Origin of the sequence: Bradyrhizobium sp. WSM1743 (assembly GCF_000473065.1) — a bacterium.
Lineage (GTDB): Bacteria > Pseudomonadota > Alphaproteobacteria > Rhizobiales > Xanthobacteraceae > Bradyrhizobium.
The window spans coordinates 112,257-155,965 of sequence record NZ_AXAZ01000014.1 but is presented as its reverse complement, the minus strand read 5'-3'; the positions used below and the strand labels follow the sequence as shown (position 1 = coordinate 155,965).

Sequence of the window (43,709 nt, the reverse complement as noted above, 5' to 3'; positions counted from 1 at the left end):
CAAGGTCTTTTGCTCCAGGTCGAAGTAGCCCAGATCGTAGTGCATGAAGCTGACGAGCCAAATGCCGTCGTCGACCTCCTTGATGCCGAGCTTTTGGCCGGCCAGCACGACGGAGATATTGATTTTCTTGCGGTGCAGGCAAAGGCGCCCACAGGATGTGATGACGACGTCTCGATCGTGGAAGGGATAGGTCAGTTCGGGCAGGCCATCGTAGCGGCGTGCTGAAGCTGTGTAGAGGTCTGCGGGACGCTTCATATCGAGAGCTTCGTGAGGGCGTTCCTCATTGAACTCGTGCCGGAAGCTATCAAAGCGATCCTGCTGCTGGAGGCTGTTGAACCCCGGCGGTCTGGTGGCTTCCCTTTTGAGCGTGAGATGCATGCGCTCATGACGGCCGTTCTGCTGCGGATGGCCTGGCTTAATGCGCTCGATCGCAATGCCGAGCCGGAGCCACCACACTGACAGCTTCGAGAGATTGAACAAAGCATTGGGACTGGCAAAGGGGACGCCATTGTCGGAGCGGATGGCAAACGGCAGGCCGCGCTCGCGGAACAGCTGCTCAAAGGCTGTGAGGGCAGCGTCTTCGCGCGTTGAGTCCAGCGCTTCGCAGAGCAGCAGAAAGCGCGAGGCATGGTCGGTAACGGTCAGTGGATAGCAGTATCGGCCATTGCCGAGCTTGAACTCGCCCTTGAAGTCGGCGCACCACAGATCATTGGGGAGCGTGCCCTGCGACAGCGGCGTGCCCTGCGCATGGTGGCGCGGCCCGCCGCTGCGCTTGACCAGACCGTGGCGGTCGAGCACCGCATGAATGGTGCTTTTGGCGGGAACCCTGATGTCGCCATCGAGCCGGCGTACCAGCAGTTCGCGGATCTTGCGGGCGCCCCAGTGCGGCTTCTCGGCCTTGAGCTGGACAATCAGGGTCTCGACCTGTTGCGGGAGCTGATTGGCATAGCGTATGGGCCGCCTGGAGCGGTCGCTCAACGCCCCAAGCCCTTGCTCCTTGTAGCGGTCGAAAATCTTATAGCCGGTCTTGCGGGAGATGCCGAACTCGCGGCAGACCTCGGTCATGGCTTCCCCATCCAGAAGCCGGGCGACAAAGCGCAGGCGCTCTTCCATTACCGAACTCACTTTCCACGGCATCCACACCTCCCGCAGAACAAAAGCGGAAAGTGTAACCCATGTGTCCGGTACGTTCTGTCACCTATGTCTCGGGCCGCTCAGGCCCGCCGGCGATCTCGGCTTCTGCGCCTGCTGCGGTGATCGTTTCCGCTGCAGCCACGACCGCCTCAGCGCCGGTCACGACGACCAAGTCTCCCACTAGGACCACGGCAAGCGCAGACAAGCCTAAGCACGCGCGCAGCCGGACTGAGCGCCGCATCGTCGGCGAGCTGCATCGCCACGGCATCTATTGGTAAGGGAGCTGCATACTCCGCTCTCGCCGTCATGCCCGGGCTTGTCCCGGGCATCCACGTTTGTTGACGAGTGCCCAAGAACGTGGATGGCCGGGACGAGCCCGGCCATGACGCAAGTTGAAGCTATCTGTGTGGATGATCGCGCCTACTGCGAGACCGTCTGCACCACACTCGAGATCGGGCGAGCGTTCGTGCCTGCGGTCGGCACCTTCAGCTCCTTCAGCAGCGCCTCGTCATATTCCGGCAGCGTCTGGAAGGTCGTCTTCGCCTTCATCTGCACGACCTTGTAACCACCGGCCTTGAGCCGCGCCAGCAGCGCCGGCATGGCTTCGCCGGTGTGCTTCTGGAAGTCGTGCATCAGGATGATGCCCTTGCCGAGCTTGTCGAGCCTGGTCATCACGGTCTCGACGATCTTCTCGGGCGTGGCGCCCTTCCTGAAGTCGAAGGAGTCGATGTCGGTCGAGAACATCGCGACGTTGCGGGTGCCGAAATAGGTCACCATCGCCGGATTGTGCTGGAGCTGCGGGAAGCGGAAGAACGGCGCCGGGTTGGTGCCGAGCGCGAACCGCACCGCGCTAAAGCCCTTCTCGACCTCGTCCTTGACCTGCTGCTCGGTCATCTTCTTGCTGTTGAGGTTGACATGCGACCAGGTGTGCGTGCCGACGGTGTGGCCCTGGGCCAGCACCTGGCGCAGGATCTCCGGATGGTAGGTCGCGTGCTTGCCGACCGAGAAGAACAGGCCCTTGGTGCATTCATCCGCGAGCGCCTTCAGCACGGCGGGCGTATTGACCGGCCAAGGACCGTCGTCGAAGGTCAGCACGACCTCCTTCTCGGTCAGGAAGTCGAACTGCTTGAAATGCTCGAAGCCGAAGCCCGGGCCGCCGGTCGTGTCGATCTCGACGACGCGGGACACACCCAACGCGTTGGGATTGGCGCAGGCCTGTTTCGGCTGCATCGGCATGACAGGAGCTGGCGCAGGTGCCGGAGCCGCTGCGGCCGGCTTGGCCGCGATCGCCGCGGTGGTCTCGACGTCGTCTTTGGCGGCAAGCTTCGCCTGTGCCGGCAATGGGTCGGCAGCACGGGCGGCAACTGTCTTGGGAGCGCCCTGATCGGCGCGCGCGGAATAATAAAACCAACCGCCGGCGGCGATCACGACCGCGGCAACTACACTGGCCAGCATCAGGCCCAACGCATTACGCATCGCTACTCTTTCCAATTACGCAACCAAACCGGCGGAATTTCCCGCGCGACGAGCCATTAATGCGAAGTAAGAGTTAACGTGACACCAACACGACAGCGGATGCGGAGGAATTTCAGCGGGGTGCGCCAAAGTGACCGGGATCACAGAGGATTGGCCTCCGTGAGCGTCATCACAGTGGAAACGGATTTGCTGGAGCATCGTAGTTCCCATCAACAACGGGCGCCGTTGCGACGGCGCCAATGGGAGCTTCAAATGGCCAAGTCGTTTACTGCCAAGTCCTTGAGTAGCAAGATCCGCGACACCAGCCTGGCGCTGGGCTTTGCCGCCATCGTCTCGATCGCTTCGACGAGCGCGAGCTTCGCCTTCTCGGCCGAGGCGCAGCAGATGTGCACGGGCGATGCCTTCCGCCTCTGCTCGGCGGAGATCCCCAATATCCCGAAGATCACGGCGTGCATGATCAAGCATCGCTCTGACTTGAGCGCCGGCTGCCGCGCGGTGATGGACAAGGATCTCGCCAAGGGCGCCTCACGCAAGGTCGCGGACGCCCAGGATAACCAGTAAGAGACAAGCAGTAAGCAACGCGCAACCGAGATCGTTGCGTCAGTCAGCTCCCCTTGCGATGTGCTCCCGACGTCAAGCCGGGGCCCCGCGACATTCGTCCTGTTCGGCAACAAAGCCGTTGCAGCCTCCGGACCGTCGCACTAGCCTCGCCCGCACATTCTTTTGCGCTACGAGGCATTACGCGATGGCCAGATTTCTTTTCTTGATTCCTTTGCTCCTGTGCGCATCGGGCGCGTCAGCGCAGCAGCAGCCCGGCCACGACGCCTGCGCGCGCGACGTCTCGCGGTTTTGCCGTGCCGTGATGAGCAATGGCGATAGCGCCGTGCTCGCTTGCCTGAAGCAGAATCGCACCCGGCTGAGCAAAGGCTGTGACAAGGTGCTGACGGATCACGGGCAGTAGTGGTTTGCGTAGCCCGGATGGAACGAAGCGTAGTCCGGGATTCTGTTTCCAGGGTGAGACTGCCCCGGATTGCGCTGCGCTCCATCCGGGCTACGAAGAAAACCTACGTGCTGCTCCCCGCCGCGGTCGCGACCACCGGCAACACCTCTGCGCTTGCGCGGTCCGGCGTGTCGTCTTTCCAGCGCACCGAGCCGAACGGGCGCTCCAGCATGCGGCGGATCCGCACCGGCTCGGGGCCGATGTGGAAGTCGATCGCCTGCTGATGCAGCGCGCGTTCTGACTGGGTCGAGCGGTTGCGCTGACGTAAGTAGTCAAACCAGGTCGGGCAGTGATAGCGCTCGGTCCACAATTCAGGGTCGGCGATGTCACGCGCGATCGACCAGCCATAGGCGCCGTTGCGCTGGCGGGAGAGCTGCACGTCCTGCATCACGTTGTGGAAGGCGCGTGCGTTCTCTTGCGCGACCCGGTATTCGATCTCGACCACCAGGGGCCCGCTACGCCCCGTCAGTGACAGCTTCACCTCGGGATCGGCCAACACGTCCGCATCCTCGTTACGGGCGCCGACGCGCGGCATCGCAAGCCAGATGCCGAGCAGCGGCGAGATCAGCATCAGGCCTGAGGCCGTCAGCAGCGCGACCTCGACGCCGGCATAGTCGGTGAGATGGCCCCAGCCCCAGGCGCCGATCGCGATCCCGCCGGAAATCGAGGCCTGGAACGCCGCCAGCGAGCGGCCCGCCACCCAGCGCGGTGCCGAGAGCTGCACGCCGATGTTGAACAGCGCGATCGCAGCCATCCAGACCGCGCCGGCCAAGACCAGCGCGGTTGCCGTCAGCACCGGCTCCGTGCTCAGGGCAAGCGCAGCCATCGCGAACGCCATCGAGATGGTGCAGGCGCGGATCGCAGCCTCGCCGCTCATGCGCTTGCGCAGTTCGTGGATGTTGAGCGCGCCGATCACCGCGCCCATGCCGAAGGCGCCCAGCATGATGCCGTAGGTCTGCGCGCCGCCACGCAGCAGGTCACGCGCGACCAGCGGCATCAGCGCCATGATGGCACCGCCGATCAGGCCCATCACCAGCGTGCGCAGCAGCACGATCTTGATCGGCGGTGAATTGGTGATGTAACGCACGCCCGAGACCATGGCGCGGTTGAGCTTTTCCCGCGGCAGGCGCGAGGGCTCGGTGCTGCGGCGCCAGAGCAGCAGCACCACCAGCAGCGGCAGATAGAGGATCGCATTGCAGGCAAACGCGGCCACTGCACCGAGCGCAGCGACGATGACGCCGCCGACCGCGGGGCCGAAGCTGCGCGCGATGTTGTAGCTGATGCCGTTCAGCGCCACCGCGGACGCCAATGCCTCGGGCGGCACCTGCTCGCTGACCGAAGATTGCCAGGCCGGGCCGAACAGCGCATTGCCGCTCCCGACCACGAAGCAGAAGGCGAGCAGCAATTCGGGGGTGATCAGGTTGAATCCGGCCAATACGGTGAGCGCGGTTGCGCCGATCAGCGCGATCGACAGCGAAACCACGCTGACGATGCGGCGGTCATACATGTCGGCGATGGCACCGGCGGGCATCGAGATCAGCATGATCGGCAGCATAAGCGCGGTCTGCACCAGCGCCACCTTGTCTGCCGAGGCCGCCATCTGCGTCATCGCCCAGGCGGCGCCCACGCCCTGGATCAGGAGGCCGAGATTGGAGAGCAGGCTGGCGAGCCAGATCCGCCGGAACACGGTGTACCGCAGCGGCGCAGTGATGCCGTCGGCGGTCATGTTTTGGCGGTTCGGCTGCTCGGTCATACCCCCTTCCATATCGGATGGCAGAAGCGGTCGTGGTGATTCCGGCAGATTCAGTGATGCCCGCGAAAGTCCTTCGCTGTCCAGTGGTTAGGCCGCTATAAGCGGTGCAAAGAGGCGGTTTGCCGGGGAGGAACAGATGAAGCTGTCACGACGGACGGTTTTGCAGGGCGTTGGCAGCTTGCCTTTCGCAATTGCGAGCTTGCGGACGGGTGCGATCGCGCAGACCGCACCAGCGGCCACACCGAGCACGGAGGTGCCGCCGATCCTCTTCGTCCACGGCAATGGCGATTACGATGCGCTCTGGATGACTACCTTGTGGCGGATGGAGTCCAACGGCATCGCGCGCGAGCGCATGATGGCGATCAATTTCACCGATCCCTTGGCGCGCAGCGACGACAAGGTCGAGCAGGCGGGCCGCTCCTCGACCGAGGACCAGCGCCGCGAGCTCACCGCCGCCATCGCCGAGCTGAAGCGCCGCACCGGCGCGCCTCGCGTGGCGCTGGTCGGCAGCTCGCGCGGCGGCTACGCCATTCGCAATGTCATCAAGAATGGCGGCGTCGGCGATGTCAGCCACGCCGTGCTGTGCGGCACGCCCAATCACGGCGTGTTCGCGACCGACGACCAGCCCAACAACGAGTTCAACGGCCGCGGCGCGTTCCTGCGCGGCCTGAACGAAGGCGAGAGCGAGGTGACGCCGGGCATCGCCTTCCTCACGCTGCGCAGCGACGGCCTGGACAAATATGCCCAACCCGACGGCCGCTTCATCGGCAAGCCTGACACGCCGACCAATGTCACTGCCGAGGGGCCGGAGCTGAAGGGTGCCACCAATCTCGTGCTCGGCGCGCTCGACCATCGCGAGGTGGCATTTCACCCGCGTGCCTTCCGCGAGATCTACAAATTCATCGCCGGACGCGAGCCCACGCGCATTGCCATCGTGCCGGAGCAGAGTGTCCGGCTGAGCGGCCTGGTCACCGGCACGCCCGGCGGTGTGTCGACCAACCGCCCGGTCGCAGGTGCAACCGTCGAGATATTTCGCGTCGATCCTGATACCGGTGAGCGCAAGGCTGGTGCGCTGCACAGCTCAAAGACCGGCTCGGACGGCCGCTGGGGGCCGGCGCAGGTCGAACCGTCCTGGTCGCTCGAATTCGTGCTGGCGGCGCCGGATGCGCCGACCACGCACATCTATCGTTCGCCCTTCCCGCGCTCGTCCGAAGTCGTGCACCTCCGGCCCGCGCGCCCGCTCGGGCCGGCGGACAAGGACGCCGGCGCCGTCGTGATCATGTCGCGGCCGCGCGGCTATTTCGGACTGCCGCGGGACGTGGTGCTGTTCGACGGCAAGGAGCCGGCCGACGTCAAGCCGGGCGTGCCCACGGATGCGACAGCAACACTGCGGCTTCCGGCCAGCGAGGTCGGGCGTAACATCGTGGCCCAATTCGGCGAAGAACGGATCGTGGCACGCGTCTGGCCTGCTTCCGAGAAGCGGATTGCGATTGCCGAGCTGACTTACTAGCTATTTGCCTGCGTCACATCTTGCGGGAGGGAGCCATGAATATCGCCAGCGTGCGTCGGCCCATCATCCCTCCGGCTCCCCCGCGTGCGCCTGACGACATGTCATTCTTCGCCCGGCTCGCGGTGATCCGGCAGAACATGATCGCGACCTGGGGACAGCGCGCCTATGAGGAAGACGTCATCCCGGGCCGCTTCTTTTTCCGCAACAGTTTTATCCTGAACCAGCCAGATGCGATCCGGCACGTTCTGCTCAACAATTACGAGAACTACACGCGCACGCCGGCCGGCATCCGCATGCTGCGCCCCGTGCTCGGCGAAGGGCTTCTAATCGCGGAAGGTCATTCCTGGACTTTTCAGCGCCGCACGCTCGCGCCGGCCTTCACGCCGCGGGCCACCGCAAATCTCGTTCCGCACATGACCGCGGTGCTCGACGAGACCATCGCAAAGCTCGACGCGCGCGCGGGTGAAGACGTCGACCTGCGCGAGGTCATGCAGCGCATGACGCTCGAGATTGCCGGGCGCACGATGTTCTCGTTCGGCATGGACCGGCACGGCGCGACATTGCGCAACTTCATCATGGAATATGCCGCGCGGTTGGGGCGGCCCTATTTCCTCGACATGGTGCTGCCGGTGTCCTGGCCAAGCCCGATGGATCTTGCCCGCGCCCGTTTCCGCAAGCGCTGGACCGAGTTCGTTGCCATGCTGATCGCCGAACGGCGTTCGGCCGGCAAGAAGGACGGCGCGCCGCCGCGCGACCTGTTCGATCTCATGGACGAGGCACGCGACCCCGAAACGGGCAAGGGTTTCTCGGACGAGCAGCTCATCGACGAGGTCGCGACCATGATCCTGGCGGGTCATGAGACCACGGCGACTGCGCTGTTCTGGGCGCTCTATCTGCTCGCGCTCGATCCCGACACGCAGGAGGAGGTGGCGTCCGAGACCCGCGGCGAGCATCTCGACAGCATCGCCGACATCGATCGCCAGAAATTCACCCGCGCCGTGATCGAGGAGACCATGCGGCTCTATCCGCCCGCGTTCCTGGTCGCGCGGGCCGCGCGCGACAAGGACAATGCGGCCGGCGTCGAGATCGGCAAGGGCAACATCATCATGATCGCGCCCTGGCTGCTGCACCGGCACGAGAAGCTGTGGGATCAGCCGAACGCGTTCATTCCAAAGCGCTTCCTGGCGAAAGAGCCGCCCGACCGCTTCGCCTATCTGCCGTTCGGCGCAGGTCCGCGCGTCTGCATCGGTGCGCCGTTTGCCCAAGCTGAATCCGTGCTGGCTCTGGCCCGGCTGATCGGTGCCTTCCGTGTCGCGCTTGCCGATCAGGCGGCTCCCGTGATCCCGCATGGCGTCGTCACCACCCAGCCGGACCATTCACCCATGTTCCGCATCACGCGTCGGTGACAGGCGCCCGTCTGGCCGATGGCGCGATCCACCCTAGATAGAGCCCCGCCATGAGTGACATCCAGGCCCAGTTCTCCGTTCTGAAGCAGACCGCCGACGCCAAGGTGGTCGATGCGATCGCGCAGCTGATCGCCCACGGCCAGGATCGCGACCTTAACCGCATCAATGTGCTGGATTTTGCCGATCGCACCGGGCTCGACCAGGAGAAGGTCATTTCCGGATTCCTGCATGCCTCGCGGCTCGGCCTGTTCGACATGAGCTGGAACGTGCTGTGTCCTGGCTGCGGAGGGGTCTTGGGCGCACACGCAACGCTGAAATCGTTGAAGCACGAAGACTACAACTGCGCGCTCTGTGCAGCCGGATACGAGGCGTCCGTCGATGAGATGGTCGAGGTGGCCTTCACCGTCAGTCCGCGGGTTCGCCGCATCGGTGCTCACGATCCCGAGACGCTGCCGATCTGGGAATATGTGCGGCAGATGTTCTGGAGTTCAGGCGTCGACATCAACGATGAAACCTTTTCGCGCCTGATCAACGAGGTGACGCTCGAGGCACTCGAATTGCCTGCCGGCGAGAAGGCAATCCTCTCGCTGAACTTGCCCAGCCAGTTCATTATCGTGTTCGAGCCGGTCACTCATTCTGCCCATTTCCTCGACGTCCAGGGTGAGGCGACGAGTGAACGCCAGCAGCTTTCGATCATGTTCAACAAGCTGGAGGCGCCTACGGGGACCACGGTGATGCGCCCCGGGCCGTTGCGGCTTACGCTCGAGAACCAATCGGGCGGTCGCGTGTTGCCCTCGGTCTGGATTGCTGCCGACGCGCTGCATGAGATGATCGGCAAACGCAAGCCAATCCTGACCGCCAAGCGGATGCTGTCCAATCAGACGTTCCGCGATGTCTTCAAGGCCGACAATCTCAATGTCGACCAGCGATTGAAGATCACGTCCCTGACCTTCCTGTTCACCGACCTGAAGGGATCGACGGCCCTGTACGAGCGCGTCGGCGATCTCACTGCGTTCGATCTTGTGCGCGCGCATTTTCGTGCGCTGTTGGAGATCATCGCTGCCGAGAAGGGTGCAGTCGTGAAGACGATCGGCGATGCCGTCATGGCGACTTTCGTCAGACCCGAGCACGCCATCACCGCGGGGCTGCGCATGCGTGCAGCCATGGACGAATTGAACAAGCAGCGCGGCGCCAACGATCTCATTCTCAAGATCGGCATCCATGAAGGTCCCTGCCTCGCGGTGATGCTCAACGAGCGGCAGGATTATTTCGGCCAGACGGTCAACATCGCCGCCCGCGTGCAGAGCCTGTCGACCGCGCGGGAGATTCACATCACCGGCCCGGTGGCGGATGCGCCGGCCGTCGCCGAAATCCTCCAGCAGCGCGAGATCAAGCCGATCCAGAAACAGGCCGCGCTGCGTGGCATCGCCGACAAGATGGTGGTGTACGAGATACCGTGAGGGACGGGCGCCACACTCTCCGTCATTGCGAGGAGCCCTTGCGACGAAGCAATCCAAAATCTCTGCGGAAAGATTCTGGATTGCTTCGCTGCGCTCGCAATGACGTTGTGGAGGGGGAGGAGGCAACCCAGATTGCCGAAACGTAATGCAACGCGCGGAACTGACGCACGTTGCGCCGCTTGAGTTTCCCGCTCATATAAGGCTGGTAACGGCCGCGCTCCTCGCGGCGTCATCGATCTCGGTAGGATCTCATGCTCGACGGCTTGCGCCAATTCATCGCCGACATTGTCGGTCCCCAAGCTCAGGACCGCGCATTCGGCGACAGCGATTATCGGCTGGCCGCGACCGCGCTGCTGGTTCATGTGGTCTCGCTCGACGGCCAGCCGAGCGCAGCCGAGAAGCGCAAGCTGCATAGCCTGATCGAAAGCCATTTCGGGCTCGACCGCGGTACCGCGGACCGCCTGATCGTCGATGCGACGGAGGTCGAGGGCGAGGCGGTGGACCTCTATCATTTCACCAGCGTCATCATGCGCTCGCTCGACGAAGAGGGCCGCAAGCGCATCGTGCAGATGATGTGGGAGCTGGTCTATGCCGACGGTCAGGTCAGCGAGTTCGAGGACAACGTCGTCTGGCGTGCTTCCGACCTGCTCGGGATATCCCAGCGCGACCGGATCGAGCTGAAGCACGCAGTTGCAGAGCGTGTCGGTGGCCAAGTCAAGGATAGCGCTGTCGGCGGCTGACGGCGCTGGACTCGGCGACACGCGGCGTGCGCGCGCATACATGACGAAACTTTAATTTATTCGCTACCTGCGCCGAATTCGCCTGTAAATCAACGGTCTTTCAGCACTGCCTGTCGTTCTGCTCAAGCGGCCATGCTGCCAGTGCCGCTTGCCTCCTGCGTTCGGCCTATGCTCTCGTTCCTCCGTTGCGGGGCCAAAATACTTGATTTCAAGAGACGTCGATCGTGGCTGAGCGGGTGACGCTGATTACTGGTGCCTCGGCGGGCATCGGGATGGAGCTGGCGCGTGTGTTTGCCGCCAATGGACATCGCCTCGCATTGACCGCGAGACGAGCGGATCGGCTCGAAGCGCTCGCCAATGAGCTCGCTGCCAAGGGCGGCAAGAAGCCGATCGTGATCGCCTGCGATCTCGAGGACGCGGATGCCGGCGCGACAATCGCGGCAGCGCTCGCGGCCGAAGGTGTCGAGCTCGACCATCTCGTCAACAATGCCGGCTTCGGTGTGTTCGGCGATGCGATCGAGCACGATCGCATCGAGCAGCTCGGCATCGTCGACGTCAACGTCCGCGCTCTGACGGATCTGTCGCTGCGCTTTGCCGATCAGCTCATCAGGAACAAGGGCGGTCTTCTCAATGTCGGCTCGGTCGCCGGCTTTCTGCCCGGACCCGGCATGGCCGTGTATTACGCATCCAAGGCCTATGTGATTTCCCTTACCGAGGCGTTGCGGGCGGAGCTTGCACCGCGCGGCGTCCGCGTCACCGTGCTCTGCCCGGGTCCGGTGCCCACGGAATTCCAGGCGCGCGCCGGCGTTGGATCGCAACATGATACGGCCGTTCTCAACGTCTCTGCCGCCGAAGTTGCACGAGAGGCGTATCGTGGCCTAAGGGCCAACAAACGGGCAGTGCTGCCTGGTCTCGGCATCAAATTTGTGCCGTTCGCGCTGCGTTTCTTCCCGCGCGGCTTCATCCTGGCAGCCACCAGCCGGTTTCAGAGGCAGAGGCGCTGAAGAACGCCCCGCGCGTCCGTAGTGGCCCGGAGCTTGCTTCAAGATCGGGGCGTGTGTGCGCAAACTCACGCGATGTTAACCATCGATTAGCTATGCTGGCGGTCTGAACCGATAGCACTCGCAGAGGCCATGTCGTTCCGGACGGACAGGTTTGGTGGCGCAGAGGTGGTGCCCTTCCCACGGAGGGCGCCGAGCGCCGCCGCCTCTGAGACCCGGCTGCCGGTTCTGATCGTCCTGCATCAGGAATGCTCGACACCGGGCCGCGTCGGCAATGCGCTGCGCGCGCTCGGCCATCGCCTCGACATCCGCCGTCCCCGCTTCGGCGATCCCCTGCCCAAGACGCTCGATCGGCATGCCGGCGCCGTGATCTTCGGCGGTCCGATGAGCGCCAATGATTCCGACGAGTACATCCGCCGCGAGATCGAGTGGATCGAAATTCCGCTCCGCGAGCAGCGGCCGTTCCTCGGCATCTGCTTAGGTGCGCAGATGCTGGCAATGCAGCTTGGGGCCCGCGTCGCGCCGCATCCGCAGGCGCTGACCCAGATCGGCTATTACCCGATCAGGCCGACCGCTGCGGGCCATGCGCTCTGCCCGCATTGGCCGGCGCAGGTCTATCACTGGCATCGCGAGGGATTTGAGCTGCCGGTAGGCACCGAGCTGCTGGCGGAAGGCGATGATTTTCCGGTGCAGGCGTTCCGTGCCGGCAATGCTTTCGGCGTACAGTTTCACCCCGATGTGACCTATGCGATGATGCATCGCTGGACCACGCGCGGCTATGACGGCTTCAGCGCGCCCGGTGCGCGGCAGCGGCACCATCACTTCGCGGATCGTGCCGTCTACGATGTCGCCGAGCGCGCCTGGCTCGATCATTTCATCGACGGATGGCTGGCGCGCCGGCCGGTGCTGGCGCAAGCGGCCGAGTGATCGCGCCTTCGCGCGAGGTCCTTGGCGCAGATCCTTGGCGCAAGTCCTTGCCTCTTCCCTGGATATGCTAGGCTCGCTGCCAACGAGCGCGCGCGAAATTGCGCCGGCAAACCAGGGAGAGCGTCATGGGCTACGAACACATTCTCTATGAGGTGAGCGACAAGATCGCGACCATCACGCTGAACCGCCCGGATCGCATGAATGCGTGGACGCCGATCATGGAGCGCGACGTGCGTCACGCGATGGAGGCGTCAAACGCCGATGACAATGTCCGCGTCATTGTCCTCACCGGCGCGGGCCGCGCCTTCTGTGCCGGCGCCGACATGGATGCACTGAAGGCCCTCGACCCCGATGACGTCAGGCGCGCATCGAACCTGCCGCCGTTCGACATGAATCGCCGGCCGGATTGGCAGACGCGCTACGGCTACTATCCCTCGATCAAGAAGCCGGTCATCGCCATGCTGAATGGCGCCACCGCTGGAATCGGACTCGTGCACGCGCTTTATTGCGACCTGCGCTTTGCCGCCGACAACACCGTGTTCACCACGGCCTTCGCGCGGCGCGGTCTGATCGCCGAGCATGGCATCAGCTGGATGCTGCCGCGCATCGTCGGCCACGCCAATGCGCTCGATCTGTTGCTCTCGGCGAGGCGCGTGTCGAGCGAGGAGGCGTTGCGGATCGGGCTGGTCAACCGGCTCTGTCCACCCGAGAAGCTGCGCGAAGAGACTTATGCTTATGCGCGCGACCTCGCCGATTTCGTCTCGCCGAGCGCGATGGCCGTGATCAAGCGCCAGCTCTACGAGGTGCCGTTCCAGACGCTGGCCGAGGCCACGATCGAGGCCAACAGGGAGATGATGGTGGCGCTGAACGGGAGTGATTTCCGGGAGGGTGTGGCGAGCTTCATGGAGAAGCGGCCGCCAAGGTTTACGGGGAGGTAGGGGGAGATCGGAGGGAGCCCGCCGTCGCCCTTCGGGCTATGGCGCGGCAGCCTTCGCTACGAAGCGGCTTGCCGAGCCGAAGCAGGCGCAGCCTGCGAAGGCTGGTGGAGCCAGGCGGGATCGAACCGCCGACCTCGTCATTGCGAACGACGCGCTCTCCCAGCTGAGCTATGGCCCCTTTGCTGGCCGCTCTGGTGAATGCGGCCGACAACCGGGCGCCATTTAAGTCCCCGCCAAGGTCAAGTCAAGGACGCGTGTAACCCGGTTTTAGCCATGGAGGCGCCGACTTCCCTTGTTTGGGCGGGGGGGAACCGATATCTAGCAACGGGCGTCAATCCGACCGTAGCCAGAATTTTCAAAAAGCCAAGAGGCCTCAAAAGCCATGCGTGCCGTTCTCGACATCGTCATCATTGTGCTCGACCTCTACGTCTGGCTGCTGATCGCCTCCGCGATCCTGTCCTGGCTGATCGCTTTCAACGTGGTGAACACCCGCAACCAGTTCGTATCGGCAGTGGCGGAGTTCCTGTACCGGATCACGGAGCCTCTGCTGGCGCCGATTCGCAATTTCCTGCCCAGTCTCGGCGGTCTCGACATCTCGCCGATCATCCTGATCCTGATCATCATGTTCATCGAGCGGGTGATCCTGTACTACATCTACCCGAACGTGATCTGAGCGGGCTGGAGCGCCTTGGTTGCGAAAGAAGCTTCTAGGGAACCCTGGCGTTACTCGGCCGCAGGAATCAGCGTCGCGCTGCGGGTGACGCCGCGCGGCGGCCGCGACGACATCGACGGGATCGAGCAACTCTCGGACGGCCGCAGCGTGCTCAAGGTGCGGGTGCGCGCCATCGCCGATGGCGGCGAGGCCAACAAGGCCGTTCTGGTGCTGCTGGCGAAATCGCTCGGCGTTCCCAAGAGCAGTGTAAAGCTGCTATCCGGAGCCACCTCGCGGCTGAAGCAGATCGCGATCGACGGCGACCCGGCGCGGCTCGGCGAAACCCTGCGCGAGCTCACATCGGCCAAATCGATAGACTGAGAGAACGGACATGACCGCTGAGATCATCGATGGAAAAGTCATTGCCGCGGACCTCCGGGCTCGCGTCACCGAGGAGGTCGCCCGCGTCAAGCGCGAGCACAATCTGGTGCCGGGCCTTGCGGTCGTCCTGGTCGGCAACGACCCCGCCAGCGAGGTCTATGTCCGCTCCAAGCATACCCAGACCCAAGCGGCCGGCATGGCCTCGTTCGAGCACAAGCTGCCGGCCGACGTCTCGCAAGCAGATCTGCTGGCGCTGGTCGCAAAGCTCAACCGCGATCCGGCCGTGCATGGCATTCTGGTGCAGTTGCCGCTGCCGAAGGGGCTGAACACCGAAGCCGTCATCAACGCCATCGATCCCGCCAAGGACGTCGACGGGCTGCATCCGAACAATGCGGGCCGGCTCGCCGGCGGCTTCGAGGCGCTGTCGCCCTGCACGCCGCTCGGCTGCATCATCCTGACCAAGAGCGTGCACGCCTCGCTCGAAGGCATGAATGCCATCGTGATCGGCCGCTCCAACCTGGTCGGCCGCCCGCTGGTGCAGCTGCTGTTGAACGAGAACGCCACGGTCACGATCGCGCACTCGCGCTCGCGCGATCTACCCGGCCTCGTGAAGAAGGCGGACCTCGTCTATGCCGCGGTGGGTAGACCAGAGATGGTGCGCGGCGACTGGCTGAAGCCGGGTGCAACCGTGATCGATGTCGGCATCAACCGCATCCCGAGAGAAGACGGCAAGACGCGCCTCGTCGGCGACGTCGCCTATCAGGAAGCGCTTGGCGTTGCCGGTGTAATCACGCCGGTGCCGGGCGGTGTCGGCCAGATGACGGTGGCGTGTCTGCTGGTGAACACGCTGCGCGCGGCCTGCGCGATCGCCGGGCTGGCGAAGCCGGCGGTGTAGCTGTTCGTCATTGCGGGGCGATGCGCAGCATCGAACTCTGGTGCGCAACTGCGCACCTGAGAATCTCGAGGTTCCGAGTTCGCCTCTTCGAGGCGCCCCGGAACGACAACTAGCCCTTCTTCTTCTTCTCGCGCTCGATGCCTTCGAGGATCAGCTTGTGCGCTTCCTCCGGGCCGCCCCAGCGCAAAATCTTCACCCACTTGCCCTTTTCGAGATCCTTGTAGTGCTCGAAGAAGTGCTGGATCTGCTGCAGCGTGATGTCCGGCAGGTCGGAATAGCTCTTCACCTTGTCGTAGCGCTGCGTGAGCTTGGACGACGGCACCGCCAGGATCTTCTCGTCGCCGCCGGCTTCGTCTTCCATGAACAGCACGCCGACCGGGCGCACGCTCATGACGGCGCCGGGGATGATGGCGCGGGTGTTGATGATCAGGACGTCGCAGGGATCGCCATCATCGGACAGCGTGTGCGGGATGAATCCGTAGTTACCGGGGTAACGCATCGGCGTGTAGAGGAAGCGGTCGACAACCAGCGTGCCGGCCTCCTTGTCCATCTCGTACTTGATCGGTTCGCCGCCCACCGGGACCTCGATGATGACGTTGACGTCGTGGGGTACGTTTTTTCCGATCGAGACCGCATCGATACGCATTCAAGACTCCGTTGTTGCCGAGGATAAATCGCGCCCGGCAGCGATTTTGGCGCTGTCATACGCGGGCTTGGCCCGCTGATCCATCGCGTTTTTGTGAAATAATGAATCCGGCGATCACCGGCTCTGAAGGCGACGGTATCGACGGGCGGGAAACGCTGCCGGGGAGGGTTTCAGCAGCTCAATTGGTCCAGGCGAAGGCAACTTTGTCGAGCGATTTCGGCCCGAACCGCTCCGACGAGCGTGCCACCATGCGGCCGCCCAGGGCACGGTAGAACTCGGTCGCCGGGTCGTTGTCCGAGAGCGCCCACACCACCATGCTCTTCAGCCCGCTCTGCATGAGGTCGCGGCGGGCGGCGGCGAACAGGCGGCGGCCGAAGCCCAGCCCCTGAAACTCGGGGCGCAGGTACAGCTCGTAGATCTCGCCGTCGAAATGCAGGCTGCGGGCGCGGTTGCGGCCGTAATTGGCATAGCCCGCGATCTTGTCGCCGAACACCAGCACGCTGACACGGCTGCCCTTGCGGATCGCGCTGTCCCACCACTGCGGACCGCGGCGGTTGATCAGCTTCTCCAGCTCGGCGCCGGGAATGATGCCCTGATAGGCCGAACGCCAGGCTTCGTCATGGGTCGATGCCACCGCAGTTGCATCTGCAGCTTTGGCCGGCCGGACCTCGATCAGGGTTGTGCTCATGGACGCGATCAAATCAAGTCGCCGCGCCGGCGGCAAGACCTATCGTTAATTATCGGTTAACCTGTGGACTTTCTGCATCAGTATTATGGCAGTGTTGTACCGAAAGAGGACAGGCCGCCACGTCCGACGGCAATCGCGGGCTATGCGTCGGTGCAAAACTACGGTGCGGCAACGAGGGAACGGCAGGTGGCAACGCAGAAAGTCGGTCGATAATGATTCGTTCCTACTAATCTGGCTGTCGCTGTTCGCGCTCGCCCTTTGCAATTCATGCGGCTCCTCAACACCATCGCACTTCTGCCTCTGCTGGCTTTGCTGACTGCGCCACCTCTGTGCGCTCAGGTCACGCTCGGCCCATCGGGAGAGGAGGGCGAACCGTTTCGTCGGCAAGAGTGGCTTGTGCCTTCGCCGGATACCGACCTTGCTGCGCATGCCCTGCTGTTTCGCCCTCCGGGTCCAGGTCCGTTCCGGCTAGCGGTGATCGCGCACGCCTCGACGCAGAACGCGTTGCGTCGGGCGCAAATGCCGCAGCCGGAATACCGCCCGCTTGCCGCTGATCTCGTCGCGCGTGGCTTTGCCGTGCTGGTGCCGGAGCGGCCCGGCCATGGTGCGACCGGCGGCCGCTATATCGAGGATCAGGGCGGCTGCGACGAGGCCGACTACGCACGCTCGGGCCGCGCCACGGCCGATGCAATTTCGCGCGCGCTGGACTATCTGCAAAAGCAGGATTTCGTCCGCAAGGATGCCGCGGTCGTGATCGGCCATTCCGCCGGCGGATGGGGTGCGCTGGCGCTCGCCAATGCCGATCCCAAGGTGATCTCCGCGATCACAGTGTTTGCGCCGGGGCGCGGTGGCCATGCCAATGATGAGCCGAACCGAATCTGCGCGCCGCATACGCTGCTTGCCGCGGCAGCGGACTTCGGCAAGGCGGCGCGCATCCCCGTCACGTGGCTCGTTGCGGTCAATGACAGCTATTTCGCCCCAGCATTTTCGCAAAAACTCGTCGATGCGTTTCGCGGCAGTGGCGGCAAGGTCGAGTTTCGCTCGCTGCCGGCTGTCGGCAGCGAGGGCCACTGGATGATCGAAACCGAAGCCGGCGTCAAAGCCGCAAGCGGCGAGCTCGCGCGCGCACTGAACCCGCATAGGCCTGTGGCGACCAAGAAGCCATGACGCTGTATTTCCTGGTCAAATTTATCCATGTGCTCGGCGCCATCGTCATTCTCGGCACCGGGACCGGCATCGCTTTCTTCATGCTGATGGCGCATCGCACGCAGGATCCGGAGTTCATCGCGCGTACCGCTTCTGTGGTGGTGATTGCGGATGCACTTTTCACACTGTTGGCGGTGATCCTCCAGCCGGTCAGCGGCGGCCTGCTGATGATGCTGTCGGCGACGTCGATCACCGAACGCTGGCTGCTCGCCTCGCTCGCGCTCTACGTCTTTGCCGGCTTGTTCTGGATTCCCGTTGTCTTCATGCAGATCGAGATGCGCGATCTCGCGCGCAAGGCCGCCGCGCAGCGCAGTGCGCTCCCACAGCGCTATTTCGTCCTGTTCCGCCGCTGGTTCGCGTTCGGCTTCCCCGGCTTCGGGGCGACTATGCTAATCCTCTGGCTGATGATCGCAAAACCGTTCTGAGAGAAGCGATGAGTGAGCGAACCATTTTGGTGCTCGGCGCCTCCGGACTGATCGGCCGCTTCGTCACCGACGATCTGCGCGCGCAGGGGTTTCGCGTCGTCGGCGTAGCGCGCAGCCTGTCGCCGGCGCAGACAATGAGTGCGCTGGATATCGAATTGCCGATGCTCATCCTCGATACGGCCGCGCTGACGCGTCTCCTCAGCGACCATGCGGTGAGCATCGTCGTGAACTGCCTCGGCGTGCTCCAGGATGGCCCCGGCAGCAACACGAGCGCGGTACATCGTGATTTCGTCGCGCGGCTGCTTCAGGCGATCGGCGGCAGCGGTCGCGCAATCCGGCTGGTGCACATCTCGATTCCCGGAATTGCAGAATCCGATCGCACCGCCTTCGCCACGACCAAGCGTGAGGCCGAACGCCTGATCGGGACTAGCGGCATTCCCCATGCCATCCTGCGGCCCGGCTTCGTGGTCGCGCCGTCAGCCTATGGCGGCAGCGCCATGCTCCGCGCGCTTGCTGCCTTCCCGGTCGATTTGCCGGCCAAGGAAATGGCAACGCCATTCCAACCCGTCGCGATCGAGGATATTTCGGCGACCATCGCCTGGCTCGCCGCACGCGATGTCGACGACGCCTCCGTGAAGGCAGTGAGCTGGGACCTGATGCAGGCCGAGCCGGTCACCATGGCCGGTGTCATCAAGCGGTTTCGCCATGCGTTCGGCACGGCCGGCTGGCCGCGCATCGCGATGCCGCGCTTCATGCTCGATCTCGGCGCGAAACTCGGCGACTTTGCCAGTTACCTCGGCTGGATACCGCCGATGCGCTCCACCGCCATTGCCGAGCTCCGTCGCGGCGTGACAGGCGATCCGTCAGCTTGGATCGCCGCGACGGGCATCGCGCCGAAGACGCTGGCTATCGGATCCCACCCCGCCACCATCCAGGACAAATGGTTCGCGCGCCTGTTTCTGGTCAAGGCGCTGATCCTCGCGAGCCTGGTCGCATTCTGGATCGTCTCCGGCTTCATCGCGCTGTTCGTATCCTATCGCGCCGCCGCCGGCATCCTCAGCGCGCATGATTTTCCGCCCGCGCTGGTCGATCCCATCACCATCGGCACCAGCCTGATGGACATGAGCATCGGCGTGCTGATCGCCTTCCGCCGTACAGCGATGATCGGGCTGGTTGCGAGCATCACCGCCTCGCTCGGCTATATGATGGGCGCGGCGATCCTGACGCCCGACCTCTGGATCGAACCGCTCGGTGCGCTGGTGAAAACGGGGCCGGCGATCGTCTTGATGGTGGTCGCGCTCCTGATGCTGGACAATCGCTGATGCCAAAATGGCCCGACGATGACGTGATCCTGTTCGACGGCGTCTGCATCTTCTGCTCGCGTTGGGTCCGCTTCGTCGCCAGGCGCGACACGGGGAAGCGGTTTCGCTTCACGCCGATTCAGTCGGATTACGGGGCGCGATTGGCGCGAACGTTCGGCATCGATCCGGCTGATCCTGACACGAATGCGGTCCTCCACGGCGGCGAGATCTTCATGAAGTCTGACGCTGCACTGACCGTGCTGTCGCAGCTTCCCGGCTGGAGCTGGGTGCGCGTACTATTCGCGGTACCGAAGCCGCTACGGGATTCCGTGTACAGCCTCATCGCGCGCAATCGCTATCGCATCTTCGGCAAGTACGACGCCTGCTTCGTGCCGGATGCTGATTTGCGGGCGCGGGTGATTGAGTAGCCCGTCATTTGCGCGCAACGACGGAGTGTGTGGCTACGGCTTGCCCAAAGCCGCCAGCACTTCCTGCGCCGCCCGCTCGCCGCTGTCCCGCGCCCCATGCGCCGTCGTGAAGAAGATCGGCGACGTGGCCTCGCCCGCAAAGAACAGGCGGCCATCCATCGGTGCAGCCAGCACCGCGCGATCCCCCGCATGCCCCGGCAGCGCATGCGAATAGGACCCTCGCGCAAACGGATCGCGGGCCCAGCGCGATTCATACAGCGGCTTCAGCTTGCGCCTGACATCATTGCCGAGAAAACCCGCTATCTCCTCGATGCTGTGCGCGGCGATGGCGCCGTCGCCGGCGTCTTCCAGCTCGCGGGCAAAGCTGCCGCCGAAGAAGCCCTCGATGCAGGGTTGGCCGAATGGACGGATGTGGTAGGTGCCCATCTCGGTGCGCATGGTGGCGCCGCGCAGGTTGCCTTCCCTGGGGAAGGCCTCGGCGTCGCTAAGCGCCAGTGTCACCTTGTCGTCCACGCCGAGCGGCAGGCCGGCCGCGGCGTCGACCTTGGCGGGGAGCGGCGGCGAGAAGCGGATCGTCTCATCGGCGATCAGATCGGTCGGCACGGTGACGATCACCCTGTCTGCGGTCAGCGTGCCCCGCGACGTCGCGATGCGGATGCGCTTGTCGGAATGGTCGATCAGCGTGACGTTGCAGTTCAGCGTCACCGGGCAGGGCGCGCCATAGGCCGCAATCAGCGCGCCATAGCCGCGACGGACGCGCCAGTTGAGGTTCGTGTCCTCATAGGCGTCCCAGTCCAGCGTGGATATGTCCCTCAGCTCGCAGCCATTGATATAGGTCGAGATCGCATCGATCATCGGATTCCAGCGATTGCCCACTTCCAGGCTCAAGCTCGCGGGTTCGTCCTTGCCCTTTTGCGCCGCTTCCCACAGGCGCTCATAGAACGCGTCCATCGCGCGCATGAAATCGTCGCGCTCGCTTTGCGGAAAGGCATTGCCATAGGCGCGCTCGCGCCAGGGCGGCAGGTCCTTGTTGAGCTCGAAACCGAGTTGCCGTGCGATCGGCACGAAAGAGTTCTTGTCGGCCGAATGCAGCCAGCCGCAGCCCACGTCGAACGTCACCTCAGGCGAGGCCTGCACGGTCCAGGCCCGGCCGCCGAGCCTGTTACGTGCCTCCAGCACGATCACGGAGAGGCCGGAGCCTGCCAGCGCATGCGCTGCGCCAAGGCCGGCTGCACCGGCGCCGATGATCGCGACGTCGACGGAGGAGGGGAGGGATGTCATGGCCGGGCTCTAGCACGTCTGTGATACGCGCTAAAGCCGCCCCGCGCACAACTGTCGTCGCCCGGCTTGACCGGGCGATCCAGTATTCCAGAGACGATTGTTGTAGAGCCGAGAAGCCGCGGCGTACTGGATTCCCCACTTTCGCGGGGAATGACAGCGAGAGAGCGGCGGCCTTACGCCACCGCTTCCTTGGCCTTTTCCGCGCGCTTGCGCTCGTTCGGGTCGAGATGCTTCTTGCGCAGGCGGATCGACTTCGGGGTAACCTCGACGAGCTCGTCGTCCTCGATATAGGCGAGCGCCTTTTCCAGCGTCATGCGGATCGGCGGGGTCAGGCGCACGGCTTCGTCCTTCGAGGTCGTGCGGATGTTGGTGAGCTGCTTGCCCTTGAGCACGTTGATCTCGAGATCGTTGTCGCGGGTGTGCTCGCCGACGATCATGCCCTTGTAGACCTTCCAGCCCGGCTCGATCATCATCGGACCGCGGTCTTCCAGCTTGAACATGGCGTAGGCCACCGCCTCGCCCTGATCGTTGGAGATCAAGACGCCGTTGCGGCGGCCCTGGATCTCGCCCTTGTACGGTGCGTAGCCGTGGAACAGGCGGTTCATGATCGCGGTGCCGCGGGTGTCGGTGAGCAGCTCACCCTGATAGCCGATCAGGCCGCGGGTCGGCGCGTAGAACACCAGGCGCTGACGGTTGCCGCCGGACGGCTTCATCTCGATCAGCTCGGACTTGCGCTCGCTCATCTTCTGCACGACGACGCCGGAATGCTCCTCGTCGACGTCGATCACGACTTCCTCGATCGGCTCCATGGTGGCGCCGGTGGCCTCGTCCTTCTGGAACACGACGCGCGGGCGCGACACCGAGAGCTCGAAGCCTTCGCGGCGCATGGTCTCGATCAGGATCGCGAGCTGGAGTTCGCCGCGGCCCGACACTTCCATCGCGTCCTTGTCGGCGGATTCGACGACGCGCAGCGCGACATTGCCCTCGGCCTCGCGCAACAGACGGTCGCGGATCATGCGGCTCGTCACCTTATCGCCTTCGGTGCCGGCGAGCGGGGAGTTGTTGACGATGAACGACATCGACACCGTCGGCGGATCGATCGGCTGCGCCGGCAGCGGCACTTCGACGGTCGGGTCGCAGAAGGTGTCGGCGACGGTGCCCTTGGTAAGGCCAGCGATGGCGACGATGTCGCCGGCTTCGGCTTCATCGAGCGGGGTGCGCTCGAGGCCGCGGAACGCCAGGATCTTGGTGATACGACCGGACTCGACCAGCTTGCCGTCGGCGTTGAGCACCTTGACCTGCTGGTTCGGCTTCAGCACGCCTGACGAGATGCGGCCGGTGATGATGCGGCCGAGATAGGGGTTGGCTTCCAGGATGGTGCCGATCATCTTGAACGGACCTTCCTCGACCTTCGGCGGCGCGACGTGGCGCAGGATCAGGTCGAACAGCGGCTCCATGCCCTTGTCCTTCGGACCCTCGGGGCTCTCGGCCATCCAGCCCTGCTTGGCTGATCCATAAAGAATCGGGAAGTCGAGCTGCTCCTCGCTGGCATCTAACGCCGCGAACAGGTCGAACACCTCGTTGATCACTTCGGTCGGGCGCGCGTCGGGGCGGTCGACCTTGTTGATGACGACGATCGGCTTGAGGCCGACCTTCAGCGCCTTGGAGACCACGAACTTGGTCTGCGGCAGCGGGCCTTCGGCGGCGTCGACCAGCACCAGGGCGCCGTCCACCATGTTCAGGATGCGCTCGACCTCGCCGCCGAAATCGGCGTGGCCGGGGGTGTCGACGATGTTGACCCGGGTGTCCTTCCACTGCACCGAGGCCGCCTTGGCCAGAATGGTGATGCCGCGCTCGCGCTCCAGGTCGTTGGAGTCCATGGCGCGTTCGGTCACCTTCTGGTTCTCGCGGAACGTGCCGGATTGCTGCAGGAGACGGTCGACCAGGGTGGTCTTGCCGTGGTCGACGTGGGCGATGATGGCGACGTTACGAAGATTCATGAGTGAGCTTCTTTGCGGTCGAACAATGGGTTAAGCGCGATCTCGCCGGTCAGACCGGGACCTCTTCTCGAAACAACGCTGGAAGACTGGAAACAGGGCGCTTTGCGCCCAAAAAGGAAGCCCGGCCATATCAGACCGGGCGCCCTGCGCGTTGCGCCGCAATATATGCAAAAACGGCCAAAAAACAATGTGTTCTTTGGCCGTTGGTTGACTGAATTTTGTCCGGGAATTTCCGGAGCTTAAGGCTGGGTTCCTGGATCGGCGGGGGCCTTTCGCCCCTTGATCGCCGCCCAGATCAGAACGACCCCTCCGATGCCGATGACCACGCCCAGAAAGACCAGCGGTGCCATGTCGGCGCCGATGCGCCCGTCCTCGACCACCGACATTCCGCCGAATAGCAGCGCGCAGAGACCCGGCAGCAGCATGAAGATCCCGAAGATCGCCATCAGCGCGGTCAGGCAGCCGCTGCGTTTTTGCATCGGCGGAGGCGGCGGAGATAGGGGCGCCGGCGGAGGTGTGTCGCTGCTGCTCATGCCTGCAAGACTCTTTCGCTCGACTGCGCCGCCAATTCGGCCCGGATGCCATCGATCTGTCCATTGCGGTAGAACAGATTGTAGGTGTCGAACGGAATGATCGCGCCCTGCTCGGTCACGAAATGGATGCAGCTGCGCTTGACGTTGCCGATGCAGAAATTGAAGCGGTCGAGAAACTGCACGATGGTGACGCGGAAGACGTTCTCGTAGGTCAGTCCCTGCGGCACCTCGAAGCTCGGCAGGCAGCACAGCAATTCGCAGACGCGCTCGGAGGTGTTCAGCGGCCCCGACGACAGCGAGAATAGGTCGACGAACTTTTCCCGCAGCACCGGATATTTCTCCGGGCTGATCGTGTTGGGCATCACGGCGACGAGCTGCTCCTGCGGGATCAGTGAGGTCAACGGCAGCACCTTCTCGCCATTGCGCAGGCCATATCCGATCGAGATGCTTTCGGGATTGCAGGGCAGCGGGATCATGTCCTTGTCACCGAACACGCCGGTCTCGATCACGCGCTTGCGGATCTCCGACAGCATGATGCGGTCGGTAATCTTGTCGAAATTCTCGTTGCGGCCGGCATCCTGCACCGGTTGCAAGGTGACGCCGCGCACGCATTTCCAGGTGAGCGCGTGGCGCACGATGTCGCCGATCTCGGCATCGTTGACGCCGCGCTTGATGGTCGCGACCAGCGTGATCGATACGCCAAAATGCTCGAGATTCTCCAGCGCTTGCTGGCGAGTTTTTCGCAAATCAGCGCCACGCAGGTTGATCAGCGCATCGCGCTGAAGCGAATCGAACTGGAGATAGACCTCCAGCCCGCGCTTGTTCTCGGCGAGCCGCGCCACGAAATCCTTGTCGCGGGCGATGCGCAGGCCGTTGGTGTTGATCATGACGTGGCGAATCGGGCGGGCGCGCACGGCGTCGAGAATCTCGAAGAAATCCGGATGCAGCGTCGGCTCGCCGCCGGAAATCTGCACAAGGTCGGGCTCGCCCTCGCTCGCGACCAGCGCGTCGAGCATCTTCTCCACCGTCGCGAGCGGGGTGAACTTCGTTCGTGTCGGCGCGGACTCGGCGAAGCAGACCGGGCAGGTGAGGTTGCAGTGCTCGGTGATCTCGATCAGCGCCAGGCAGGAATGCTGCTCGTGGTCGGGACAGAGGCCGCAATCATAGGGGCAGCCGAATTCGGTGCGCTGCTGGAATTGCAGCGGGCGATCGCCGGGCTTGATGAAGTCCTTGCACAGGCGCCAATAGGCGGCATCCGTCGAGACCAGCGTCGACTGAACGCCGTGCTCCCTGCAGCGCTTTTCGTACCAGACCTCGTTGTCCTGGATCTGGATCTTGGTCGGCACCAGCTTCAGACAAGTCTCGCAGAGGGATTGGGTCTGACCCCAGAAGAAGTAGGGACGCGACTTACGCAACGGCGCGTTCATGTATGGGTCTCGCTTTGGGCGCTGTCGCCAGCATGATTGCGGCGTAGAGCAGGATGGACAGCGACAGCAGGTGAAATAGGGTGAAGGGGCCGATCAGCGTGCCATTAGGCTTGAGGAATTCCCACAGGAAGCGTTGCGCTCCGTAATAGGCGAGCACCAGATAGAAACCATTGGTGATCGTGAACGCGTTCCGGTTCAAGACCGCCACCACATAGACAAGCGCGAATAAGCCCATCGCTGCACTTTCGTAGAGCTGCACGGGATGGCGTAGAACGCCGTCGCCGAAATCATGGCCGAAAGGCAACGCTGTTGGCGTGCCATAGGTGAAGTCGTCGAGGCCCGAGAAGTAGCAGCCGAGCCGGCCGATCGCGATGCCGACGGCCAGCGGCAGCGCAAAGCGCGCGCCGGTTCGTACCGTGATCCCTGCGGACCATTTGTAGAGCTCGATCGCCACGATGCCGCCGGCCAGCGCGCCCTCGACCGAGCGCGCAATGCCGCTCTGGCCCGACCACCACAGATTGGCGGAGCCGAACAGATAGGCGCCGATGCCCGCGCCGAACACCAGCGCGGCGATATAGGGCAGCTCGAAGGATTGCGCCGGAAACCGCAAGCCTCGCCACGACAACCAGGACAGCGCCGCCGCCGCCGCCAGCCACGCCGCGATGTCGAAGAGAGTGTGAAGCAAAGCCCCGCCCATGGGGGCGATCATAGCACGGTCACGTTCAAAACACCGCGACGCGCATTACTGCGCCCTCTCCCCCTTGTGGGAGAGGGCAGCTCCGCCATCAGCCACAAGCTCACTGGGTGAGGGATCTCTCTCGACAGACGAAACCGTGGATAGAACCCCTCATCCGGCGCTTCGCGCCACCTTCTCCCACAGGGGGAAAAGGAAGGAAACAAGACGGCTACCCCGCCTCCCGCTCCTCGGTCGGATAGACCCCGCTCAGCACCTCCTCGAAATGCATCTTCACGGCGTCATTGCACAGGCAGGCGCGCTGGCGCAGCCCGTCGCGGCTGCGCACCAGGATCGATCCGCGCCTGGTGTCGAGAATCCGTTCCGCCCTAAACGACTGAAGCACACGGCTGGCATAGCTGCGTCCGACCCCGAGCAATGTCGCGAGCTGCTCATGCGTCAGCGGCACGCTGCTCTCGTCGCCGGTCCGCTCCATCGCCGCCAGAATCCACTTCGCCGTGCGTTGCTCGATCGAGTGGATGGCGTTGCAGGCGGTGGACTGGAAGATCTGCGCCAGCATGCAGTCGGCGTAGCGGGCAAAGATGTTGCGCAGCGACGGCGACCGCAGCTTGGCTGCCTCGAGCTTGCCGACATGAATGCGCGCAAACGGCCCGCCGAATTTCACGCAGATCCGGGTGTAGGCCGGGAGAAACCCCTCGCTGACGATGCCGCCCACTGCGCCTTCGCGGCCGACCAGAATGGTTTCGACGTCGCGGCCATCCTCGTTGGGGACGAGGAAAGTCGCGAGTGACGGTCCGCAGGGGAAGTGGACGACCTGGACGTCATCGCCGGGATTGTAGAGCAATTGGCCTGCTGCGGAGTCCTCGACGGTCACGTGCGGCGCCAGGAGGGCGTAGTCTGCCTGTCTCAAACGCCTCAGCAGATTGTTGGCCGGCCGGCTCTCGACATCGGTTGCCGTAGTACGTGCGTCCATTGTGGATCCCCCTCTCTTTCCACGCTAGCGAGTTCCGTCCGCCGGCCATCTGCACAAGTGAACAGACGAGAAAACTCTTGTGTGGTGAGTTTCGTTCCGGGAACCCCACTGATGCGCTGGTTGCAGGTATCAAGATGAGGCTGCCTGAGGATAAAAACACGCAGCCCTCGATAGCCAAGATCATGATACCTGCTTCCCCAGACGGTGCGTCCGATGTTCCCGCCGATGTCCTGATCGTCGAGGACGATCCGATTATTGCGATCGATTTCGAGGATCGCCTCCTCGGATTTGGCGTGAAGAGCGTGCGCACCGTGGGATCGGTGGCGCAGGCGTTGAGCGCGATCGCGGCGCGCGCACCGGATTTCGCGCTGCTTGATGTCGAATTGATCCGCGAGACCAGCTTTGCGATTGCCGAGCGGCTGATCGCGCTTAAGGTTCCGTTCGTTTTCGTTACCGGCTACGGCGCCGAGGCGCGGATACCGCCCGAATTCGCCAGCCAGCCGCGCTTGCAGAAGCCGTGCTCGAGCGACGCGCTGGAAGCGGCGCTTCGGCTACGCGCCGCGGGCTAAAGCCTGGTGAAATCAAGTTCGGCGGACTGTCCGCTGTCCACCTCTCCCCGACGGGAGAGGTGAGCCGCGGCCTGAGCGCGCATCGATTCAACTCAGTTCATCCTGCTCGAGCGATCAGCTCTGCTTCGGGTCGAGCGTGGTCGACCACAATGCGACGTCGGCGCGGTCGCGCAGGGTCACCGTCATTTGGCCGGAGGAGCCGTCGATCTTGACGTGACCGAAGAACTGCATGCCGGCTGACGGCGGCAGGTTCTGCTTGTCTGGACCGGGCGCCTTGACGAAGCGCACCTCGGGTCCAAAGGTGTTGTCCATCTCGCCCGGTCCGAACGTTCCGGCGTGCAGAGGGCCCGACACGAATTCCCAGAACGGATCGAATTCCTGGAACTGTGCCTTGTCGGGGTTGTAATAGTGCGCGGCGGCATAATGCACGTCGGCCGTCAGCCAGACCGTGTTCTTGATCGGCGCCATCTTGATGAAGCGCAGGAGGTCAGCGATCTCGAATTCACGGCCGCGCACCGGCCCATCGCCTTGCGCAAAGGCCTCCGAGCCTTTTTTGTTGGTAGCATCGTCATAGACCAGGATGCTGAGCGGCATGTCGGAAGCAATCACCTTCCAGGTCGCACGCGAGTTGAGAAGGCTTCGCTTTAGCCATGCCATCTGATCCGGACCTAGGAAGTAGGCGGCAGGGCCGTAGGCCGTTTCCTGGTTCGTGCCGTTCGGGCCGCGATAGCTGCGCTCGTCGAGCACGAACACGTCGAGATGCGGGCCGTAGGAGATCTGGCGATAGACGCGGCTGGGCTCAGTGATGCTCTCGCGCATCGGATACATCTCGCGAAAGGCGCGACCCGCGCGGGCCGCGAGCAGCGAGATGTCGCGCACCTTGTAGGCGGCCGGCAGCTCTTTCGACAGCGACCAGTTGTTGGTCACTTCGTGGTCGTCCCACTGCACGAAGATCGGCACTTCCGCATTGAAGGCACGGAGATTGTCGTCGGTTAGATTGTATTTGTGCGCGGCGCGGAACTCGTCCAGCGTCTCGGCGACCTTGGCCTTCTCCGGGATGGTGACGTTCTTCCAGATCTTGCCGTCGGCAAGCTTCACCTCGGATTGGATAGGACCGTCGGCATAGATGGTGTCGCCGGAATGCAGGAAGAAGTCCGGCAGGTGCTTGCGCATTGCCGAGAAGGTGAACATGCCGCCGTCGTCGGGGTTGATGCCCCAGCCTTGCCCTGCGACGTCGCCGCCCCAGACGAAGCTGACGTCGCGGCGGTCGGCCGGCGCGGTGCGGAAGCGGCCGACGACCGGCTCGCACTCGACCGCGCTGTGCGAGAGATCGCGGAAGCGGACGCGGTAGAATATGTCCTGTCCACCCGGCAGGTTCTCGATCAGCATCTTTGCGGTGAAGTCGCTCTCGGGCAGCGCCGCGATCGGCGGTAGCGCACGGGCGTCCTTGAAGGACTCGGTCGTCGCCACCTCCACCAGCATCTGCGATGGACGGTCGGCGCGCGCCCATACCACGCCGCCGTCGACGGTGACGTCGCCGGCCTGCACGCCGTGAGTGACCGCCGGCCGGTCGGCTGCGCGCGAGAGATACGGCAGCGCGATCGTGCCGAGCGCACCGGCGCTGGTGGCGAGGAAGCGGCGGCGGGAGAATTTGATGTTCATGGGTGTGTTCGCTGGCTGGCGCATCTTTCGCTGTCATTCCGGAGCGCGCGAAGCGCGAATCCGGAATCTCGAGATTCCGGGTCTGGTCCTTCGGACCATCCCGGAATGACAGTGAACCTATATTGAGACAATGTGACGCAGCAATAACGCGCCTGAGCGCTCACGCGTTACCGGCGGCGCGGAACTGCGCGCCTGCGCGTTGCAGGTTCTGCGGCAGGCTCATCAGCAGCGCCTTGCGGTCGGCGACCGCGGCGTGGAATTGGTCGAGCGCGATGTTGAACGCTGTGAGCGCGCCTTCCTCGATCGCGCCGTGATCGTAGCAACGCAGCGTATCGCGCAGGATGTCGTCAGCCTCGGTCTGCATCTGGTCCAGCTCGTCGATCGTCTCGCACTTGCGCGCCGCCGAGATCATGTCGAGCAGACGTTCGCGCTGATGATTGTTGCTGTTGCGCTCGTCCTTCTTTAGATAGCCGGCGAACCAGGCGCCGATCGAGCCCATGGCGGACAGCGCCATCAGGCCCCACCAGATGTAATCGCTGTATTTGTCGAGGAAGGTCTTTTCCTCGCCGTCGACGAAGGCGGCCGCACCCGGATGCACCGGGATCACCGCATCCTTGTCGGTATCGGGCGTTTCGATCTTCGCCGCCAGCGGGAATTCCGTCACCAGTTGCTGGCGCACGGCGAACAGCTGGCGCGTGAACGCCGCGATGGTGGTTTCGGACACGCCCTTGCGCGCCACGATGTGGTGCGAAAAGCTGATGGTCTTGACCTCGTCCTCCGGGCGGGCGGGTGAGCCACCATAGGTGCCGGCGGGAATCTCGGACGCTTCGTAGACCGGATGGTTTTGCGCGATCGCGTCCGCCGAATCGATCGCGAGGAAGGTGGGCGCGCCGAAATCCTTGGTGGAGGCGGCGATCGCGTCCGCCGTGATCTTGCTGTTGACGGGGCCGGCCGCGAGATAGATGTCGGCCTTCTGCGCCTTGATCGCCTCGGCAACCTCGTTTGCCGGGAATTGCACGATCTCGACCTTGGCGGGATCGACGCCATATTGCTGCAGGATCACCTTGAGCAGGTTGACGTTGGCCTGGGTGCGGCCGACCACGCCGACGCGATGACCGGCGAGCTGCGCGATCTTGGTGATCTTGGCGCCCTTCTTCTTGCCCTTGCCCTGGACCGACCACAGCACCACGACGTTCTTGCGCAGGGTTGCGACCGCCTGCGCGTTCTTCGGCACATCGAGGTCGCCGCGCACGATGGCGAGATCGACCCTGCCTTCCGCGAGCGCGTTGGCGCTGGCCGTGGCGCCGTCGGTCTGGATCGGCCGCAGCCGCACCTGGCCCTTGCTCTGCGTGAAGGCCTGCGTCAGCGTCTGCACGACCTTGACGTCGTCGCTGTTGGCGGGGCCGACCGCGATCCTGAGCGTCACGGGGCGCATCGCGAAGTAATAGCCGCCGGCGAGTGCGCCGATGATCGCAAGCACGAATGCCAGAGACACGAGCGCCGTCTTCCGCGCCGCGGATCGCGGCGAAGGGGGCGTTTCGGCCAGGTCCAATCCCCCGGTCATCGATCTCCCAAACAGGCGCTTCAGGCTCAGTTTCATCTTGGCCGGCGATTTACGCTCGCAATTGTAGCAAATTTCTTGTCCGGCGGGGTTACATCTCCGTCATGGTTAGCGGATGCAGGAAATCCGGTATGAACCCGGGCGCCGGGGCGGTGTTAGAGTAAAGTTCCCCTAAAGGACGGAGACGAGCATGGCAGAACGGCTCTCGGCGGAGGCGCGCAAGCAGGCGCTCGGCGGACTACCGGGCTGGACTGAAGCCCAAGGCCGCGACGCCATCGGGAAAACCTTTGTCTTCAAGGATTTCAACGAGGCGTTCGGCTTCATGACCCGCGCCGCGCTGGTCGCCGAGAAGATGGATCACCACCCCGAATGGCGCAACGTCTACAAGACGGTTGAGGTGGTGCTGTCGACCCACGACGCCGGCGGCGTCACCGCGCGCGACACCGCCCTGGCCAAGGCGATGAACGCCATCGCAGGCTGACACCAAGCTGACGTCTTGCAGGGGCCGGCCGCATCCCCATCTTGTGATCAGCCGGGATGGGCGATCCGCCGCCTCCGGCAGAACGGGGAGCATCTGAGCATGGCTGCCGAGCACAGCGTCGGCTTCGAGCCAGCCGATCGGCTCGCGCAAGATCGCGAGAGCGTGCGCCGCCGCTTCTGGCGCAAGCTGAAGCGTGTCGCCGCGCAGCTGCCGTTCGCGGAGGATTTGCTTGCCGCCTATTACTGCGCGTTCGATCGGCAGACGCCGCGCCACGTCCAGGCCTCGCTGTTGGGTGCGATCGCCTATTTCATCCTGCCATTCGACTTCGTCGCGGACGTGATGCCGGTCCTCGGCTTCGCCGATGACGCCGCCGTCCTCGCCACCGCCATCCGCATGGTCGCCAGCCACATCACGATCGAGCACCGCGAGGCCGCCCGCGCCGCGCTGAAGCGTGGGGTAGGTGCGGAGGAGACGGAGCAGTAGGCGTTGGCGGCACGCCGTAGCCCCCAGCCACACTGTCATTCCCCGCGCAGGCGGGGAATCCCAGTACGCCGCGGCCTCTCGTTTCAATCGCTGCCGTCACGGAGTACTGGATCGCCCGGTCAAGCCGGGCGATGACAGCGAGTGTGTGGGTAGCGCTTGCGACACCATCGGCCGCAACGCCGCTCGTTACTTCTTCCCCGCCTCCGCCCGCGCCTTCTCCGCGTCCCACGCCTGGAATTGCCTGAATAGCGTCTCCTTGTCGGCGTCCGATACCTTGGCGGCCGCGGGGCTCTGCTTCAGGAACGCCTCGAAGCGCTGGCGCGTCACCGGCTCGATACCGTGCTTGTCGAGCCATTGCTGCGCCACCGGCAACCTGTTCCAGCCGGAAAGCGGCGCCGCGAGCGAGACCTCCTTCCACTTGGGATGGAAGGGCGGGTTCTGCAGCGCGGGGAATTTCGTGAAGAACGCGTCCACGAACAGCGCGAGCTTGCGATAGCGCTCGGTGTTGGCCGCCCAATTATAGGCCGCGAGCACCGCAGGCACCGCGATCGTGTCGACGCTCTCGCCCTCCTTGATCAGGTTCGGATAGTCCTTCGCGGTCAGGGTGGCCGGCAGGTAGTCGTTCTGCAGCGGCTTTGCGTAGTCTACCTTCGCGAGATGGAAACGGCCGTCATTGCCGAATGTCGAGACCGATTTGTACGGCTTGCCGCCGACCACGATGACGGCGTCGATCTCGCCGGCCTTCAGCTTCTCCATCGCGATGCGCTGCTCGACATAGACGAATTTCGCCTTGATCCCGAGCCGCTCGAACACGGTGAGCGCGGTGACGAAGGTGCCGCCGTTGGGCAGGTCCACGCTGACCGTCTTACCCTCGAGATCTTTGAGGGTCGCGACCGATTTCGGCGCGATCACCTGCATCTCCTCGTTGTAGAGTTTCGTCACATAGGTGAACTGGCGCTTGATGTCCTTGGCGAATCCCTTGCGCTCGAGATAGTCGAGCGTGTCGGCGCGCACGATGCCGAGATCGACGCCCTGCAGGAACAGGATGTCGGCGACGCTCTGCACCGAGCCGCGGCCGACGATCGGCAGCACGCGGATCTTGTTACCGTCGTCGAGCACCGAGGCGAGGTCGGCGCCGAACTGCACATAGGTGCCTCCGATCGTGCCGGTGATCAGCGTGACGGTGTTGGCGTTCAGCGCCTGCTTGGTCGAGGTCGAGCCGAACTGGAAGATGGCCTTGAGGCTGTCGGAGACCTTGGCCGGATCGTATTCGGTCTGCTGCTCAGCACGTGCCGCGAAGGCACAGATCGTCATGATGGCGGCAAGCGCCATTTTCAAAGCGTTATGCATGATGTCCTCTAAAAAGTACTAGTTCTGAAGCTGGGCGAGGCGCTGCCGCGCCTCCGTCGATCCGAGTGCCGCGGCCTTCTCGTACCAGTCGCGCGCAGCGGTCGCATCGGCGGCGATGCGCCGCGTGTCGCTGGTGCCCAGCACGGCCGGATCATAGGTCTGCGCCAGCAGAAACGCCGCTGTCGCATCCTGGGCGTTGGCCGCGCGCTCGAGTAACAGGCGCGCTGCAACGATATCGCCGATCGTCAACAGGCTCTTCGCGCGCGCCATCAGCCCGGCCACCGTGTCGGCGTCGAGCGTCCGCACGGGCGGAGGGGGCGCGGGCGGTGTGGTCACCGGCGCGGGCTGAGGCACAGGCGTCTGGGCTTGCAGCGCGGTCTGATAGGCGGTCGCGATCGCTTCGCGGCTCGGCGTTGACGGTGCAGGGAGATCCTGCGCGTCAGCGCTCGCCAGGGTTGCGTCGGTCACGCGCCCCGGATCCTTGCGCGGAGATTGCGGTACGGCCGGCGCGCTGGCCGAGGCCGCCACCTGCTCCAGCGCGATGCCCGCCGAGCCAACGGCGGCGAAGATGCCGCGAAGGTCGGACTGAAACAGCGCGGCCAGAATTGCCAGGCTGGATGCCACCAGAACGGCTGCGAGAACGCCCGCGAGAACACGCGGGACAATTCTGCCCCGGGGCCGCAACTCCAGCGGGGTATATTCGTCCGGGTTCGGCGCACCGAGCGGATCGGACAGGAACAGTGGTATTGGATCGTCCGGCGACAGATCAATCCGTGCGGCGCGCGCACGGATGTAGGATGCGGTGGATGGATGTGACGCGGCTGGATCGGAATCGAAGGCCCTCGATTCCCTGGACGGGCGGTATGCCGTCGTCTCCATGGTGATGCTCCCCCTGGACTGACACAACGCGGGGCATACCGGTTTCAGTTTTCTTGTTGTTGTCCAGGAGCGCCCAGCAAACTGGAGCCGGTAAATCGCAATTTGAATCAGCCCAAAAAGCGACAACGGTTGGGACGAATCGGGAAATTTTTGGGTTTGATTCGGGCGAGGTTGCGGAATGCACCGCAATCTTGCCAGCAGTGGTTGAGGAGACTTTACCAAATGACGGCGTGCGAGCGGCGTGCCATGAAAGTCAGCTGTCATGCCCCGGCTTGACCGGGGCATCCAGTACGCCGCGGCTTCTCGGCTAAATCACTGGGGTCTCTGGAATACTGGATCGCCCGGTCAAGCCGGGCGATGACAGTTGGGTATGTGGCGATGGCGTCGCGACGCCATTCGCCACTACATCCTCACGGATGCAGGATCACCTTGCCCATGGCCTGGCGTCCCGCCAGCACCTTGAGTGCATCCGCGGTCTGCGCCAGCGGGAAGGTACGGTCGACATGCGAGGAGATCTTGCCTTCCGCGGTCCACTTCACGAGCTTCTCGAGATTGGCGCGGTTCTTGGCGGGGTTGAGCCGGGTCCAGGCGCCCCAGAACACGCCGCGGATGTCGCAACCCTTCAGCAGCGCGAGGTTCAGCGGCATTTTCGGAATGTCGCCGGCGGCAAAGCCGATGACGAGGAAGCGGCCTTCCCAGGCGATCGAGCGCAGCGCCTGCTCGGCGTAAGCACCACCCACGGGATCGAAGATGATGTCGACGCCCTTGCCGCCGGTGAGCTTGCGCAGGCCTTCCTTCAAATCTTCCTTGGCGTAGTTCAGCGAGAGCTCGGCGCCATGCGCCTTGGCGAATTCAAGTTTCTCGTCCGACGAGGCGCAGGCGATCACCTTCAGGCCCATCAGCCTGCCGAGCTCGCAGGCGGCAAGGCCCGTGCCGCCGGCAGCGCCCAGCACCGCGAGCGTCTCGCCCGGCTTCGGGCTGGCGCGATCCTCCAGCGCATGCAGCGCGGTGCCGTAGATGATGATGATGCCGGCCGCGCGGTCATAGTCGAGATTGTCGGGGATCTTCACGATCGACGCCGCCGGCAGCGCGATCTTCTCGCGCGCGCCGTTGTGGCCGCAGGACGCGACCACGCGATCGCCGACCTTCAGGTCAGTCACGCCGGCGCCGATGCCCTCGATCACGCCCGCGACTTCCGCCGCCGGCGAGAACGGGAATGGCGGCTTGATCTGGTACTTGCCCTGGATCATCAGGATGTCGAAGAAGTTCAGCGCCGCCGCCTTGATCGCGATCACGGCTTCGCCGGGGCCCGCCACGGGATCCGGCACGTCGGCGAGCACGAGATCGTCGGGCTGGCAATATTGCGAGCAGAGGATGGCTTTCATGGCGGCACCTAAAGCGTTTCGAGTGGAATTATAGTTGGGTCGTTTCTGCCGGATTTAGAGCGGATCGACAATCAGGATTCTTTGTCAGCGACCACGCATCGGCCTATCCTCGTCATTGCGAGCGCAGCGAAGCAATCCAGAATCCGCGCCGCGGAAATAGTCTGGATTGTTTCGCTGCGCCTGCAATGACGGAGTGCGTGGAAACAGCGAGGATTCAAACGATGTTTGAAACAAGCCTGCTCAAGCACAAGCGCATCCTCGTCACCGGCGGTGGGTCGGGCCTTGGCGCTGCGATGGGACGTCGCTTCCTCACGCTTGGCGCCGAGCTTGTGATCTGCGGCCGCAAACTCGACCGGCTGGAGGCAACCGCGCGTGCGATGCGCGAACAGACCGGCGGCAAAGTCACGACGATCGCCTGCGATATCCGCGATGGTGCGGCCGTCGACAGCATGATGGATGCGATCTGGCGCGAGGCGCCGCTCGACATCCTCGTCAACAATGCCGCTGCCACCTTCATCGCGCAGAGCGAGCATCTCTCCTTCCGCGCCGCGGATGCGATCCTGGCGCCGACGCTGCATGGTGCGATGTATTGCACGCTCGCCGCCGGCAGGCGCTGGATCGAGGCCAAGCATGGCGGCGTCGTGCTGTCGATCCTCTCGACCTCCACCATCACCGGCCGCGCCTTCACCGTTCCCTCGGCGATGGCGAAATCGGCGGTGCTGGCGATGACCAAAAGCCTTGCGGTGGAGTGGGGCCCGAAGGGCATCCGCACCGTCGCGATCGCGCCGGGCCCGTTTCCGACGGCAGGGGCCACCGGGCAGCTCCGTCCCGAAGGCCGCGATGACAGCTGGACCGCGCGCAATCCACTCGGCCGCACCGGCGAGCACGGCGAGCTTGCCGATCTCGCCAGCTATCTGGTCTCGGACCGCGCCGCCTACATCAATGGCGAGATGGTGGTGATCGACGGTGGCGCGCATTTGCGCAGTTCCGGCGCCGAGGATTTGCTCGGCTGGACCGAGACGCAATGGGCCGAGCAACGCGCCGCGCGATCCAGGGCCTAGCCGCCGCCGATACCGCTAACTGCCTTCCCAAATTGGACTTTCCCGGCTATCCCTGCCCGGGGACAAAGCGCGCTCGGGCCATCTTCCAGTCACAATATTGAGGGAACCACTCCAGCATGTGGCGGGTGCTGATTTTAGCTTTGATGACTGGCGTCATGGCCGGGGGGATTGCCGATTCCGCGCGGGCGCAGACGGCGCAACCGGCGCCCAAGGCCGCCCCGAAAGAGGCTGCTCCAAAAGAGACGGCACCGAAGCCGGCGGCGCCGGCGGCCAACACGACTGCAAAGGCGGCGTCCAAGCCCGAGAGCAAACCGGCGGCCCCGCCCGCGGGAGTTGCGGGTGGCGCTGAGCCGACCCTGATCGGGCAGTTCGGCACGTGGGGAGCATACTCGGCGACGCCGAACGGCAAGAAGGTCTGCTTCGCGCTGGCAAAGCCGTCGTCGTCGAAGACCAACCCGCCGAACCGGCCGCGTGATCCCGCCTATGCCTTCGTGTCGACCCGGCCGGCGGAGAAGGTGAACAACGAGGTCTCGGTCATGATCGGCTACGCGCTGAAGCCGGGTTCGGAATCGACCGTCGAGGTCGGCGGCGCCTCCTTCGCCATGTACACGCAGGGCGACGGCCTCTGGATCAAGAACGCGGCCGAGGAGGAGCGGATGGTCGAGGCCATGCGCAAATCCGCCGATCTCGTGGTCAAGGGCGTGTCGGCCAAGGGCACGGAGACGACCGACACCTTCTCGCTGAAGGGCCTCGCCCAGGCGCTCGACAAGATCGCCCAGGACTGTCGGCGTTAAGGCCGCAGGCGATAAGGTCGCAATCGGCGGTTCCGGTTGCTATATAGGGCGTGTTCCAAGTTTTCCGTCATTCCGGGATGGCCCGAAGGACCAGACCCGGAATCTCGAGGTTCCGGGTTCGATGCTCCGCATCGCCTGGAACGACACCTAATCGGGTCCATTCAATGCAAACCTCGACCGAGCCGCACAACGCAACATTGGTGGAGAAGACTCCGCTCGAAACCTATGTGCCGCCGGCAAAACCGTCGCTGATCGGCCTGTCGCGCGCCGAGCTCGCCGATCGCCTCGGCGAGATCGGGGTCGCGCCGGCCCAGCGCAAGATGCGCGTGCAGCAGCTGTGGCACTGGATCTATTTCCGCGGCGCCCAGAGCTTTGACGAGATGACCTCGATCTCGAAGGGCATCCGCGCCGACCTCGCCCAGCATTTCACGGTCGATCGGCCCGAGGTCGTGGCCGAGCAGATCTCCAATGACGGCACCCGCAAATGGCTGCTGCGGCTGCCGAGCGGCGACGTCGTCCAGAAGGCGCATGAAGTCGAGTGCGTCTATATCCCTGAGACCGATCGCGGCACGCTCTGCGTTTCCTCGCAGGTCGGCTGCACGCTGAACTGCGCGTTCTGCCACACCGGCACACAGCGCCTGGTGCGCAACCTCACCGCCGGCGAGATCGTCGGACAGGTGATGGTCGCGCGGGATCGTCTGAATGATTGGGCCGATCGCGAGGACGGCACGCGCCGCGTCACCAACATCGTGATGATGGGCATGGGCGAGCCGCTCTACAATTTCGACGCGGTGCGCGATGCGCTGCTCATTGTCGGCGACAACGAAGGCATCGGCATCTCCCGCCGCCGCATCACGCTGTCGACCTCGGGCGTGGTGCCGAACATCGTGCGCGCCGGCGAGGAGATCGGCGTGATGCTCGCGATCTCCCTGCATGCAGTGCGCGACGAGCTGCGCAACGAGCTGGTGCCGCTCAACCGCAAATATCCGATCAAGGAGCTCTTGCAGGCCTGCCGCGACTATCCCGGCGCCTCGAACGCGCGCCGCATCACCTTCGAATATGTGATGCTCAAGGGCGTCAACGATTCGCTCGACGATGCCAAGCTCTTGGTGAAGCTGCTCAAGGGCATTCCGGCCAAGATCAATCTGATCCCGTTCAATCCCTGGCCCGGCACCGCCTATGAATGCTCGGATTGGGACCAGATCGAAAAGTTCTCCGAATACATCTTCAACGCCGGCTATTCCTCCCCGGTCCGCACCCCGCGCGGCCGCGACATCCTCGCCGCCTGCGGCCAGCTCAAGTCGGAGACCGAGAAGCTCTCGGCACGCGAGCGCCAGGCGCTGCGCGCCATGGCGATGACGGATTGATGGTTGTGACCGTGCTCTCGCGGTATCGTCATTGCGAGCGAAGCGAAGCAATCCAGAATCTAGCCGTTGAGGCAGCCTGGATTGCTTCGCTGCGCTCGCAATGACGGCGGAGTTGGCATTTCTGTCATGTCCCTGATCGGCCGCCTCGTCGTCATCTTCATCGGCTTCCTCGCCGCCTGCTTCGTCGGCGGCATGATCGTGGTCGTTGCGCTGCTGTTTCCGGAATTCGCCGATCTCGGCGCCGGTCCCGTCGACCAGGGCACGCTCGACATCCTGCTCGGCTTCGGCTTCATCTTCGTCTCGGGTTTCGCGCTGGTGCCGGCGGCGGTGATCGTCGCGATCACCGAAGCGCTCTACATCCGCAGCGCGCTCGCCTATGCCGTCGGCGGCGGCCTCGTCGGGCTGGCCTGCTATCTCGGCCTTGTTCCCTTTCACTCCGACACGTTGCAGTTCGAAGGTATCGTGCGGCGTCACCTGGAAATCATGACGGGGGCGGGCATCGTTGCCGGCGTGGTCTACTGGCTGATCGCCGGCCGCAACGCCGGCGCCTGGCGCGAACCGCCGCCCCCGCGGAAACCGCCGCCGCCGTTGCCGTCGAATTCAAGGCCGGATGCCCGCTAGTGTGCGCTGTCATTCCGGGATGGTCCGAAGGACCAGACCCGGAATCTCGAGATTTCGGGTTCGGTGCTGCGCACCGCCCCGGAATGACGGTTGCAAGGGTTTCCATCCCCTTCCCACTCCGCTAAACCGCGCGCCATGAACCGGACTGGACTCTTCATCGCCCTGGCGCTGTGGCTCGTGATCGGCGTCGTCTTCGGCCTCTATCCCGAGCTCGATCTCAAGCTCGCCTCGCTGTTTTTCGACCCCCAGACCAGGACGTTCCCGCTCAAGCTGAACGGCGGGGCCGGTTTTGCGCGTGACGCGGCGATGTGGATCGCCTGGGCATTCGCGCTGCCATCGCTCGTCGCGCTTGTGGTCAAGATGATCCGGCCCGACCGGCCGCTGATGGTGGCGGGGCGCACGGTGATCTTCCTGCTGGTGACATTGACCATGTCGGCCGGCATTTTGACCAACCTGACGTTCAAGAATTATTGGGGCCGTCCGCGTCCGGTGGTGGTGACCGAGTTTGCCGGCGATCAGCAATTCGTGCCGTGGTGGGATCCGCGCGGCGGCTGCGGGCGCAACTGCTCGTTCTTCTCCGGCGAAGGGGCAACGGCATTTTGGACGCTTGCGCCGGCCGCGCTGGCGCCGCCGGCGTGGCGGCCACTCGCCTATGCCGGCGCCGTGGTGTTCGGCGCCGTGACCAGCGGGTTGCGCATGGCTTTCGGGGGCCACTTCTTCACCGACGTGTCCATCGCCGGGCTCGTGACCTTCGTCGTCATCTGGTTCGCCTACGCGCTGATTTACCGCTGGCCGCGGACGCGGTTCTCGGACGAGGCGGTCGATGCCGCCTTGACCCGGTTGAACATGCCCGCCTACCGGCTCCGCCAGCGCCTGTTCGGCCGCAAGACCGGCCCCGAGCCCTCGGTTTGAGCCCATTAAATGGGTGCCGAGCCCTGCGAAATTTGATATTCGCGCGGTCAAGTTCGCACCTTCATCAGCCCCTTGAGCCCGATTGGAAGCCCCATGACCACGATCCTGAAAAGCCTGCCCAAGGGTGAGAAAGTCGGCATCGCTTTTTCGGGCGGTCTCGACACCAGCGCGGCGCTGCTCTGGATGAAGCAGAAGGGCGCGCGCTGCTACGCCTACACCGCCAATCTCGGCCAGCCCGATGAGGCCGACTACAACGAGATCCCGCGCAAGGCGATGGAGTTCGGCGCCGAGAAGGCGCGCCTCGTCGATTGCCGCACGCAGCTCGTCCACGAAGGCATCGCCGCGATCCAGTCGGGCGCCTTCCACATCTCGACCGGGGGCATCACCTATTTCAACACCACGCCGTTGGGGCGCGCAGTCACCGGCACGATGCTGGTCGCGGCGATGAAGGAAGACGGCGTCAACATCTGGGGCGACGGCTCGACCTTCAAGGGCAACGACATCGAGCGGTTCTACCGCTACGGCCTGCTCACCAATCCCGGCCTGAAGATCTACAAGCCCTGGCTCGACCAGCAGTTCATCGACGAGCTCGGCGGCCGCGCCGAGATGTCGGCGTTCATGACGGCGCAGGGCTTTGCCTACAAGATGAGTGCCGAGAAGGCGTACTCGACCGACAGCAATCTGCTCGGCGCCACCCATGAGGCGAAGGATCTCGAGAGCCTCGACAGCGGCATCAAGATCGTCAACCCGATCATGGGCGTGCCGTTCTGGCGCGACGACTGCAACGTTAGGCCTGAGAAGGTCGTCGTGCGTTTCGAGGAGGGCCAGCCGACGGCGCTGAACGGCCAGACCTTCTCCGATCCCGTCGCGTTGTTCCTCGAGGCCAACGCGATCGGCGGCCGTCATGGCCTCGGCATGAGCGACCAGATCGAGAACCGCATCATCGAGGCCAAGAGCCGCGGCATCTACGAGGCGCCCGGCATGGCGCTGCTGCACATCGCCTATGAGCGCCTCGTCACCGGCATCCACAACGAGGACACCATCGAGCAGTACCGCATCAGCGGCATGCGCCTGGGACGCCTGCTCTATCAGGGCCGCTGGTTCGATTCGCAGGCCCTGATGCTGCGCGAGACCGCGCAGCGCTGGGTGGCCCGCGCCGTCACCGGCGAGGTGACGCTGGAGCTGCGCCGCGGCAACGACTATTCGATCCTCAACACCGAAAGCCCCAACCTCACCTATGCGCCGGAAAGGCTCAGCATGGAGAAGGTGGAGGACGCCGCCTTCACACCGGCCGACCGCATCGGCCAGCTCACCATGCGCAACCTCGACATCGCCGACACCCGCACCAAGCTGAAGCTCTACAGCGACACCGGCCTGCTCTCCGGCAGCGAAGGCTCGCAGATCTTCCGGCTCGAGAGCGACAAGGGGTGAGATTTCCGTAGCCCGGATGGAGCGCAGCGAAATCCGGGAAGTCTCGCCAAGCCGATAGAGTCCCGGATTGCGCTGCGCTCCATCCGGGCTACGCGCCAAGAGCTTAATGACGGTGTCATTCTCGATCGCTACGCTTCCTGTTTCTATCGGAGCGGGATCACGGAGCATCGAACATGGTCAAGAGATCGGCACTCGCCTCTCTCATCGTCCTCTGTTGGACGTCGTCGCTGTCGGCGCAGGCGATCTATCCGATCGATCGTGCTGAGATCCTCGCAGGGGCCAAGTTCGACTTCAAGGTCGAGCTCCCCGGGCCGGTCGATCCCGCCAAGCTGAAGGTGACGGTGAACGGCGCGGACTATGCCGCCGCGTTCGGCCGCAGCGGAACGTTCGTCGAGCGCGAGGACGGCAAGGAGCAATCGTCCCTGATCCTGCGTGACGTCATGCTGACCACGCCGGGCACCGTTGCGGTGGACGTGAGCGACGGCACGCGCCAGCGCAGCGTCACATGGACGGTCTACGACACCGGTCCGCGCAAGGCGAAGAACGTCATCCTGTTCATCGGTGACGGCATGTCGCCGGCGCATCGGGTCGCCGCGAGAATCCTGTCCAAGGGGATTTCCGAGGGCAAGAGCCGCGGCAAACTCGCGATCGACGACATGCCGCATATGGCACTGGTGGCGACTGCGGGCTCGGACTCGATCATCACCGATTCCGCGAACTCGGCCAGCGCCTATGCGACCGGGCACAAGAGTGCCGTCAACGCTCTCGGCGTCTATGCGGACCGCACCGCAAGCCCGTTCGACGATCCCAAGGTCGAAACCATCACGAGCCTCGCCAAAAGGCGGCTCGGCATGGCGGTTGGTATCGTCACCAATACGGAGATCGAAGACGCGACGCCGGCGGCGATGGTCGCGCATACCCGCCGGCGCGCCGCCTATGACGAGATCGTCGAGCAATTCTTCACGGCGAAGCCGGATGTCCTGATGGGCGGCGGCAGCGCGAATTTTCTGCCGAAGTCGGCCGCCGGCTCGAAACGCAAGGACGAGACCGACTACATCGCGAAGTTTCGCGATGCCGGCTATCAGGTGGCGACCACCGCGACTGAGCTTAGCGCGTCTGCCGCAAAACAGGAGAAGAGCAAGCTGCTCGGCCTGTTCGCCACCGGCAACATGGACGGTGTGCTCGACCGCAAATTCCTGAAGGGCGGTGGCGTCAAGAAATTCCCCGAGCAGCCTGATCTGACCGAGCAGGTGCAGGCGGCGCTGAACATTCTCTCGAAGAACGAGGCCGGCTTCTTCCTGATGGTCGAATCCGGAATGATCGACAAATACGCGCATTTGCTCGACATGGAGCGCGCCGTCTACGACACGATCATGCTCGATAACGCGGTGCACCAGACGCGTGAATGGGCGCGGGCGCGTGGCGACGACACCCTGATCCTGGTGCTGGCGGACCACAATCATCCCAACAGTCTGGTCGGCACGGTGAATGACGACATGGGCACCGCGCCCAACGTTCCCTTGCGCGAGCGCGTCGGCGTCTACGAGCAAGCCGGATTTCCCAACTATCCGGCGCCGGATGCGGAAGGTTATCCGGCACGCATCGACGTCAGCCGACGGCTCGCCATCTTCTCGGCCAGCCTGCCGGATCACTACGAGACGTTTCGTCCGAAGCTGGATAATCCCAACGAGCCGACCGTCAAGGCTGGCGACGACGGGACGTTCAAGGCCAACGACAAATACAAGGACGTCCCGGGCGCGGTGCTGCGCCCCGGCAATCTGTCGGCGCTGATTGGCGCCAGCGTGCATTCGGGCGAGGACGTCATCCTGACTGCGACCGGACCGGGCAGCGAGCGCGTGCGCGGCTCGATGGACAACACCGAAGTGTTCCGTGTCATGGCCGAGGCGCTTGGGCTCGCCGCCGGCCAGTAGCGGCCACACACGCTTCAAACAAAATGGCCGGGATCGCTCCCGGCCATTTGCGTTTGTGTGCCGTTACCGCGGCGGCGCGGTGCCGGGCGGGGGCGGCGGCAGCGAGGCTGTGCCGCCGTTGAGCAGCGGCGTGATGCGACGGATGGTGACGCGCCGGTTGATCAGGCTCGGCCCTTGCGTCTGCTCCTTCAGATACTGCTCGCCATAGCCCTGCGACGTCAGGTTTTCCGCGGGCACGCCGAACTGCTGCGTCAGCAATTCGGCCGCGGCCTGCGCACGGCGGTCCGACAGCGACAGATTGTCGACCTCGTTGCCGACCGCATCGGTGTGTCCCTCGATCAGGAACA

Annotated in this window: 43 protein-coding genes and 1 tRNA gene (1 of these 44 only partly in view); 26 read left to right on the top strand and 18 right to left on the bottom strand. The window is 64.2% G+C overall.

Annotation, left to right across the window (positions count from 1 at the left end; all coding sequences use genetic code 11):
- Together YU9_RS0112185 and YU9_RS0112175 are read right to left on the bottom strand one after the other, a co-directional pair.
- A partial coding sequence (locus tag YU9_RS0112185) for an integrase core domain-containing protein (RefSeq protein WP_036017248.1) occupies nt 1-1,137 on the bottom strand: 1,137 nt, incomplete at its 3' end.
- Nucleotides 1,138-1,554: 417 nt separating this feature from the next.
- A complete protein-coding gene (locus tag YU9_RS0112175) occupies nt 1,555-2,610 on the bottom strand; it encodes a polysaccharide deacetylase family protein (protein WP_027573087.1) in 1,056 nt (351 codons plus the stop codon).
- 252 nt (nt 2,611-2,862) lie between these two features.
- Between YU9_RS0112175 and YU9_RS0112170 the strand changes: the two genes are divergently transcribed.
- A complete protein-coding gene (locus YU9_RS0112170) occupies nt 2,863-3,171 on the top strand; it encodes a hypothetical protein (RefSeq protein ID WP_027573086.1) in 309 nt (102 codons plus the stop codon).
- Nucleotides 3,172-3,355: 184 nt separating this feature from the next.
- Complete coding sequence (locus tag YU9_RS0112165; RefSeq protein WP_027573085.1) at nt 3,356-3,571, top strand: hypothetical protein; 216 nt, start codon at nt 3,356-3,358, stop codon at nt 3,569-3,571.
- 103 nt (nt 3,572-3,674) lie between these two features.
- On the opposite strand, the gene YU9_RS0112160 is transcribed toward YU9_RS0112165, so the two are convergent.
- Nucleotides 3,675-5,363 (bottom strand): MFS transporter, encoded by a 1,689-nt coding sequence (locus tag YU9_RS0112160; protein WP_027573084.1) that lies wholly within the window; start codon nt 5,361-5,363, stop codon nt 3,675-3,677.
- 136 nt (nt 5,364-5,499) lie between these two features.
- On the opposite strand from YU9_RS0112160, the gene YU9_RS0112155 reads away from it, so the two are divergent.
- From YU9_RS0112155 to YU9_RS0112125, 7 genes are all read left to right on the top strand, one after another.
- Nucleotides 5,500-6,873 (top strand): hypothetical protein, encoded by a 1,374-nt coding sequence (locus YU9_RS0112155; protein WP_027573083.1) that lies wholly within the window; start codon nt 5,500-5,502, stop codon nt 6,871-6,873.
- A 35-nt stretch (nt 6,874-6,908) separates the two neighbouring features.
- Entirely contained in the window at nt 6,909-8,279 is a 1,371-nt protein-coding gene (locus tag YU9_RS0112150; protein ID WP_027573082.1) for a cytochrome P450, read from the top strand.
- Nucleotides 8,280-8,329: 50 nt separating this feature from the next.
- Nucleotides 8,330-9,739: an adenylate/guanylate cyclase domain-containing protein gene (locus tag YU9_RS0112145; protein WP_027573081.1), complete on the top strand. Its 1,410-nt coding sequence runs from the start codon at nt 8,330-8,332 to the stop codon at nt 9,737-9,739.
- A 251-nt stretch (nt 9,740-9,990) separates the two neighbouring features.
- Nucleotides 9,991-10,479, top strand: coding sequence for a TerB family tellurite resistance protein (locus tag YU9_RS0112140; protein WP_027573080.1), 489 nt, complete (start codon nt 9,991-9,993; stop codon nt 10,477-10,479).
- Nucleotides 10,480-10,703: 224 nt separating this feature from the next.
- Nucleotides 10,704-11,483 (top strand): SDR family oxidoreductase, encoded by a 780-nt coding sequence (locus YU9_RS0112135; RefSeq protein WP_027573079.1) that lies wholly within the window; start codon nt 10,704-10,706, stop codon nt 11,481-11,483.
- Nucleotides 11,484-11,612: 129 nt separating this feature from the next.
- Entirely contained in the window at nt 11,613-12,407 is a 795-nt protein-coding gene (locus YU9_RS0112130) for a glutamine amidotransferase (RefSeq protein ID WP_027573078.1), read from the top strand.
- 125 nt (nt 12,408-12,532) lie between these two features.
- Nucleotides 12,533-13,345 (top strand): enoyl-CoA hydratase, encoded by an 813-nt coding sequence (locus tag YU9_RS0112125; protein WP_027573077.1) that lies wholly within the window; start codon nt 12,533-12,535, stop codon nt 13,343-13,345.
- 102 nt (nt 13,346-13,447) lie between these two features.
- Here YU9_RS0112125 and YU9_RS0112120 read toward each other — a convergent pair.
- A tRNA-Ala gene (locus YU9_RS0112120) sits at nt 13,448-13,523 on the bottom strand.
- A 204-nt stretch (nt 13,524-13,727) separates the two neighbouring features.
- On the opposite strand from YU9_RS0112120, the gene YU9_RS0112115 reads away from it, so the two are divergent.
- From YU9_RS0112115 to folD, 3 genes are read left to right on the top strand one after another with little or no spacing between them, the layout of a single operon-like run.
- A complete protein-coding gene (locus YU9_RS0112115; RefSeq protein ID WP_018645113.1) occupies nt 13,728-14,018 on the top strand; it encodes a YggT family protein in 291 nt (96 codons plus the stop codon).
- Between the two features lie 15 nt (nt 14,019-14,033).
- On the top strand, nt 14,034-14,378 hold the full coding sequence (locus YU9_RS0112110) for a DUF167 domain-containing protein (protein ID WP_027573076.1): 345 nt from the start codon (nt 14,034-14,036) through the stop codon (nt 14,376-14,378).
- Between the two features lie 10 nt (nt 14,379-14,388).
- Nucleotides 14,389-15,273 (top strand): bifunctional methylenetetrahydrofolate dehydrogenase/methenyltetrahydrofolate cyclohydrolase FolD, encoded by an 885-nt coding sequence (gene folD, locus YU9_RS0112105; protein ID WP_027573075.1) that lies wholly within the window; start codon nt 14,389-14,391, stop codon nt 15,271-15,273.
- A gap of 109 nt (nt 15,274-15,382) precedes the next feature.
- Here folD and ppa read toward each other — a convergent pair whose 3' ends face one another.
- Complete coding sequence (gene ppa, locus YU9_RS0112100) at nt 15,383-15,919, bottom strand: inorganic diphosphatase (RefSeq protein WP_027573074.1); 537 nt, start codon at nt 15,917-15,919, stop codon at nt 15,383-15,385.
- Between the two features lie 178 nt (nt 15,920-16,097).
- Nucleotides 16,098-16,607: a GNAT family N-acetyltransferase gene (locus YU9_RS0112095; RefSeq protein ID WP_008136728.1), complete on the bottom strand. Its 510-nt coding sequence runs from the start codon at nt 16,605-16,607 to the stop codon at nt 16,098-16,100.
- A 267-nt stretch (nt 16,608-16,874) separates the two neighbouring features.
- Here YU9_RS0112095 and YU9_RS0112090 point away from each other — a divergent pair, with 267 nt between their 5' ends.
- The 4 genes from YU9_RS0112090 to YU9_RS0112075 are packed head-to-tail and all read left to right on the top strand — an operon-like array spanning nt 16,875 to nt 19,967.
- Complete coding sequence (locus tag YU9_RS0112090; RefSeq protein WP_027573073.1) at nt 16,875-17,774, top strand: S9 family peptidase; 900 nt, start codon at nt 16,875-16,877, stop codon at nt 17,772-17,774.
- Entirely contained in the window at nt 17,771-18,238 is a 468-nt protein-coding gene (locus tag YU9_RS0112085; RefSeq protein WP_027573072.1) for a DUF2269 domain-containing protein, read from the top strand. Before YU9_RS0112090 ends, YU9_RS0112085 begins: the two co-directional genes overlap by 4 nt.
- Before the next feature lie 8 nt (nt 18,239-18,246).
- Nucleotides 18,247-19,560, top strand: a complete 1,314-nt coding sequence (locus YU9_RS0112080) for an SDR family oxidoreductase (protein WP_027573071.1) — start codon at nt 18,247-18,249, stop codon at nt 19,558-19,560.
- Nucleotides 19,560-19,967, top strand: a complete 408-nt coding sequence (locus YU9_RS0112075) for a thiol-disulfide oxidoreductase DCC family protein (protein WP_027573070.1) — start codon at nt 19,560-19,562, stop codon at nt 19,965-19,967. The genes YU9_RS0112080 and YU9_RS0112075 overlap by 1 nt, the downstream gene beginning before the upstream one ends.
- A gap of 33 nt (nt 19,968-20,000) precedes the next feature.
- Here YU9_RS0112075 and YU9_RS0112070 read toward each other — a convergent pair whose 3' ends face one another.
- The 6 genes from YU9_RS0112070 to YU9_RS0112045 form a co-directional block, all read right to left on the bottom strand.
- Nucleotides 20,001-21,248, bottom strand: a complete 1,248-nt coding sequence (locus YU9_RS0112070; protein WP_027573069.1) for an NAD(P)/FAD-dependent oxidoreductase — start codon at nt 21,246-21,248, stop codon at nt 20,001-20,003.
- A gap of 173 nt (nt 21,249-21,421) precedes the next feature.
- The gene (gene typA, locus YU9_RS0112065) at nt 21,422-23,248 is read right to left on the bottom strand and encodes a translational GTPase TypA (RefSeq protein ID WP_027573068.1); all 1,827 of its coding nucleotides are present in this window, start codon (nt 23,246-23,248) and stop codon (nt 21,422-21,424) included.
- A 239-nt stretch (nt 23,249-23,487) separates the two neighbouring features.
- Nucleotides 23,488-23,781 (bottom strand): hypothetical protein, encoded by a 294-nt coding sequence (locus YU9_RS0112060; RefSeq protein WP_027573067.1) that lies wholly within the window; start codon nt 23,779-23,781, stop codon nt 23,488-23,490.
- Nucleotides 23,778-25,208: a radical SAM protein gene (locus tag YU9_RS0112055; protein WP_027573066.1), complete on the bottom strand. Its 1,431-nt coding sequence runs from the start codon at nt 25,206-25,208 to the stop codon at nt 23,778-23,780. The genes YU9_RS0112060 and YU9_RS0112055 overlap by 4 nt, the downstream gene beginning before the upstream one ends.
- The gene (locus YU9_RS0112050; RefSeq protein WP_027573065.1) at nt 25,189-25,905 is read right to left on the bottom strand and encodes a prolipoprotein diacylglyceryl transferase family protein; all 717 of its coding nucleotides are present in this window, start codon (nt 25,903-25,905) and stop codon (nt 25,189-25,191) included. The genes YU9_RS0112055 and YU9_RS0112050 overlap by 20 nt, the downstream gene beginning before the upstream one ends.
- 208 nt (nt 25,906-26,113) lie before the next feature.
- Nucleotides 26,114-26,875, bottom strand: coding sequence for a Crp/Fnr family transcriptional regulator (locus YU9_RS0112045; RefSeq protein ID WP_027573064.1), 762 nt, complete (start codon nt 26,873-26,875; stop codon nt 26,114-26,116).
- A gap of 182 nt (nt 26,876-27,057) precedes the next feature.
- Between YU9_RS0112045 and YU9_RS0112040 the strand changes: the two genes are divergently transcribed.
- Nucleotides 27,058-27,444: a response regulator gene (locus tag YU9_RS0112040; protein ID WP_027573063.1), complete on the top strand. Its 387-nt coding sequence runs from the start codon at nt 27,058-27,060 to the stop codon at nt 27,442-27,444.
- Nucleotides 27,445-27,558: 114 nt separating this feature from the next.
- Here YU9_RS0112040 and YU9_RS0112035 read toward each other — a convergent pair whose 3' ends face one another.
- Nucleotides 27,559-29,106 (bottom strand): alkaline phosphatase, encoded by a 1,548-nt coding sequence (locus YU9_RS0112035; protein WP_156951833.1) that lies wholly within the window; start codon nt 29,104-29,106, stop codon nt 27,559-27,561.
- Nucleotides 29,107-29,266: 160 nt separating this feature from the next.
- On the bottom strand, nt 29,267-30,706 hold the full coding sequence (locus tag YU9_RS0112030; RefSeq protein ID WP_027573061.1) for a TAXI family TRAP transporter solute-binding subunit: 1,440 nt from the start codon (nt 30,704-30,706) through the stop codon (nt 29,267-29,269).
- Nucleotides 30,707-30,857: 151 nt separating this feature from the next.
- Between YU9_RS0112030 and YU9_RS0112025 the strand changes: the two genes are divergently transcribed.
- Both YU9_RS0112025 and YU9_RS0112020 read left to right on the top strand, forming a co-directional pair.
- Nucleotides 30,858-31,148 (top strand): 4a-hydroxytetrahydrobiopterin dehydratase, encoded by a 291-nt coding sequence (locus tag YU9_RS0112025; protein WP_027573060.1) that lies wholly within the window; start codon nt 30,858-30,860, stop codon nt 31,146-31,148.
- A 99-nt stretch (nt 31,149-31,247) separates the two neighbouring features.
- Nucleotides 31,248-31,631, top strand: a complete 384-nt coding sequence (locus YU9_RS0112020) for a YkvA family protein (RefSeq protein ID WP_027573059.1) — start codon at nt 31,248-31,250, stop codon at nt 31,629-31,631.
- Nucleotides 31,632-31,817: 186 nt separating this feature from the next.
- Here the strand turns inward: YU9_RS0112020 and YU9_RS0112015 are convergent, their stop codons facing one another.
- The 3 genes from YU9_RS0112015 to YU9_RS0112005 all read right to left on the bottom strand — a co-directional run bounded on the left by YU9_RS0112015 (nt 31,818) and on the right by YU9_RS0112005 (nt 35,245).
- Entirely contained in the window at nt 31,818-32,981 is a 1,164-nt protein-coding gene (locus YU9_RS0112015; RefSeq protein ID WP_027573058.1) for a TAXI family TRAP transporter solute-binding subunit, read from the bottom strand.
- Nucleotides 32,982-32,999: 18 nt separating this feature from the next.
- Nucleotides 33,000-33,860 (bottom strand): hypothetical protein, encoded by an 861-nt coding sequence (locus tag YU9_RS0112010; protein ID WP_027573057.1) that lies wholly within the window; start codon nt 33,858-33,860, stop codon nt 33,000-33,002.
- 410 nt (nt 33,861-34,270) lie between these two features.
- Nucleotides 34,271-35,245 carry an NADPH:quinone oxidoreductase family protein gene (locus tag YU9_RS0112005; protein ID WP_027573056.1) on the bottom strand — a complete coding sequence of 325 codons (975 nt, stop codon included), beginning with the start codon at nt 35,243-35,245 and terminating at the stop codon, nt 34,271-34,273.
- A gap of 221 nt (nt 35,246-35,466) precedes the next feature.
- On the opposite strand from YU9_RS0112005, the gene YU9_RS0112000 reads away from it, so the two are divergent.
- From YU9_RS0112000 to YU9_RS0111970, 7 genes are all read left to right on the top strand, one after another.
- The gene (locus tag YU9_RS0112000) at nt 35,467-36,306 is read left to right on the top strand and encodes an SDR family oxidoreductase (RefSeq protein WP_027573055.1); all 840 of its coding nucleotides are present in this window, start codon (nt 35,467-35,469) and stop codon (nt 36,304-36,306) included.
- A gap of 116 nt (nt 36,307-36,422) precedes the next feature.
- A complete protein-coding gene (locus tag YU9_RS0111995) occupies nt 36,423-37,100 on the top strand; it encodes an invasion associated locus B family protein (protein WP_027573054.1) in 678 nt (225 codons plus the stop codon).
- Between the two features lie 164 nt (nt 37,101-37,264).
- Nucleotides 37,265-38,467 carry a 23S rRNA (adenine(2503)-C(2))-methyltransferase RlmN gene (rlmN, locus tag YU9_RS0111990; protein WP_027573053.1) on the top strand — a complete coding sequence of 401 codons (1,203 nt, stop codon included), beginning with the start codon at nt 37,265-37,267 and terminating at the stop codon, nt 38,465-38,467.
- Between the two features lie 126 nt (nt 38,468-38,593).
- Nucleotides 38,594-39,088: a hypothetical protein gene (locus YU9_RS0111985; protein WP_027573052.1), complete on the top strand. Its 495-nt coding sequence runs from the start codon at nt 38,594-38,596 to the stop codon at nt 39,086-39,088.
- Between the two features lie 135 nt (nt 39,089-39,223).
- Entirely contained in the window at nt 39,224-40,000 is a 777-nt protein-coding gene (locus YU9_RS0111980) for a phosphatase PAP2 family protein (protein ID WP_027573051.1), read from the top strand.
- Between the two features lie 93 nt (nt 40,001-40,093).
- Nucleotides 40,094-41,431, top strand: a complete 1,338-nt coding sequence (gene argG, locus YU9_RS0111975) for an argininosuccinate synthase (protein ID WP_027573050.1) — start codon at nt 40,094-40,096, stop codon at nt 41,429-41,431.
- 173 nt (nt 41,432-41,604) lie between these two features.
- Entirely contained in the window at nt 41,605-43,362 is a 1,758-nt protein-coding gene (locus YU9_RS0111970) for an alkaline phosphatase (RefSeq protein ID WP_027573049.1), read from the top strand.
- A gap of 63 nt (nt 43,363-43,425) precedes the next feature.
- On the opposite strand, the gene YU9_RS45080 is transcribed toward YU9_RS0111970, so the two are convergent.
- Nucleotides 43,426-43,709, bottom strand: partial view of an OmpA family protein gene (locus tag YU9_RS45080; RefSeq protein WP_063623713.1) — the end only. 1,915 nt of this gene lie beyond the right edge of the window; 284 of the gene's 2,199 nt are visible here — the last part of the coding sequence; its start codon lies beyond the right edge, outside the window; it ends in the stop codon at nt 43,426-43,428.

Coding starts and splice junctions, on each gene's coding strand:
- YU9_RS0112175 (WP_027573087.1), bottom strand. CDS start 2,610: ATGCGTAATGCGTTGGGCCTGATGCTGGCCAGTGTAGTTGCCGCGGTC.
- YU9_RS0112170 (WP_027573086.1), top strand. CDS start 2,863: ATGGCCAAGTCGTTTACTGCCAAGTCCTTGAGTAGCAAGATCCGCGAC.
- YU9_RS0112165 (WP_027573085.1), top strand. CDS start 3,356: ATGGCCAGATTTCTTTTCTTGATTCCTTTGCTCCTGTGCGCATCGGGC.
- YU9_RS0112160 (WP_027573084.1), bottom strand. CDS start 5,363: ATGACCGAGCAGCCGAACCGCCAAAACATGACCGCCGACGGCATCACT.
- YU9_RS0112155 (WP_027573083.1), top strand. CDS start 5,500: ATGAAGCTGTCACGACGGACGGTTTTGCAGGGCGTTGGCAGCTTGCCT.
- YU9_RS0112150 (WP_027573082.1), top strand. CDS start 6,909: ATGAATATCGCCAGCGTGCGTCGGCCCATCATCCCTCCGGCTCCCCCG.
- YU9_RS0112145 (WP_027573081.1), top strand. CDS start 8,330: ATGAGTGACATCCAGGCCCAGTTCTCCGTTCTGAAGCAGACCGCCGAC.
- YU9_RS0112140 (WP_027573080.1), top strand. CDS start 9,991: ATGCTCGACGGCTTGCGCCAATTCATCGCCGACATTGTCGGTCCCCAA.
- YU9_RS0112130 (WP_027573078.1), top strand. CDS start 11,613: ATGTCGTTCCGGACGGACAGGTTTGGTGGCGCAGAGGTGGTGCCCTTC.
- YU9_RS0112125 (WP_027573077.1), top strand. CDS start 12,533: ATGGGCTACGAACACATTCTCTATGAGGTGAGCGACAAGATCGCGACC.
- YU9_RS0112115 (WP_018645113.1), top strand. CDS start 13,728: ATGCGTGCCGTTCTCGACATCGTCATCATTGTGCTCGACCTCTACGTC.
- folD (WP_027573075.1), top strand. CDS start 14,389: ATGACCGCTGAGATCATCGATGGAAAAGTCATTGCCGCGGACCTCCGG.
- ppa (WP_027573074.1), bottom strand. CDS start 15,919: ATGCGTATCGATGCGGTCTCGATCGGAAAAAACGTACCCCACGACGTC.
- YU9_RS0112095 (WP_008136728.1), bottom strand. CDS start 16,607: ATGAGCACAACCCTGATCGAGGTCCGGCCGGCCAAAGCTGCAGATGCA.
- YU9_RS0112090 (WP_027573073.1), top strand. CDS start 16,875: ATGCGGCTCCTCAACACCATCGCACTTCTGCCTCTGCTGGCTTTGCTG.
- YU9_RS0112085 (WP_027573072.1), top strand. CDS start 17,771: ATGACGCTGTATTTCCTGGTCAAATTTATCCATGTGCTCGGCGCCATC.
- YU9_RS0112080 (WP_027573071.1), top strand. CDS start 18,247: ATGAGTGAGCGAACCATTTTGGTGCTCGGCGCCTCCGGACTGATCGGC.
- YU9_RS0112075 (WP_027573070.1), top strand. CDS start 19,560: ATGCCAAAATGGCCCGACGATGACGTGATCCTGTTCGACGGCGTCTGC.
- YU9_RS0112070 (WP_027573069.1), bottom strand. CDS start 21,248: ATGACATCCCTCCCCTCCTCCGTCGACGTCGCGATCATCGGCGCCGGT.
- typA (WP_027573068.1), bottom strand. CDS start 23,248: ATGAATCTTCGTAACGTCGCCATCATCGCCCACGTCGACCACGGCAAG.
- YU9_RS0112060 (WP_027573067.1), bottom strand. CDS start 23,781: ATGAGCAGCAGCGACACACCTCCGCCGGCGCCCCTATCTCCGCCGCCT.
- YU9_RS0112055 (WP_027573066.1), bottom strand. CDS start 25,208: ATGAACGCGCCGTTGCGTAAGTCGCGTCCCTACTTCTTCTGGGGTCAG.
- YU9_RS0112050 (WP_027573065.1), bottom strand. CDS start 25,905: ATGGGCGGGGCTTTGCTTCACACTCTCTTCGACATCGCGGCGTGGCTG.
- YU9_RS0112045 (WP_027573064.1), bottom strand. CDS start 26,875: ATGGACGCACGTACTACGGCAACCGATGTCGAGAGCCGGCCGGCCAAC.
- YU9_RS0112040 (WP_027573063.1), top strand. CDS start 27,058: ATGATACCTGCTTCCCCAGACGGTGCGTCCGATGTTCCCGCCGATGTC.
- YU9_RS0112035 (WP_156951833.1), bottom strand. CDS start 29,106: ATGAACATCAAATTCTCCCGCCGCCGCTTCCTCGCCACCAGCGCCGGT.
- YU9_RS0112030 (WP_027573061.1), bottom strand. CDS start 30,706: ATGAAACTGAGCCTGAAGCGCCTGTTTGGGAGATCGATGACCGGGGGA.
- YU9_RS0112025 (WP_027573060.1), top strand. CDS start 30,858: ATGGCAGAACGGCTCTCGGCGGAGGCGCGCAAGCAGGCGCTCGGCGGA.
- YU9_RS0112020 (WP_027573059.1), top strand. CDS start 31,248: ATGGCTGCCGAGCACAGCGTCGGCTTCGAGCCAGCCGATCGGCTCGCG.
- YU9_RS0112015 (WP_027573058.1), bottom strand. CDS start 32,981: ATGCATAACGCTTTGAAAATGGCGCTTGCCGCCATCATGACGATCTGT.
- YU9_RS0112010 (WP_027573057.1), bottom strand. CDS start 33,860: ATGGAGACGACGGCATACCGCCCGTCCAGGGAATCGAGGGCCTTCGAT.
- YU9_RS0112005 (WP_027573056.1), bottom strand. CDS start 35,245: ATGAAAGCCATCCTCTGCTCGCAATATTGCCAGCCCGACGATCTCGTG.
- YU9_RS0112000 (WP_027573055.1), top strand. CDS start 35,467: ATGTTTGAAACAAGCCTGCTCAAGCACAAGCGCATCCTCGTCACCGGC.
- YU9_RS0111995 (WP_027573054.1), top strand. CDS start 36,423: ATGTGGCGGGTGCTGATTTTAGCTTTGATGACTGGCGTCATGGCCGGG.
- rlmN (WP_027573053.1), top strand. CDS start 37,265: ATGCAAACCTCGACCGAGCCGCACAACGCAACATTGGTGGAGAAGACT.
- YU9_RS0111985 (WP_027573052.1), top strand. CDS start 38,594: ATGTCCCTGATCGGCCGCCTCGTCGTCATCTTCATCGGCTTCCTCGCC.
- YU9_RS0111980 (WP_027573051.1), top strand. CDS start 39,224: ATGAACCGGACTGGACTCTTCATCGCCCTGGCGCTGTGGCTCGTGATC.
- argG (WP_027573050.1), top strand. CDS start 40,094: ATGACCACGATCCTGAAAAGCCTGCCCAAGGGTGAGAAAGTCGGCATC.
- YU9_RS0111970 (WP_027573049.1), top strand. CDS start 41,605: ATGGTCAAGAGATCGGCACTCGCCTCTCTCATCGTCCTCTGTTGGACG.